This window comes from Sphingomonas panaciterrae, from assembly GCF_036890205.1.
Lineage (GTDB): Bacteria > Pseudomonadota > Alphaproteobacteria > Sphingomonadales > Sphingomonadaceae > Sphingomonas > Sphingomonas panaciterrae.
The window spans coordinates 786,599-842,939 of sequence record NZ_JAKNQR010000001.1 but is presented as its reverse complement, the minus strand read 5'-3'; the positions used below and the strand labels follow the sequence as shown (position 1 = coordinate 842,939).

The following is a 56,341-nucleotide window of genomic DNA, read 5'->3' as shown; positions in this document are numbered from 1 at the left end:
TGAAAAGTGAAATACGCGACACGACATGGAATAGTATAAAGGAGAGAGATGATGCTGAAGAGCTTCATTCTGGCTGGTTCGATGATGGTTGCTGCCCCGGTGCTTGCGCAGGACGCGGCCGGGACTCAGCCGATGGCGCCGAGCGCTTCGCCCGCCCCCTCGACAACGCCGCAAGGTGCTGCCCCGGCGCAGCCCGCCGCGCCCGCGCAACCGGGTGGCGCCGCGACGGAGAGCGCCGCGGCGACTGGCGCCGATCAGGTCGCAAGCATCGTGAACGCCGAATTCGCCAGCTACGACAAGGACCGCAACGGCACGCTCGACAAGACCGAGTTCGCCGCCTGGATGGACGCGCTGAAGGCAAAGGCGCCCAATGCCGCGGCAAAGCCCGCCGATCCGAAGTGGAACGATGCGGCCTTCGCCCAGGCGGACAAGGACAAGTCGGCCTCCCTCACCAAGGATGAGCTGAGCGGCTTCCTCGGCAGCCCGGCCACTGCTGGCAGCCAGTAAGGCACAATTCTAAATTTCAGGGGGCGCGGCTCACCCCATGCCGCGCCGGCATCGCGGGCGGTCACCGGATCATCGGTGGCCGCCCGTTTGCCATTCCGGCGTGAACATTGGCGGAATCTTTACGGCGTGATGGTACAGCCGGTGCATGACCCCGGTCTTTCTCACCATCGATACCGAGATCGCGTGGCGCCACCATGCCGCGGGGCTCGCACCCGATGCGGTGGAGGCGCGATCGATCGAGCCGGGCGGCGTCGGCCTCGCCTGGCAGCTCGCGATGCTCAAGCGGCATGCGCTGAAGGCGACCTTCTTCGTCGATCCGATGCCGGCGCGTGTCTATGGTCTCGATCCCTTCCGGCGCATCGTCGCGGCGGTGCGCGACGCGGGGCAGGAGGTTCAGCTCCATCTCCATCCCAATTGGGTCGGTGCCGGCCTTGCGGATCGCGGCGCGCACGGAAAGTTCGAGCTGATCGACCTCGCCGGCGAGGAGCAGCAGCGCCTGCTGGCAGAGGCCGCCGCCCTGCTGGTGGAGGCGGGGGCACCCGCGCCGGTCGCCTTTCGCAGCGGCAGCTATTCGGCCAATGATGCGACGCTCGCGGCGCTCGCCGCGATCGGCATCGCCTATGACAGCAGCCACAATGGTGCGCACCATCCCTGGCCCAGTGCGATCGGCCTCGCGCCGTCGCAGATCGCCCCCGTCGAGCATGCGGGCGTGGTCGAGGTGCCGGTGACCGTGATCGAGGACCGCCCCGGCGTCTGGCGCAATGTCCAGATCTGCGCGCTGTCCGCCGCTGAGATGAGCGCGGCGCTCGATCACGCCATCATCGCCGATCATGCCGCGCTGACGATCGTCGGCCACAGTTTCGAACTCGCCAATCGCGCCGGCCTCGCGGCCAACCGCGTCCATGTCCAGCGGTTCGAGGCCTTGTGCCGGATGCTCGCCGCCCGCCGCGGCAAGGCGCCGACGACGCATTTCGCCGATCGCCCGAGGCTCCGGCTCGGCCGCGACGATCGCCCGCTCCCCGCCAGCCGCTGGCGGCGCGGGCGGCGCCAGGCGGAGCAGCTCTGGTCCAATCTGGTGGCCGAGCGGCGCGCGTGACGACGGCCGCCCTGCGCCTGCAGATCGGCGCCCGCACCTTCGCCACCATCCCGCGGCGCCTGACCCGCGTCGCGCTATCGCTCGATCAGGCGCTCGATCAGGCGCTCAATCAGGCGCTCGATCGGAAACTGGGCGGGGCGCTGCCGCCGCTGCCGCCGCTCGATCCCGCGGCGCACGGCTATCTCGTCACCTCGCTGCCACAGGCGCTGGCCCCCGACTGGCCCGGCGTGCTGTTCGAACGGTGGGTGATCTTCGAACGACAGCGTTACACCCGTTATTATGTCGATCTCGCCGCGGGGGAGGCGGCCTGGCGCGACGGCCTGTCACGGCAGGCGCGTTCCACCATGAAGCGCAAGGCGAAGAAGCTTGCCGCTGAATCGGGCGGCGCGCTCGATATCCGCCGCTTCCGCAGCGCTGCCGATCTCGCCGCCTTTCACCCGGTGGCGCGGCGGCTGGCGGAAAGGACCTATCAGGAACGGCTGATGGGGGCCGGTATCCCCGACGACCCCGCCTGGGTGCGCGCAATGCTGGCGCAGGCGGGCGAGGATCGGGTGCGCGCTTGGCTCCTTTATGTCAGCGATACGCCCGCCGCCTATCTGTGGTGCGGCGCCGACGGTGGGACGCTGCGCTATGATTATGTCGGCCACGATCCCGCCTTTGCCGCATTGTCGCCGGGCAGCGTCCTGATGGAAGCGGCGCTGGGTGACCTCTTTGCCGATCGCTTCGCCCGCTTCGATTTCACGGAGGGGGAGGGGCAGCACAAGCGCGGCATGGCGACCGGCGGGGTGGCATGCCGTGATCTGCTGCTGCTGCGCCCCTCGCTCGCCAATCGCGGCGCGGTCGCGCTGGTCGGCGGCTTCGATTCGGCGATGCGCGTGGCGAAGCGCCTGTCCGGCACCCCGCTGCTGCGCGGGGTCGCGCGCCGGATTCGTCGCGCAGGCTGAGCGACGGGGCGCGCGGCCGGCGCGGCGACATGCTATGGCGGTGCGATGACATGGGAACGACGCACCTTTCTGGCCGGCACGGCTGCAGCGGCGGTGGTCGGACCCTTTGAGGCAATGGCAAAGGGGACGGGAATGTACGGGCTGATTGGAAAGATGACCGCGCAACCCGGCAAGCGCGCGGAGTTGACGGCGATCCTGCTCGACGGCGTCGCCGGCATGCCCGGCTGCCTCAGCTATGTCGTCGCCGATGATCCCGCCGAGGCCGACACCATCTGGATTACCGAGGTGTGGACCGATCAGGTATCGCATGTCGCCTCGCTGCAGATGCCCTCGGTCCGCGACGCCATCACGCGCGGTCGCCCGCTGATCGCGGGGATGGAGCGGATTGCCGAGACACGGCCGCTCGGCGGCACCGGGCTTTCGGCGCGCTGATCCTCTCCGGCGGCATGACGCGATTTTTGCGGGCGGGCGCATCGCCTTTGCGGCGCCTCGCCATTGATGCCCCGCGCGCCAGCCGCTAAGCGCTGGGACGACATGGGCATCAACCTCAATCCCTTCACCTGGTGGAATGGCGCCACCATCGGCACCTGGTTCGGCCTGCGCGGCATGACGCGCGTCGGCGAGGACTCGCTTGGCAACGTCTATTACCAGGGCGGCAAGGACACGGCCGGCAACCCGCGGCGCTGGGTGGTCTACAACGGCTCCAACGATGCCAGCCGCGTGCCGCCCGAATGGTTCAGCTGGCTGCACAAGCATGTGGACGATGCGCCCACCCAGGCGCTGCCGCCGCCCCGCCCCTGGCAGAAGCCGGCGAAGCCGAACATGACCGGCACGCCCGAGGCTTATCGTCCGTCGGGCGCGCTCGAAAAGGGTGGTCGCCGCCAAGCCGCCACCGGCGATTATGAGGCGTGGAGCCCCGACGCGTGAAGCCTGCGGTCGCGGCGGCCGCGATCGGCGGCGCCGCCCTGCTCGGCGTCGGCGTCTGGTATGTCGCCAGCGACGGCGATGACGCCGGCTCGCGCCGCGCGCCGGCCGCGAGCCAGCAGCTTCCCGAGGCGGCCGAGAATGTCCCGTCCGACGTCGTGACGGTGGAGGGGGATGCCGCCCCGGTCGATGCCGGCAGCACCCCGATGGCGCAGCGCAGCGCGGTGATCGGCCTCCTCAACAAGCGCAATGGCGTCAGCCGCGACGTGCCGATCAAGCCGGGCCAGGCGGTGCGCGTCGGCGACACGATCATCCGCCTGCGCGCCTGTGAGCGGACCGCGCCGTGGGAGCAGGAACAGCTCACCGGCGCCTTCGTGCAGCTCGATGTGCGCGGCAGCGACGACAAATGGCGCCGCGCCTTTTCGGGCTGGCTGTACAAGGAACGGCCGGCGCTGAACGTCGTCCAGCACCCGATCTACGACGTCTGGCCCAAGAGCTGCACGATGTCCTTCCCCGACAAGGGGCCGGATACCGATGTAATCGCCGCGCCGTCGACCGCGCGGAAATCCGCTGGCGCTGCGACGGACAGCGGGTCGGCTCCCGCACCCTCGACGCCCGCCGCCGCGGCGCCGTCCGCACCCGCCGCACCCAGCACGTCGGCCAGCGCCTCGCCCAGCAACGCGATGTAATCGTCCCGGTCGATCTCGATCGCGCCCAGCGATGCGAGGTGATCGGTCATGAACTGGCAGTCGAGCAGCGTGAACCCGCCATAACGCAGCCGCGCGACCAGCGCGGCGAGCGCGGCCTTGGACGCGTCGGTCGCGCGGCTCACCATGCTCTCGCCAAAGAACGCGCGGCCCAGCGCCAGGCCGTAGAGGCCGCCGACCAGCTCGTCACCTTCCCAGCATTCGATCGAATGCGCGAATCCCGCCTCGTGCAATTGCAGAAAGACCCGCTCGATCGACGGGTTGATCCACGTCTCCGGCCGGTCGCTCGCCGACTCGGCGCACAGCGCGATGATCTGCGCAAAGGCGGTGTCGCTGGTCAGGCGGAAGCGTTCGGAGCGCAGCGTGCGGCGCAGCGATCGCGACAGATGGAACTGGTCCAGCGGCAGGATCGCGCGGTGGCGCGGCTCGACCCAATAGACGCCGGGGGCGTCGCGCGCGTCCGCCATCGGGAACACGCCGACCGCATAGGCGCCAAGCACCGTCGCGGGGTCGAGGATTTCGAAGGGGCGATGGCGCGTCATGGTCGACGCGCAAGATAGAAAGCCGTCGCCGCTCCTGCAAAGGGGCGGCGACGGATCATCGATGGGTTAGCCGCGGCAGGTGAGGGCCTTCTGGCCCGGCTGCTCGATCGTCACGCTCTTGGTGTCGCCGGTCAGCTTCCAGCCGCCCTCGGCGGTCAGCGGCTCACCCGCGTTCGGGGCGGTCAGCGTGGTCGACGGGCCATCCTTGGCAGTCTTCACGACGACCTGCTTGTCGCCTTCGAAGAAGGTCACGTACACAAGGCTGTTGTCGCCGCAGCGCATCGACTTTTCCGCCTTGATCGACGGCGGAAGCTCGATCGCGCCGGCGTTGGCGAGTTCGCCCGCCATCGGATCGGGGTTCGAGTCGAGCACTTCCGGCACGGTGGGTTCGGAATTGCAGGCAGCGAGCGCGAGGAGCGCCGCGGTGGCGAAAAGGAAGGGGCTCTTCATAGCGGCCCGCGACTTCGCGCATGCAGCACAGAGCGTCAAGGCAAAGGCGGTGAGCCGCGATACTTTATTTCGATAAAAGCGGCCGGAACGGAAGGATCATCGCCTTTTCGCCGGCTTCACTCATGGAATTCGTCCAGTTCCGGGATTCGGCCAAAGGCGATCTTGCTCCCCACCCGGTCCGCCCGCCCGCCGCCCAGCGGGCCGAGCGATACCGCATGGCGGCCAAACCGCTGGTTGATCCGGTCCATCGCGCGGCTCAGCGCCAGCCCGCGAGTCTCGCGCGCCAGCGGGTCGGCGGGGTCGAGATGCGCGAACAGGCTCGCCTGCTCGCCCGCCACCGGCACGATCTCGGCCAGCGTCACGCCGATCATGCGCAGCCGGAACCCGCCCGGCCGCCCGCGCCCTGCCTCCCGCAAGCGCGGGAACAGCGCATCCAGCCGGTCGAGCACGACGAAGCTGTCCTGCGTCTCGGGCAGCCGGATCGACGTGCGCCAAGCGCTCTTGTCGTTCTCGAACCGGACATGCAGCACCAGCAGCCGCGCGCGATAGCCCTTGCGCCTGAGCCGGCTCGCCGCCTTCAGCGCCAGCCGCCGCGCGGTCAGCCGCGCCGGCTCATAGCCGCGCTTGCCCGGCGACAGGACGTGGCTGTGCCCGATCGTCCGGCTCTGCGTCGGCTTCTCGGGCAGGTCGACGCCGTGCAGCAGGTACCACAGCCGGTCGCCGTCGGTGCCGCCCCAGGCGTGGCCGGCGTCACGCGGCCGCCGCGCGCACAGTTGCGCAATGTCGTTCACCCCGTCACGCGCCAGCCGCCGCTCCATCTTCGCGCCGATCCCGGCGATGTCGCTCAGCTTCAGCCGGAACAGCGCGTGCGGCAGGTCCTTGTCCTCGAACACCACCAGCCCGTCGGGCTTCTGCAGGTCGGAGGCGAGCTTCGCGAGCAGCCGGTTGGGCGCGATCCCCACCGACGACGTCAGGCAATCGCCCACCCGCCGGCGGATCCCCGCCTTGATCCGCCGCGCCAGCGCCATCGCCGCCTCGCGATCATTCTCATTGTCGAGCAACCGGCACGCCACCTCGTCGATCGAGCACACCCGCGTCACCGGAATGTGGCGCCAGATCTCCGCCACGATCGCATCGTGAAACTCGACATAGCGCCGGTGCCGCGCCGGGGTGACGACAAGGTCCGGGCAGCGCTGCTTCGCCTCCCACACCGGCGTCCCCGTGGTGATGCCATAGCGTTTCGCCTCCACCGACGCGGCGATCGCGACCGTCGTATCGCTCCCCACCGGCGCGACGATCACCGGCCGCCCGCGCAGCGACGGCTGCAATTGCTGTTCGACGCTGGCGAAATAGGAATTGAGGTCGAGGAACAGCCAGCGCAGCGGCCGCGGCGGCAGGTCGTGCCGCGGCGCGATCGAAGGGAAGGGCGACTCGGCCGGCATCATGGCTACGGCAGGATAGCGAAGCGCGGGATTGTTCTCCAGTTGTTCTCACGATAGAACAGGCGGCGATGCTCCCGCCGCGATCCCGGAACCCCCATGGCTAAGATCCAGAAGCGCTTCGTCTGCCAGTCCTGCGGGTCGGTCTCGTCGCGCTGGCAGGGGCAATGCGTCGACTGTTCCGAATGGAACACCCTGGTCGAGGAAACGCCCGCGATCGTCACGCCTTTCCATGCCAAGCACAATCTGCAGGGCGGCGGCCGCACCGTGACGATGGTCGCGCTCGATGCCGAGATCCCGTTGCCGGCCCGCCGCGCCAGCGGCATCGCGGAGCTTGATCGCGCGCTCGGCGGCGGTTTCGTGGAGGGCAGCGCCACGCTGATCGGCGGCGATCCCGGCATCGGCAAGTCGACCCTGCTGCTGCAGGCGGCGGCGTTGATGGCGCTCGCCGGCGCCGACGTCGCTTATGTCTCGGGTGAGGAGGCGGCCGATCAGGTCCGGCTGCGCGCCCGCCGCCTGGGGCTGGGGGAGGCGCCGGTACGGCTCGCTTCCGCCACGTCGGTGCGCGACATCCTGACCACGCTCGGCAGCGGCCGTCCGCCCGAATTGCTGGTGATCGATTCGATCCAGACGATGCATTCCGACCTGATCGAAGGCGCGCCCGGCACCGTCAGCCAGGTGCGCGCCTCCGCGCAGGAGCTGATCCGCTTCGCCAAGGAACGCGGCACCGCGCTGGTGCTGGTCGGCCATGTGACGAAGGACGGCACCATCGCCGGTCCCCGCGTGCTCGAACATATGGTCGACACCGTGCTCAGCTTCGAAGGCGAGCGCAGCCATCAATACCGCATCCTGCGCGCGATCAAGAACCGCTTCGGCGGCACCGACGAAATCGGCGTCTTCGCGATGGAGGCGCAAGGGCTGACCGAGGTGTCCAACCCGTCCTCGCTGTTCCTGACCCAGCGTGACGAGGGCGTGACCGGCACTGTTGTCTTTCCGGCGCTGGAGGGGACTCGCCCCGTGCTGGTCGAAATCCAGGCGCTGGTCGTCCGCCTCGCCAGCGGCGCCACGCCGCGCCGGGCGGTGGTCGGCTGGGACAGCGGCCGGCTGGCGATGATCCTCGCCGTGCTGGAGGCGCGCTGCGGGCTCAGCTTCTCCTCGGCGGAGGTCTATCTCAACGTCGCCGGCGGCTACCGCGTGCAGGATCCCGCCGCCGACATGGCGGTCGCTGCGGCGCTCGTCTCCGCGCTGTCCGAACGGCCGGTGCCGACCGACGCGATCGCCTTTGGTGAGGTCGCGCTCTCGGGTGAGGTGCGCAGCGTCGCGCACGCCGCGCTGCGCCTGAAGGAAGGGGCAAAGCTCGGCTTCGGGCAGGCGCTCGTCCCCGCCGCTTTGGCGAGGGAACAGGCGCCGATGCGCCTCTCCGGCTTCCCCACGCTGGCGCGGCTGGTGGATCATCTTCTCGGCCGCGGCTAAGGGCCCGCCAACGCCCCGCCGCATGGCTGGGTGACGTTGCAACCGGCGGACCCTAGATAAGCGACAATGAACCTGAACGGACTCGATATTGCGGTGCTCACCGCCGTTGGCGGCAGCGCCCTCCTGGGGCTGAAGCGCGGGTTCGTGACGGAGGTGCTGGCGCTGTTCGCCTGGGTCGCGGTGGTCTTCGCGATTAAGATCTTTCACCTGCCCGTGTCGCAGGCGCTGGCCGGGCCGATCGGCACCCCCTCGGGCGGCGCGGCCTTGGCCTTCGTTCTGGTCGGCGGCATCACCTATTTTCTTGGCCGCATCGTCGCGCGCGCACTGGGCGACCGGGTGCGCAAGTCGGTGGTCGGCCCGGTCGATCGCGCGATCGGCTTCGGCTTCGGCGCGTTGAAGGGGCTGATCCTCGCCAGCCTTGCCTTCCTGCTGGCATTGCTGGTGCTCGACACGATCGGCGGCGGCCCGCGCAGCCGCCCGGCGTGGATGAAGGACGCGCGCACCTATCCGTTGCTCAACGCGACCAGCAGCGCGATTGCCGATTTCGTCGATCGCCGCCGCCGGGGTGAGCCGGTGTTCGGCCCCGACGGCCCCTTCGGCGGTGCCACGCCCACCCCCTCCAGCAGCAGGACGCCGGCATGAGCGACACGCTCTACAATGATGCGATCCTTCGCCTCGCCACTGACAATCCGATCGACGAACGCCTGCCCGATCCGATGGGCAGCAGCGAGAAACGCTCGCCGATCTGCGGCAGCCGGGTGACGGTGGACGTCAATCTCGGCCCCGACGGTCGGGTGAGCGAGGCGGGGATGCTGGTGCGCGCCTGTGCGCTGGGCCAGGCATCCTCCTCGCTCCTCGCCGCGCAGATCATCGGCCGCTCGCCGGATGAACTGGCCGCGGCGCGCGACGCCTTGACCGGCTGGCTTGCGCGGACCGGGAACATCCCGGATTGGCCCGGGCTCGACGTGCTGACACCCGCGCTCGACTATCATGCCCGCCACGCCTCGATCCGTCTCGCCTTCGAGGCCGCGGCGGAGGCGGCGGAGCAGGCGACGCACGCAGCCGCGAGGAACTGATGGAACACGGTGCCACTGGATCACTGCTTCGCGATGGGGTGATCCTGCTCGGTGCTGGGCTCGGGTTCGTTCTTCTCTTCCGCCGGCTGGGGCTGGGCGCCACGCTCGGCTATCTCGTCGCCGGGGCCGTCGTCGGCCCCCATGTGCTGGGGCTGGTCGGTGATGCCGATGCCAAATTGGGTGTCGCCGAACTCGGCATCACCTTGCTGCTGTTCGTCGTCGGGCTGGAACTCAAACCGTCACGCCTGTGGCAACTCAAACAGGATATCTTCGGCCTCGGCCTGCTTCAGGTCGTCGCCTGCGGTATTGCGATCACCGCCATCATCGCGGTGTTTGCGCATTTCTCCATTCCCGCCGCGCTTGCGCTCGGCCTGCCGCTGGCGCTGTCCTCGACCGCGCAGGTGCTGCCGCTGCTGCAATCCTCCGGTCGGCTGCGCACCCCCTTTGGCGAACGCGCCTTTTCGATCCTGCTGTTCCAGGATCTCTCGATCATCCCGCTGATCACCATCATCGCCGCGCTGAGCCGCAATCCGGCCGATGCCGGCGGCCCGCCGGGCTGGCTGCTGATCCTCTACACGATCGCCGCCGTCGTCGGGCTGATCGCCGCGGGACGCTTCATCCTGTCGCCCTTGTTCCGCCTGATCGGCAACATGGGCGAACGCGAGATGTTCGTCTTCGCCGCGCTGTTCACCGTCATCGCCAGCGCCGCCTTGATGGAATCGCTCGGCCTTTCCACCGCGCTCGGCGCCTTTGTTGCCGGGGTGATGCTGGCCGACAGCCCGTACCGGCATGAACTGGAGGCCGACGTCGATCCCTTCCGCTCGATCCTGCTCGGCCTGTTCTTCCTCACCATCGGCATGATGCTGAACCTGACGGCGATTGCCGAACGCCCGCTGTTCGTCGTGTCGATGGCGCTGGCGCTGATCGCCACCAAGACGCTGGTCATCTTCGGCCTAGGCCTCCTGTTCAAGATGAACTGGCGCTCGGCGCTCGGCCTTGGCGTATTGCTCAGCCAGGGCGGCGAATTTGGCTTCGTCCTGTTTGCGCAGGCGACCAAGGCGTATCTGATCGCGCCGGAGGCCGCCTCGCTGTTCGGCGCCATCGTCACCTTGTCGATGGCGACCACGCCGTTCCTGATGAGCGCCACCAGGCGGCTGCGCGAGGCGCCGATCATCGCCGAGGAACGCGAGGGACCAAAGGCGGAGGGCGCCAATGCGATCATTGTCGGCTATGGCCGCTTCGGCCAGACGGTCGGGCAGATGCTGCTGACGCAGGACATCCCTGTCACGCTGATCGACACCGATATCGAGATGATCGACATCGCCGGGGAGTTCGGCGCCAAGGTCTATTATGGCGACGGCACCCGGCTCGATCTGCTGCGCCAGGCCGGCGCGGCGGAGGCGGAGCTGATCCTGTTCTGCATCGACGACGAACAGGTCACCGCCGAAGTGGTCGAATCGGTGCATGAGGCATTTCCCCATGCCGCCATCTATGTGCGCGCCTATGATCGCCGCATGCTGATCAAGCTGAAGGGCAGCCCGGCCAAGCTGGTGGTCCGCGAAGTGCTCGAATCGGCGGTGAAGATGGCGCGCGGCGCGATGGCGGATCTTGGCATCGACCGCGGCGAGATTGACCGGTCGGAGGCGATGTACCGCGCCAGCGACCGCGAACGGCTGCGCATCCAGCTGGAGGCTGGCGATATCTATGCCGCCCGCGCGATCGTCGCCGCGGAGCAGCCATGGGGCAGGGGGAACGACACATGAACTGGTTGATGGTTCTGGCGGGTCTGTCGGGCGCGCTGGCGGTCGGCGCGGGTGCATTCGGCGCGCATGGCGCCAGCGGGCAGGCGGCCGAATGGCTGCGCACCGGCGGCCAGTATCAGTTGATCCACGCGGTCGCGGCTCTGGTCGCGCTTCGGCTCGACCTGCGCGGCCCCGGATGGCTGTTCGTCGTCGGCGCCGCGATCTTCGCCGGCACGCTCTATCTGATGGCGATGGGCGCGCCGCGCTGGCTCGGCGCGATCACGCCCATCGGCGGTACGTTGCTGATCGCCGGCTGGCTCTGGCTCGCCTGGGCGGGTGTTCGCGGCTGATGGCCAACGGCCGCGTGTTCGTGGCCAGATTTCTCCGCAGGCAGGCCGGATGCATCACGTCTTCTGGCGGCACGCGGCCGAACAATAGATCACCGCGTCCCAGTCGCGCGCCCACTTCTTGCGCCAGCTGAACGGCCGCTGGCACACCGGACAGGTCTTGGTCGGCAAGTCGCGCTTGGCAACGCCGTTGGGCATCAGCGCGGCTGGATCGCCAGGAAATCGCGCACATCGTCCAGCGACACCTGCTTGTCGAGGTAGGTCTGCCCGATCCCGCGCGCGAGAAGAAACGGGATATTTCCGCCACTTGCCTTCTTGTCGTGGCGCATATGCTCGACCAGCCGCTCGGCCGGCGCATCGATCCCCGCCGCCGCCAGCCCGCTCGGCAACCCCGCCGCCTGCCAATGCGCCGCCACCCGCACCGCGTCCTCGATCGGGCACAAACCGTGAGCCGCGGAATAGCCAAACGCCAGCGCACACCCCGCCGCCACCGCTTCGCCATGCAGCAGCTTGTCGGAAAACCCCGCCTCCGCCTCCAGCGCATGGCCGAACGTGTGGCCCAGGTTCAGCAGCGCCCGGCGCCCCAGCGTCTCGAACTCATCCTCACCCACGATCCGCGCCTTGGCCGCGACCGAATGGGCGATGGCATATTCCCTCGCCGCCGAGTCACCCGCGAGCAGCTTCTCGCCGTTTGCCTCACACCAGGCGAAAAAGTCTGCATCGTCGATCAGCCCGTATTTGACGACCTCGGCATAGCCGGCGCGCAACTCGCGCAGCGGCAGCGTGTCGAGTACCGACGGGTCGATCAGCACCACCTTGGGCTGGTGAAAGGCCCCGATCAGGTTCTTGCCCGCCCGCGTGTTGATCCCGGTCTTGCCGCCCACCGACGAATCGACCTGCGACAGCAAGGTTGTCGGGATCTGCACGAAACCGCACCCGCGCTTCAGGATCGCGGTGGCAAAGCCGACCAGGTCACCGATCACCCCGCCGCCCAGCGCCACCACATGGTCGCCGCGCTCGACACCCATCGCCAGCAACTGATCGGTCAGCGATTCCAGCGTCGCCCAGCTCTTGGATTTCTCCCCCGCCGGGATGATGATTGCCTCGCTCTCAATCCCCGCCGCGGTCAGCGATGATCGCAGCGTGGCGAGATGGGCGCCGACATTGGCGTCCGCGACGATCGGCACCCGGCGCTTGCCGACCAGCGGCGCGAGGCGCTCGCCCGCGCGAGTCAGCAGTCCCGCCTCGATCACCACGTCATAGCTGCGCGTCCCCAGCGCCACCTGCACAATCGTCATGCGTTCCCGTACCCAATCGCTTTCAGGATCGCGCGCACGGTCGCTTCGTGCGGCGCATTGTTGCTCGTCACATGGATGTCTGCCTGCGCGTAGAGCGGATTGCGCACCTCGGCGAGCTCGCGCAGCACCTTCGCCGGGTCCTTGCCGCGCAGCAGCGGTCGCGTGTCGCGCCGGCGCACTCGGTCGACCAGCACGTCGATGTCCGCGTCCAGCCACACGGACAGCGCATCGGACAGGATCAGCTGGCGTGTCGCATCATTGATGAACGCGCCGCCGCCGGTCGCGATCACCTTTGGTCGCCCGTCGATCAGCCGCTGGATCACCCGTCGCTCGCCATCGCGAAAATAAGGTTCGCCGAATTGCGCGAATATTTCCGCGATCGACATGCCCGCGGCTTCCTCGATCGCATTGTCGGCGTCGACGAAGGGCAGGCCAAGCCGCTGCGCCAGCCGCTTGCCCACGGTGGATTTGCCCACGCCCATCAGGCCGACCAGCACGATCGGTTCACGCTGCCAGCGGCTCTTGCGGTCGCGGTTGGATGGGGCGGGGCTTTGCAACATGGGTCTGCGGGCTATACAGCGCGTCGGCGCCCCGGGCACAAGGCTCGCGGAAGGTTAGGCTCGACGCTGGCGGGTTTTGCCGGCGTCGTACAGGGTGTGGAACATGTCGCGGTTGATCGTCTCGCTGGTGGTACTCCTGGTCGTCGTGACCGGCGGGTTGTTCTTCCTCGCGGGCAGCGCGACCGAAAAGCCCACCACGCGTGTCGAGAAGGCGGTCGAGCTTGGCAACCTCGCGGGTTAGGCTGCTGGCGGCGCTCGCCGCAGCAGGATCATTGGCAGCAGCAGCGGTCGCACAGAACGCGCAGGCGCCCGAATCACTCTTGCCGCCCGGCTTCGGCGAGCCGGTTGCGCCGCCCCCGGCCCAGGCGCCCAGCAACCAGACGGTCCAGCCGCTTCCACAGGCGCCGCTAGACCTGCCGGCGCCGGAGGCAAGCCCGTCGCCCACCCCGACGCCGACCCCGCCGAGCGCCGCGGAACTGGCCAAATATGAAATGCCGCTGTTCGCGCGGCGCTCGCTGTCGATCGTTGGCCCCATCGGTCAGCCGGAGGGAGGCGTTGCGCCGAACGCGTTCGGCGACGCCGACGGCGGCTACCTCCAGGGGCTGATGCGCCGCCTGTCCGCGCCGCTGCCGTCGCGCTGGCTGTCGATCGCGCTTCGCCGCGCGTTGATGTCGCGCATCGATACGCCCGCCGGCCTCAACGGCGCCGATTTCGCCGCAGAGCGCGCGTGGCTGTTGCTCCGGATGGGCGAATCGGTCGCGGCGCGCAGCGTGATCGAGAGCGTCGACACGATGAACGCGACGCCCAAATACGAACAGGTCGCGATGCAGGCGATGCTCGCCAATGGCGACCCGGGCGGTCTGTGCACGCTGGCAGAGGCGCCACAGGATCGGGCGCGTGGCTGGGTCCTCGCGCGGGCCATGTGCGCGTCGCTCGGCAATGAGGAAGGCGGCGGACGCGCGCTGATCGATGCCGCGCGTCGCCAGCGGGTGGCCAGCGGCATTGACCTGGCGCTTGCCCGCAAGGTCGTCGGCGCAGGGCTGGGCAGCCGCCAGGCGGTGACGATCGAATGGGATCCGGTGGTGCAATTGACCAGCTGGCGTTTCGGGCTGGCAACGGCGACCGGCGTCGCCGTGCCAGCGGAACTGTACCAGACGGTCGGGCCGCAGGTGACCGGCTGGCGCGCGCTGGCGCCGGCCATCCCCATCGCCGATCGCGCCGCCGCGGCGGAAACCGCCGCTGCAATGGGCGTGCTGTCCAGCGCGGCACTGGTGGATCTGTACGCAGCCCTTGATGCTGGCGAGGATACGCCCGCGGCGCTCGGCGCGATCGCGTCGGACCTGCGCTCGGCCTATGTCGGTGCCGACATCGCCACGCGTCTGGGTGCGCTGCGCCAATTGTGGGATGGCGTGGAAACGCCGCAGGCCCGTTATGCGCGCCTCATCCTGACCGCGCGCGCCGCCGCGCGGATCCGCCCGGTCGACGGTCGGGAGGAGGCCAATCGCATCGTCGCTTCCATGTTGTCGGCGGGGCTCGACCGTACCGCGCAACGCTGGCGCGGCCAGGTCGACGAGGGCAGCGATGCTTGGGCCATGCTGGAATTGTCCGATCCGGACGCCAGGACTCGGCTCGGTTATGGCGCGGTGGGCAAATATGCGGGCAGCGGCAGTGCGACGCTGAAGCGGCAGTTGTTCTTCGCTGGTTTGGCCGGTCTCGGCCGTCTTTCCCCGCAAGAGGTCGAAAGCGGCGCCGAGTCGCTGGACGTGCCGATCGGCGTGCAGAACAGCTGGACGCGCGCGCTGGATCGCGCCGTGCGCGACCGGCAGCCCGCCACGGTGCTGCTGCTGTCCGGGATTGGCATGCAGGCGGACTCCTGGCGGGCAATACCGCCGGCCGCGCTCTATCGGATCGTCGCTGCGCTGCGCGCGGTGGGGCTGGATGGCGAGGCACGGATGATCGCCGTCGAGGCGCTCACGCGGGCCTGACCGGATGGGCGATACGGCCCTCATCGACCGCTTTCTGGAGATGATGGCGGCGCAGGCGGGCGCCGCGCGCAACACGATCGCCGCCTATCGCAGCGATCTCTTGCTTGCGTCGGAAGCGCTGGATGGCCGCCTGGCCGAGGCCGATGCCGACATGATCGGGCGGCTTGCAAGCGGCTGGTCCGCGCTGGCCCGGTCGACCGTGTCGCGCAAGGCATCAGCGCTCCGGCGCTTCTTCACCTTCCTCGCGGAAGAAGGGTTGCGGGCGGACGATCCGGGCGCGGCGCTGCCGCAGCCGGCACGCCGTCGTCCGCTTCCCCGCACGCTCAGCCATGCCGACGTCGATCGGCTGTTCGCGGTCGTAGCGGCGCGACTCGCGCGTGATCCGCCGCTCGCCCCCGATGTGCGCAACGCGGCGCTGCTGGAACTGCTATACGGTTCGGGCCTGCGCGCGACCGAGCTCGTGTCGTTGCCGCGCAATGCCATTCATCCCGATCGGCCCTTCATCATCCTCTCGGGCAAGGGCGGCAAGGAACGGCTGGTGCCGATATCCGACCGCGCCCGCGCCGCCGTGGCGCAATGGCGCGATCATGTCCCCACGGGCGACAAATTCCTGTTTCCGTCCGGCGCCACGCACATTTCGCGCGTGCGGCTGTTTCAGATCATCCGCGCGCTTGGCGCCGAAGCCGGTATCCCGCCCGATCGCATCAGCCCGCATGTGCTTCGTCACGCCTTTGCCACCCACTTGCTTGAGGGCGGCGCAGATCTTCGTGCGCTCCAAGCAATGCTGGGGCATGCCGACATTGCGACGACGGAAATCTACACACATGTCGATCGTGCCCGGCTGGTCACGCTCGTCAATGAACGGCACCCGCTCGTTGACGTGGCGAAACCGCGCGCCTAGCTCCGCGCGATGGCGACTTTCCTCGACTTTGAAAAACCCATTGCCGAACTGCAGGCACGGATCGACGAACTACGCGATACCGGCGCCGAGGGCGGTGTCGACATCGCGGCAGAGGTCGCGAAGCTTCAGGCGAAATCCGATCGGCTCCTGAAGGAAACCTTTTCCAAGCTGACGCCGTGGCAGAAGACGCAGGTCGCCCGGCATCCCGAGCGGCCGCACTTCAAACATTATGTTGCCGGGCTGTTCGACGAGTTCATCCCGCTCGCCGGCGATCGCGCCTTTGGCGACGATCAGGCCATCATTGGCGGGTTCGCCAGTTTCCGCGGGCAGCGTGTGCTGGTGATGGGACATGAGAAGGGTGACGACACCACCTCCCGTCTCCGCCACAATTTCGGCATGGGCAAGCCGGAGGGGTATCGCAAGGCGGTGCGCCTGATCTCGCTCGCTGATCGCTTCAACCTGCCGATCGTGACCCTGGTCGACACGTCCGGCGCTTTCCCGGGCCTGCAGGCGGAGGAGCGTGGCCAGGCCGAGGCGATCGCGCGCTCGACCGAGGCGTGTCTCGCCGCCGGCGTGCCCTTCGTATCGGCGGTCGTGGGCGAGGGCGGCTCGGGCGGCGCCGTTGCGCTGGCCAGCGGCAATCGCGTGCTGATGTTCGAACACGCCGTCTATTCGGTCATCTCGCCCGAAGGCTGCGCCTCCATCCTGTGGCGTACGGCGGACAAGGCGGCCGACGCTGCCGAGGCGATGAAAGTCACGGCGCAGGATCTGAAGGCGCTTGGCGTGATCGACACGATCGTGCCGGAGCCGCTGGGTGGCGCGCATCGCGGCCCCTCGGCGGCGATCGGCGCACTGGGCGACGCGATCGAATTGGCGCTCGGTGAATTGCGCGGCATGGATGCAGCCGCGCTGCGGCGCGAACGGCGCGAGAAGTTCCTCGCCATGGGCCGCGCGCTTAGCTAACGCGAGGCAAATAAAAGGGCGGCGAGCCGACGCTCGCCGCCCCTTCTGTCTGCAGTAATTGCCAGCTTTACTTGTCGTTGTTCACGGCCATCTTCGTTGAGACCTGGCCAAAGGTCGTGTTCAGCTGGTTGCCCAGCGTGCCCATGGCGGCAATGGCGGCGACGGCGATCAGGGCAGCGATCAGACCATATTCGATCGCGGTGGCACCCTTGGAATTCTTGAGGAAGGCGCGCATCTTCTGCATGTTCGGTCTCCAATGGTTGTCTAAAGCTATAGTCACCCGACCGGATGAAGGTGCCCCCCGCTCCGGTACCCACCCCGATTAACGCGGCGAGGTTGAAAAACATTTAAGGGTCGTCGCGGTCCGGCGGGTTGACTGCGTCGCTGATGGTGCCGCTGACGTTGTTCCACATGCTGGTCGTTTCGTCCGCCACGCCAGCCAGGCTTGCGATCATCGCAACAACGATCAGCGCGACGATCAACCCATATTCGACTGCGGTCGCACCGCGTTGATCGGCGGCCAGCCGCAGGGCTGCGGCAAGCGCGCGTTTAATCGCTGAAGGGCCTCGGTGCATGCGCTGCTGATCGCATGGCTGTATTAAGGAAAGGTCGACATGCCCCATCCCGCCAGCGCGCATTCTCTACCGATGCTGGTGGTCGCCGCAGCGCTGATCGCGGCGGATGGCCGGATCCTGGTTCAGCAACGCCCGCTCAACAAGCATCATGGCGGCCTGTGGGAGTTCCCGGGTGGCAAGGTGGAGCCAGGCGAGACACCCGAGGCGGCCTTGGCTCGCGAGCTGGCGGAGGAACTCGGAATCGGGGTGGAAGCTGCGGACCTTTACCCCGTCGCCTTTTCGCGCGGCAGCGCTGGCGATCGCCCGATGGTCCTGCTGCTCTATCGTGCCGAGCGGTGGGAGGGGACTGCGCAGGCAATCGAAGCCCCGGCAATCCGCTGGGTCGCGCCTGACGAACTGGCCGCACTGGCCATGCCGCCCGCCGACCGGCCGCTCGCCGAGGCGCTGATGGCGCTGAGCTAACGCCCATCGCGCGGACGCGACGCCCGGCAAGTCACAGCATCAACAGCGTCCCCGTCCCGCCAAGGACGAATGCCAGCACCAGCCAGTAATGCGAGCGGACGAGCCAATCGGAATCGCCGTCAAAGATGCGCATGAGGTCCCTCGATTCTTCGAGAACGGGCAAGCCGCCTGCGCTCGCCAATCTGCCAGCGGCCTTATCGCACGCGCGACCCGTAGCGACCTAGAAATGGCACCGAACCGGAGCAACCAGGCTGTCGCGTTCCCCATAAGGGGTAATCTCCGCGGGGCAACAGAAGGGGCAGCCGCAACGTCCCCTGGGTCACCTTCGCGCTCATAAGCGGTCATCTCGGCGGGTTGGCATACCATAAACCGGTCAACTCGCGACCTCAGGCCGGCTCACGCCAGAATTGGGTGGAATAGTTGTTCAGGGTGCCGCTGCTGTGATGGCTGGCCGGGATCGTCGAACCGTCGGGGTTCTTCTCGAGATAGTCCCTGACTGAGTAGAGCGCGCCGCGCATGAAGTATTCCCAGCTGCGCGACAGCTCGTCCTGCTGATCCGCGTCCTGCCTGGCTGCGCTGGGCTTGCGCTTGGGAAGCCTGCCCATCTGACTGAGGTGGTGAAGCCGCTCGTAATTCGGGCTCGTGTCCACGTCATGCGTGAAGACGATTCGCCCGTAGGTCCAGCCGTCATCAACGGATAGCCGCCACTGGAAGGAGACTGTGACGGACAGCCTGGGGCTGAAGCGATACGGCGGGCGGATGTGGTCATCGACGCGGAACAGCTGGTCCCGCTTCTCATCCTTCTCCTGCCGATCCTTCATGCTGTCGACCGCGCTCACCAGGGCGCTGCCGGCACGATGGGCGTCGCTGCCGGTTCTCTCCCGCTTCGCGGCTGACTTCGCCTTGGCATGCTCGGCGAGCGCGACCTGGAAACGCCGCAGACGTTCCCCGACGAACTCGCCGCAGTCCCAGAGCCGAAGGTCATGAAGACCTGACGCCGTCTCGGACCCGATGGCGTCCTGTACGAGGCGGCGCAGTTTCGCCATGTCGACGCTCTGGATCGCGCGCACCTCATGCGCTTCGAGATTGATTTCACCCATGTCACGCACCCGAGATGTTGGTCATCGCCGCATTGTCTCAGATGGCGACGGGTGCGTGCAAATGCGATGGCTGGTCACATGAGAGATGAAGCCCCATGCCGTCGGCTCATCTCGGCGATCGCATCCCGGACACTGTAGGCGTTCTGGGGAAACTTCCTCGTTCCGTAGATGCGGACCTTCCGTTCGACGCGTATGCCTGTGTCGACGGCGGGGTCGACCGTCTTTGTTCCTGGCCACAGTTCATCGAGCAGTCTGCCCAGCTTGTGCGCCTGCATGAACGCGTCGTTCGCCTGGAGCCTGCGCACGCGATGTTGGAGCTTGGTGAACCGCGCAGATGAAGGCTTGGTGGCGCCGGCCCCGCCGATGGTCTTCCGCCTTCCGCCCGTCTCTGCCCTCTTCGGCTCGTCCACCCGCTGCCCCCAGCGGTAGCCATGCTCGCGGCGCAGCCATTCCCTGACCACCCCGTCGAGCAGGCCGATGGGCCTGCCGTCGACGCCGCGAAGAGGATCGAGGAGCAGCCGACCTATGCGCGTGGCGAAGAGACGGCGGACCTTGTGCTCCATGGTCGGCGCGGGATTTCGTCCGGCGACGTCGGCGATCAGACGCTCGAACCCGGCGGGCCAGTCGCGCAGGATCGGATAGGCGTGCTCGATCTGCCGGGCGCACTCGGCGATGGATCGATCTTGATCGATGCGCCCGGTCTTGTAGTTGAGGCGATCGTCATCGACCTCATCGTCGCCGGCGGCGGGCGTCGCCGCGATGACACCGATGCGATCCACGATGCTGGCGAGATCGTTGAGCGGCATCTCGCGGAAGACGGCGGGCAGCAGGCCCGCCTTGCTCAGGTTGACGTGGCCGGTGGCACCCGCGACGCCCAGGCGCGAATGCAGCGCCATCGTGACCCCGCTGGCCCCGGGGGACGCCGGCCGGGTTTCGACATCGACCATCTCCCTTCCGCACCCGCAGGTCCAGACGCCGGTCTTGCGACGGTATTCGAAGGGGTCGCCGCATTCGTCGCAGGTGTCGACGAGCAGCGTGCCGTGGCGGACGCAGACGGGCGCCATCAGGAGCGCCCAATGGTCACGCAGCAGGCGCTGCTCGGGTGGGCCGTCCTCCTTCAGGCAGGTCGGGCAGAAGCGCATCCGGGAGAACGACAGGTGGGTCGCGCGCAAGGGCTGGCCGAGGAAGTCGACGGTGCTCCTGTCCTTGCTGGCATCGGGGTCGCGCCAGCGCATGTGCAGAAGGGCATCCACGGGAAAGCCGGCGAGCGCGGCCAGTCGTTCCCACCGCCAAGTCTCGCTGGTGGGACCGAACTCCCTCAGCTTCATGGCATGCCGGAAGGGGTCGACCTTTCCGTAGCCGAGGCAGGCGGCGAAGCGACGGACATATCCATATGCGCTCTCGCCCACCACCGGGATGGGGACGCGGTTGAGCGGGCGGACTCCCACGGCGTCAGTCGCGGTTGAACAGACGGTTGCGGTCGAAGGGGTTGCCCTTCACGAGCGGGCTCTTGGGCAGGCGGTGGTATCCAGCGGCCAGGTCATCCCAGATCAGCCGGTCCGCCCTGTTCCTGATGGCGCGCGCGGTTGCGATGCGCAGAATAGCACGCAGCGGGCGCAGATAGCCCTGCGTGCAGTCGAACAGGTTGCGGGCCGTGTCCTTCTCGGCGAGGTCTGACCGTTCATTGAAGGGCAGCGCCTGGTCGATCTCGGCGAGCAGCGCCTTCCAGGCGTTGCGGCTCGGCGCGTCCCCCCAACTATAGGGCGCGATCACGGTGGGTTCCTCAGTGAGGCTGTGCAGCTGTTCGTCGGCCTCGATGATGTCGACGGTCTCGGGCATCCCGGCCAGGACGAACGGCACGCCGGTCACCTTGATGATGTCCTTCAGCCAATCGGCGACGTCGCTCTTGCCCTTTGCGCCCTCCTCCTGAACGTGCTGGAACTCGTCCGCGATCACGATCTCAACCCGAAGCTCCTTGAGCTTCTCCTTGATCAGCGAGGTGAGCTGCGTGCGGCGCTGGCGCGTCGACTCCTGGCCCAGCAGCTGTCGGATGAACTCCTCGGCGGCACCCTTCAGCGTCGGGCTCGACGGGAACGACACGTAGACCACAGGACGGGTGCGGGTCAGCACGTTCCCCTCGACGATCTCGACCGGGGGATGCTGGGCCGCATAGTGCTTGAGAAAGGCGCTTTTCCCCACGCCTCGCTCGCCCACCACGACGAGGCACATCGCCTCGGCCTCCTCGCTGGCGCCCTCGCGCAGCTCCTGCATGGCGTCGAGGAAATCGGTGGTGAAGCCGCGCGGCACGAAGATGCGGTTCGCGGCCGTGCGACGTTCCTCGTCCGACCTCTGGTTCCAGTCGATCTTGGGCTTGCTGCTCACGGCCTGGGTGCACCCTCGGCGTAGAAGTCGATGTCGTCGTCGTTGTCGTCCGTGGCCTCCGCCCGGGGCACGACGACGTTGCGGGTCTTCGACTGCCGCGTGGCGGAAGTCGCCGGCGTGTCCTGCGGCGCCGCCTTGGCCTTGCGGTTGCCCTTCCTCGCCGGCTTCTCCTCGGGCTCGAAGATTTCCTCCGTCAGATCCTCATCGGACGCCGCATCCGCCTCGCGTTCGGCATCCAGCTCCTGCTGGCGCACGTCTTCGAAGCTGCCTTCCGGCGTGGTGCGGACGGAATCGCCGTAGGGTGCGACGCCGCCAATCTGGCGCATGCGGGCGATCTTCATCCGGCCGCGGACCTTGAACGACTTGGGCACCTTGGCATCCATGTCGGCGGCGAGCTGCGCCTTGCTGTCCTCCAGATCCGCGATGTCGATCTCGCCGTCGATGCGCGCCTTCGCCATCGCGAGGATCGCGTTGTGCGCCCAGTGCGACAGCCCGCGCGCATACGCCGTCGACCGCTTCTCCACCGTGACGCGGATGTGCTTCCTCGTATGCGGCAGGTAGACCTGGATGGCCTCCATATTGGAGGGGTCGTAGCGGAAGCGGACCTCGACGCGGCCGTGCTCGTTCGTCGCCTTCTTCAGAAATGCCGCGTTCTTCAGCAGCGCCATTAGTTCAGGCGTCTGATAGAAGAGGTTGCGGAAGCGGATGCCGTCCCGGCGCAGGGTGCGCGTCTCGATGCGTCCGAAGAGCGGGATGAGCTGCTCCGCGTTCTCGACCTGTGCAGGGCGATAGCGCTGGATCTTCTCGCCCCAGAGGCGGACCGGCACATCCTTGATGCCGCCATGCTTGCGGCGCATGTACACGTCGATGACCCAGCGGTGGACGAGCTCGAGCAGCTCCTCGAACGTGATGACCGCGTTCTTCTTCGGGTCGTAGTCGTCGCGCTCGACGATGTTACTGAAGGTCGTGCCCCGCTGCTCCTGCAACAGGGTGCGGTTGAGCGTGCCGAGGTAGCGTTCGATGCCGCCCTTCAGCCGGGGCATCCGCCCGGCCTTGGCGTCGATCACCTTGATCGGCAGGTCCGGCGCCAGCGCTTTCAGGTCGTGGCCGAGGTTCTCGGCCGCGCGGTCGACGGACAGGCGGCGGGGCCGGCCGAACACGGGCCAGCTATGCTTGATGTCCCAGACGCCGGCGTCGACGTAATGCTTGACGTAGTTCTTCGGGAACATGCCGTTGCGCAGGCACTGCAGCACCGTGTGGGCACTGGGCGGATCGAAGCCGATATGGAGGCCGTGCGGCATGCCGGTGCAGCGGTCGACGCTGAACGCGATCGTCGGGCGGCCGAGCGGCGCCATGGTCATGCCGTCGAGGCAGAAAAGGTCGCAGGGCGTGTGATCGAGCTCGACGTCGTCGAGCGGCGCCTCGGGCCGTTCGCGTCGTTCGACGGGGCCGATCGCCTGATAGACGGCGATGGAGCCGTATCGGCGCTCGATCACCACGTCTCGGTCCAGGCTCTTGATCGCGTTGCGCACCGCCTTGTCGCCAGGCACGTCATACTGGTCGACGGAATCACGGCTCTCGTTCTCACGCCGGACCCGCGTGCGAATCACGCTGACGAGGGTGTCAAACGACTTGCGCTCGCGGGTGAGATAGACCCGCTCGATCTCCTGATGGATGATCTTGTTGACTTCGAACTTGATGCGCGGCTCGCGATTGCCCTTGAAGCCATGCTGAGCGACGAGGTCGGCAGCCGTGATGGCGTCCTCGGTGCGGCCCGCCGCGCCGGCGCGCGTGATCGCACGTTTGACCCAGCGCTTCACCAGATAGGGTTGCGGCGGCGTCGGATCGGCGAGACGTGCCGCAACTTCCGCAATGACCTTCTCCAGCTCGAGCGTCTTGGGTCGATAGGCAAGCCGGGCACGGATCACGGCGCGGACGTATTCGGTGCCGCGATCGGCATCCTCCACATCGGGTGCTCGTAGCAGTTCCAGGTCGGCAGCTGCGGAAGCATAGGCCTCGTCCTTGGTGTCGCACTCGCCGCGCAGGATCGCGGCCTGACCCGAGCAGATCAGGCCTGCCAATTCCTCGTCGCCGACGCTGAGCAGTTCGCGGGTCCGCGGGTCCACGAAGTCGAGCTGTCCGCCTCGACGCCGGTCGAGCAGCCAGATCTGCCCCTGATGACGCAGCCGGTCGTCGACGGTGATGTCGAACCGGGGGATCAGGTTGAGTTCCTGATCGGCGACGATGGGCGTGATGGCGTTCACGGCGCGTCCCGCAGGGTAACGCCGAGGAACGGGCGCTTGGCGGACGGCGTCGGCGCCTCGCTCTCCCGCAGCGGCCGACGGAAGGGCAGGATGCGTCCGCGCGGAGGTCCAGAGAAGCGGGTCCAGACCAGGGAATCGAGGGTGAGCGGCTGCGCGACATCGTAGTCGATGACACCGTCGCAGATCATGGAGAGCATCGCCTCCCACGATACGTCGCGATGCGACAGACTCTCGTCGGTCCGGATCGTGCGGATGACCTTTCGGATCGGCAGCGGAGCCTCGTCGAGCAGTTCGCGCGTCAGCATCTCGAACCTGTGCTCGTATTCGTCACCTAGGCAGCGCCAGAGCTGTAGGACGTTGTTGAGCAGCGGCTGGGCGCGCAGGTCGGTGTCCAGCGTGACGCTGTAGCGCCAGCGGCCGCGGCGCTCGATTTCGTTGCGGACGTGCAGCAGCTCCGCCCTCACGTCGGGCCGGGCGAATTCGGCCGCCTCCTTGATCTCGTGAATCTCGGCCTGTCCGCCCACGAAGACTGCGGCGTCTGGCGTCTGGCGCGAGATGCGGCCATCCATGGGCACGCGCAGCGTGCAGGGCTGGGCGCGCACCATGGTCACGGTCGTGTCGAGTTCCGCAATCGCGTGGAAGAGTTCCTCGTGGCTCGATTCGGAGACGAGCATGTCGAGGGGCTTGCGCGACAGCACCAGCTGCGTCGAGCGACGACGGGCCCGCGTATGGACGCGCCGAACGGGGGTGTCGGCAATAGCGATGCCGGCAGGCCATGACGACATCGCGCCGTTCCTATTCGTAAAGGTTGCGTTCAGGAACGGCGCAAGATGTGATGCGATTCACAGAAATCAATGTCGAGCAAGTCCGAATCATGGCTCGGACTATTCACGGTGTCCCGTATTGATTCAGTTAACTGAAGGTCCATCAGATCTTCGCAGGACCATCCCTGTGGTCGCGTGATGGTTAATGAATGATGCGGGGACTGGTCTTCCGTGGTCATTCGCCTCTTGCAAAAGGCGCACAGAGGGTGTCCGCCAACTGGTCGGAAGTGCCCGGCACTATCTGCTTTAGACGCTCAGCCGTCAGCTGGCGCAGGTTCGGAAACTCCGCCCGCACCTTCGCGACGGCGCCGCGATCAATGGCCTGCAACTGCTGCACGGCCGCCATTGCATGGCGGTAGGACGCGACGTTGATGGAGAAGCCGAGCTTCGAGAGGGTGGACATCTCCTCCTGGAACGCCGCCGCGATACCTTCCTCGAACACGTTGGCGGCATGGTGCTCCTCGCATGGGCCCAGCAGGTGGACGATTTCATGCGCCAGCTGGAAATGGGCCTGCCGCGCGTCCATCGCCGCATTCCTGGTCAGACGGATGCCGACGTGGAAGGGCCGGTTCGCCGGATAGTAGGTCATCGGCATGGCGACGTCGGCGTACTCGATGCCGGTGAAGAACCAGCGACTGTCCCGCGACCCGAAGCGCTTTTCGGCCTCGGCAAGGAGATAGCTGGTCAGATCCGACCAAGACACGCTCCAATCGCCATTGGATTGTTCGGTGTGGAAGCCGACGGCGGTGACCGAACTGGATGGCGTGTCTGAAAAAATCATGCTGCGAGTATAGCGCCCCGCCAGCCGTCAGGGCGAGGCCTTCTGACGGTGATCCGTGCTGGGTAATCCGCGGCGCCTCCTGGGGGAGGTGCGGACCAAGCCATCCCATAAGGGATCGTTACCGGTCAGACTGGTCGCATAAGCAGTTATTTCGGGGCTTTGTAGCCGCATATGGTGTAATTTCGCATTATAATACCCTCATAAGCAGTCATTTCGCTCTTCGGACGGCGCACAGAGGGCGCGTTGATGCCGCGACGACATCGCAACTGGCTCAGTCATCGTGGTGACTGCGCAAGCAGCGATGCCGCTTCTGCAGGGTAGCCTGGGTGATCGTCGCCTAGGCGGAGGGCAGATCAATATCAGGTGAATGGCTACGGGCCGTCGAATGCTTAATAGCATTCCGCTGCATCTATTGCACGGCATCGAAAACCTGTGCAGCAGGCGCCCAGCGGTGCGGGAAGTCGATGTTGACTACTTATGGTGCCACTAGTTCACCTCTTATGGGGAACGCGACACAGGCTTGCGGATAAGGAGGGGATACCACGCTGGAGGCCCGACCGGGAATCGAACCCGGGTGCAAGGATTTGCAGTCCTCTGCGTCACCACTCCGCCATCGGGCCTCGATCGCGTGGAGGCGGGCTGATGGGGCGGCGCGCCAGCCATGTCAAGTTCGAGATTGGCGCATTTGCCGCGACAGGATAAAGCGCCACTTCGATGGTAAGTGTATTGCCATGCTAAAACAGCCGTGCGACAGGTGACAGAATGACGATGACCATGGAACGCCAACCCGATTTCGCCGCCCTGCGCACCGCGATGGTGGCCAGTCAGCTGCGCACCAATGCGGTGTCGGATGCACGCGTGGTCGCCGCCATGGCCAATGTGCCGCGCGAGCGCTTCGTGCCCGCCGATCAGGCGCCGTTCGCCTATCGCGACGGGCTGGTGGAGCTGGGCAGTGGTCGTTCGCTCAACCTGCCGATCGCCACCGGCCGCTTGCTCACCGAGGCGCGCCTCACGTCGCACGACCGCGTGCTGCTGATCGGCGCAGCGTCGGGATATACGGCCGCGGTTCTGGCGGAACTGGTGGCTGCGGTCGTCGCAGTCGAATCGGATCCCGCGCTGGTCGCCATGGCGCGTGCGGCGCTTGGCGGCGAGGATCGCGTGACGATCGTCGAGAGCCCGCTGGAACATGGCCATCCTGCCGATGCACCGTACGACGTGCTCATCATCGACGGTGCGGTCGAGCAGGTGCCGGAGACGTTGGTGACTCAGGTTCATCCCGCCGGCCGGGTGCTTGGGGGCCTCGTTGATCGAGGCGTGACCCGGCTTGCGGCTGGTCGCCGCAGCGAAGGCGGCTTCGCGATGCTCGATTTCGCCGACGTCGAATGCTGCCGTTTGCCCGGCTTCGCCAAACCGGCACGTTTCACCTTCTGAGCAAAGGCTGCAATGACCCGCGTTCGTTCCCTTGCCATGCCGCTGACGATCGCGGCCGTGATTGCGGTCTCTCCGGCGCGGGCGGACACGCTGCGCGAGGCGCTGGCGCGGGCCTATCAGGATAATCCGACGATCACCGGCAGCCGCGCGCGGCAGCGGGCGATTGACGAGACGGTGCCGATCGCGCGCGCTGCGGGCCGTCCCACGCTGGGCAGCAACGCGGGGGTGACGGAAAATTATCTGCGCAGCGGCAATTCCTTCACCACGCCGGAGAAGGTGGCGCAGGCGCAACTGGCACTGAACGTACCCTTCTATTCCGGCGGCGCGGTGCGCAATTCGGTGCGCGCGGCCGAAACCCGGGTGGAGGCAGGGCAGCTTGGCCTGCGCGGGACGGAGGCGGGGCTCTTCACCGAAGTGGTCGGCGCCTATAACGACGTACTGCGTGACGAGGCGATCGTCGGCCTCAATGCCCAGAATGTGCGCGTGCTGGAAACCAACCTTCAGGCCAGCCGCGATCGCTTCCAGGTCGGCGACCTGACCCGCACCGATGTCGCCCAGTCGGAGGCGCGGCTCAGCCTCGCCCGCGCGCAGCTCGACCGCGTGCGCGCCAATCTCATTGCCAGCCGTGAGAATTATGTCCGTCTGGTCGGCGGCGCCCCCGGCGCGCTCGAGCCGCCGCCGCCGCTGCCCAATCTGCCGTCCAATGCGGATGCGGCCGTCGATGTTGCGCTGCGCGACAATCCGACTTTGCTGTCCGCCCTGAAGGAGCGTGACGCCACCGCCTTCGACGTGCGCGTCGCCCGCGCCAGCCGTCTGCCCACGCTCGGCATCGGCGCCACCGGAAATTATGTGAACTATCTCGGCTCGCTGGGCTCAGGCACCGGGCTCGGCGTCGGCCAGAGCGGCACCTCCGCCGGCATCGGGCTCAATGTCAGCCTGCCGTTCTTCCAGGGCGGGCGCCCCGCCGCGCTGGTGCGCCAGGCGCAGGCGCAGCGATCGCAGGCAATCGAAAATGCAACCGCGGCCGAACGTCAGGTGATCGCCTCGACCCGGTCGGCCTATGCCGTGTGGCAATCCTCGCTTCAGGTGATCGCCTCGTCGGAACAGGCGGTGGCCGCCAACCAGCTCAGCCTGGAGGGCGTTCGCGCGGAAAACAGTGTCGGCACCCGCACCATCCTCGACATCCTCAATGCCGAGCAGGAATTGCTGAACAGTCAGGTGACCTTGGTGACGGCCCGCCGCGACGCATATGTCGCCGGCTTCGCCTTGCTCGCCGCGATGGGGCAGGCGGAGGCGCAGGACCTCGGGCTGGAAGCAGGGCCGCTCTACAATTCGGCCGACAATTACCGTTCGGTGCGCGGCCGCTTCTCCGACTTCTCGGACGGGCCGGCGCCACAGGCCATCGCACCGTCGACCAGCACCGTCCCGCCGCAGAACGCCACCGTCACCCGTCCGCTCGATCCCGCGCTCGACAGCAGCAAGGTTGACAGGAGCCCGGCGTTGACCACAGGTGAGAACGCACCGAACCGCTGATAGTCAGCCGTTTTTGGGACGAGGTGGACTGCGCGCATGGGGGATGTCAGCGCCGAGCCGTCGATGGAAGACATTCTGTCCTCCATCAAGCGCATCATTGCGGAGGAGGGCGATGACCGCCCCATCCGGCCGCGCCGCAGTGGTGCGGTGCGTGCCATGCCGGCCGCCCCGATCGCTGATGACGACGAGCCGGAAGAAGTGCTTGAGCTGAGCGATCCGATGCCGCCGTCGCGCGCGCCGGCCAGCGGCGCGGCGGCCGCAGATGCGCCCGTTGCTTCTCCCGCACCAAACACCGCTTCGGCCAGCATGTCCTCGGCGCAGGCCGCCGCCGCTTTGCTGTCCGAACAGACGACTCAGGCGACTCGCGGCGCGCTCGATGCGCTCTCGCGGCTCATGGTGAAGCCGGAACCGGGCAGCGACGGTACGCTGGAGGGGCTGGTGCGCGACATGCTGCGCCCGATGCTGCGCGAATGGCTCGACGCGAACCTGCCGGCACTGGTCGAAACGCTGGTCGCGCGCGAGATAGCGAAGATCACGCGCGGTTCCTGATCGCCTGTCCCGGCACCTGGCCGGGAATATGACAAGATCATTGTCGCGCCTGATACGATCTGCTTTACCGCAGGGCCATGAGGATGCTCCTGTCCGCGAGCTTCGTTGCGCTCGCCGTCGCCGCCGCTCCGGCCTTTGCCCGCCCGCTGACGATCGAGGATCTGACGATGCTCAGTCGCATCGGCACCCCGACCGTCTCCAAGGACGGCCGCTGGATGGTCTGGGCGCAGCGGGAGACCGATCTCGACGCCGATCGCGGCCGCTTCGATCTGTGGCGGCTAGATCTGACGAAGCCCGGCGCCGCGCCGGAGAGGTTGCTCGCCGATCCGCAGAAGGACGAGAATGATCCGCAGATCGTCGGCAACACCGTCTATTTCGCGATGGACGATGCGGTCTGGGCCGTCCCCGTCACCGGCGGCACGCCGCGCCGGCTGACCGACTTCAAGGGCGGCTTCAACGGCTTCAAGGTTGCGCCGACAGGTGACAAGATCGTGGTCTGGGCGGATCGCCTGCCGGGCGCGCCCAGCCTCGAGGAACCGATGATCCGCAAGCTGGCGGATGCCGGCTCGGGCCGCACCTACGACCAGCTGTTCGTCCGCCACTGGGATACGTGGGGCGACGGCAAAAGGTCGCAGCTGTTCGTCCTGCCGCTGACCGCCGCCGGCGCACGCGGCAACGGCAAGGCAGTGGTCGGCAGCCTCGTCGGCGACACTCCCTCCAAGCCGTTCGGCGGCGCCGAGGAAGTGGCGTGGAGCCCCGACGGCAAGACGCTCTACTTCGCCCTGCGAGAGGCGGGGCGGATCGAGCCGACCTCGACCAATCTCGACATCTTCGAGGTGCCAGCGGACGGCAGCCGTGCGCCGGTGAACCTCACCGCGGACAACAAGGCGACCGACAATCAGCCGGTCGTCTCGCCCGATGGCCGAACGCTCGCCTGGTTCGCGATGCGCCGTCCCGGCTACGAGGCGGACCGCCAGGTGCTGATGCTGCGCGATCTCGCCACCGGTCGCATGACGTCGCTCACCGCAAAGTGGGATCGCTCGGTCGGCTCGATCGCCTGGGCACCCGACTCGCGATCGCTCTACGTGACGGCCGATGACACGCAGGAAACGCCGCTGTTCCGCGTCGATGCGCGTACGGGCCAGGTCACCCGGCTGACACAGCAGGGCCATGTCGGCGCGGTCGCCGTGACGCCGAGCGGGCCGGTCATCGCGCTCGATTCGCTCACCGCCCCGGCCGATTTCTACCGCGTCGCCGCCACCGGCACGCCGCAACGGCTGACCAACGTCAACGCCGCCAAGCTCGCCGGCATCGACATGCCGACGGTCGAACGGTTCAGCTTCACCGGCGCCAACAACGACACCGTCTGGGGCTATGCGGTGAAGCCCGCCAATAGCACCGGCAAGGTGCCGATCGCGTACATGGTCCATGGCGGGCCGCAGGGGTCGAGCAACAACAGCTGGTCCTACCGCTGGAACCCGGCGGTGTTCGCTGGTGCGGGCTACGGCCTCGTCGCGGTCGATTTCCACGGCTCCACCGGCTACGGCCAGGCCTTCACCGACAGCATCCGCAACAATTGGGGTGGCTGGCCGCTGGAGGACCTGAAGAAGGGCCTCTCCGCCGCGACCACCAGGTTCACCTGGCTCGACGCGGACAATGCCTGCGCGCTCGGTGCCTCCTATGGCGGCTATATGATGAACTGGATCGAGGGGCAGTGGCCCGATCGCTTCAAGTGCATCGTCCAGCACGATGGCGTCTTCGACGCGCGCGCCATGGCGTATGAAACCGAGGAGCTCTGGTTCGACGAGTGGGAGCATGGCGGGAAGACCTATTACGAGGACCCGCAGGCGTTCGAGAAGTGGAACCCGGTCCACCACGTCGCGAAATGGAAGACGCCGCAACTCGTCATCACCGGCGAAAAGGATTTCCGCATCCCCTACACCCAGGGGCTCGCCGCCTTCACCGCGCTCCAGCGCCGCGGCATCCCCTCGCGCCTGCTCGTCTTCCCGAACGAGAACCACTGGGTGCTGAAACCGAAGAACTCGCGCCAATGGTATCGCGAAGTGATCGGCTGGATGGACAAGTGGACCGGCAAGGCGCCCGCTAACCAATAACACCTCGTCATCCCGGCCTGGAGCCGGGGTGATGGTGTGAGGAGGGGGGGACTTGGGTTCCCCCCACCGCCTCGCTATGGCCGCTCCATGAGCGAGCTGCCGAAAACCTTTGACCCCGCCGCGATCGAATCCCGCTGGTACAGCCATTGGGAAGAAAACGGCCTGTTCCGCCCCGAGCGTCCCGGCGCGGAGCCGTGGACGATCGTCAACCCGCCGCCCAACGTCACCGGCTCGCTCCACATCGGCCATGCGCTCGACAACACGCTGCAGGATATCCTGACCCGCCACGCGCGGCTGAAGGGCAAGGACGCTTTGTGGGTGGTCGGCACCGATCACGCCGGCATCGCGACGCAGATGGTGGTCGAGCGGCAGATGGCGCTTAGCCAACAGAAGCGCACCGATTTCACGCGCGACGAATTCGTCGCCAAGGTGTGGGAATGGAAGGCGGAAAGCGGCGGCCAGATCACCGGCCAGCTGCGCCGCCTCGGCTGCTCGATGGACTGGGCCAACGAGCGGTTCACGATGGACGAGGGCTTCTCGAAAGCCGTGCTCAAGGTCTTCGTCGAGCTACACCGCCAGGGCCTGCTCTATCGCGACAAGCGGCTCGTGAACTGGGATCCGGGCCTCGGCACCGCGATCAGCGATCTCGAGGTCGAGACGCGCGAGGTGAAGGGCAGCTTCTGGCAGATCCGTTACCCGCTGGCCGACGGGTCGAGCACGATCACCGTCGCCACCACGCGCCCCGAGACGATGCTCGCAGACATGGCGGTCGCGGTTCATCCGGAGGACGCGCGCTACAAGGACATGATCGGCAAGCAGATCCGCCTGCCGATCACCGGCCGCCTGATCCCGGTGATCGCCGACGAACATGCCGATCCGTCGCTCGGCACCGGCGCGGTGAAGATCACGCCGGGGCATGACTTCAACGATTTCGAGGTGGGCAAGCGCGCCGGCATGAAGGCGGGCGAGATGCTCAACATGCTCGACGCAAAGGCCAACGTCACGCAGACCGCGGACGGCCTGATCCCGGCCGAGTTGCTGGGGCTTTCGACGGCGGACGCGCGCAAGGCGGTCGTCGCCCGGCTGAAGGCCGATGGCGTCCTTGTGCTTTATGTCGACAAGGAAGGCGTGGAGCATGATGCCGAGCCGCGCACGATCCAGACGCCGTTCGGCGATCGCTCAGGCGTCGTCATCGAGCCGTGGCTGACCGACCAATGGTATGTCGACGCCAAGACGCTGGCGCAGCCGGCGATCGAAGCGGTGAAGTCCGGCGCGATCCGGCTGGTGCCCAAGACGTGGGAGAAGACCTACTTCAACTGGATGGAGAACATCCAGCCTTGGTGCGTCAGCCGCCAGCTGTGGTGGGGGCACCAAATCCCGGCGTGGTTCGATGCGGAGGGCAAGGCCTATGTCGCCGAAACCGAGGCTGAGGCACAGGCGCAGGCGGGCGAGGGCGTTGCCCTGACGCGCGACCCCGACGTGCTCGACACCTGGTTCTCCTCCGCGCTTTGGCCATTCGCCACCATGGGCTGGCCGGAGAATGGCGATCCGACGCTGGGCGGGCGCTATCCCAACGACGTGCTGATCTCGGGCTTCGACATCCTGTTCTTCTGGGATGCCCGCATGATGATGCAGGGCATGCACTTCATGAAGGACGTGCCCTTCCGCACGCTCTACCTGCACGGCCTGGTCCGCGCGGCGGACGGCGCGAAGATGTCCAAGTCCAAGGGCAATACCGTCGATCCGCTCGGCCTGATCGACAAGTACGGCGCTGACGCGCTGCGCTTCTTCATGGCGGCGATGGAAAGCCAGGGCCGCGACATCAAGATGGATGAGAAGCGGGTCGAGGGTTACCGCAACTTCGCGACGAAGCTGTGGAACGCCAGCCGCTTCTGCCAGTCGAACGGCATCGGCGGATCGACCACGCTGGAACCGCCGGCGGCGACCCATCCGGTCAACAAGTGGATCATCGGTGAGGCGATCAAGGCGATCCAGTCGGTCGATCTCGCCCTCGGCGAATATCGCTTCGATGCCGCGGCGAACGCCATCTACCAGTTCGTCTGGAGCCAGTTCTGCGACTGGTATCTCGAACTCATCAAGGGTTCGATTGATGACGAGACGAAGGCGGTCGCCGGCTGGGTGCTCGATCAGATCCTGGTCGTCCTCCACCCGTTCATGCCGTTCATCACCGAGGAGCTGTGGCACGCGCTCGCGCCGCGCGATCATGACCTGATCGTCGCGCACTGGCCGATGGCGGACGCGCGCGCGATCGATCCGGCGGCGGCGCAGGAGATCGACTGGCTGATCCGCCTCGTCAGCGAGGTACGCTCCAGCCGTACCGAGCTGAACGTGCCCCCCGGCGCGCGGCTGCCCTATGCCGTGGCGGATGCGAACGAGGAAACGCAGGCGCGTCTCCAGCGCAATGCAGCCACGATCGCTCGCCTCGCGCGGATCGATCCGGGCGAGGTCTCGGGCGGCACCGCGCAGGTGGTGGTGGACGAGGCGACGTTCCGGATCGCGCTTGGCGACGTGATCGACCTCGCCGCGGAGCGCACGCGACTCGCCAAGGCAATCGCCGCGGCCGAAAAGGAGCGCGACGGGCTTGCCGGGCGCCTCAACAACCCGAGCTTTGTTGAACGCGCGAAGCCCGAGGCGGTCGAGAAGGCCCGCGCCGACCATGCGGAGAAATCCGCGGAGGCGCAGCGGCTTGCGGCCGCCCTGGCGCGGCTTGGCTGATCCCGTCCGTCGGTGGCGTTTCTCCAAATGGGACAGGTGCCACCGACAAATGCTGGCGAAAGCCGCGGCGAGATTATAGCGCGAACGCTAGTTAGCCCGGAGTTGAAATGTCCCGCCTGAAGGTTTCGGTGATCGCCATGGTCGCCTCGCTCGCCATGGCCACGCCGGCGAATGCCCAGTCGATCGTTGGCCTCGATGTCCTGCGAACCTGGAACCTGGTGGTGCTCGGCGATCTCACCTCCTCGTCCGAGGTCGAGGGCCGCACCTTTGTTGGCGGCAACCTCAACGGCAGTTCGTCCAACTATCAGATCCGCACGCCGGAGCCGTCGCCCTATAATGTGACAGGCCTGACGGTGGTCGGCGACGTCAACGGATCGCACAAGAACCTGAACGGCGGCTCGGGCGCGGTCGTTGGCGGCAACGTCAACAGCGGCTTCAACCTGAACGGCGCGCCGCAGACGGTGAAGGTCGGCGGCACGATCGCCAACACCAACGTCAACCAGAACACGGTGACGTCGGGCCTCGCCGCGAGCGATCCGTCCTTCCTCGTCAACCTGAAGCAGCAGGGCAGCCTCATCGCCAGCAGCATGGGCGAGCTGTCGCGCACCTTCGGCGGCATGTCCTCGAACAGCAATCTGACGATCAGCGGCAACCGCGGCACGTTCGATGCAAAGCCCGATGCGCAGGGCGTGGCGGTGTTCAACATCACCAGCGCCGATCTCGATCGCATTGGCGAGATCAAGTTCAACCTCAACGGCGCCGATACCGCGATCGTCAATGTCACTGGCGCGAACATCACGCTCAACGACAATTTCCTCGGCGGCACGACCGGGCTGGGCAAGCACGTGATCTGGAACCTGGTCGACGCGCAGAAGGTCGATGCCACCACCGCGTGGGGCGGATCGGTGCTGGCGCCGGGCGCCGCGGCGACGACGGGCAATTACATCGAAGGCTCGGCGGTGTTCGGCAGCCTGGTGCAGAACGGCGAGTTCCACCTCGGCACCTTTGTGGGCGGCTATAACCCGCCGTCGGGCCCGCCGGTCAACGGTGGCGGCTCGCCCACGCCGATCCCGGGCGAGGCAGCAGGCCTGTTCGCGCTCGGCGCCATCGGTCTGTGGATGATGCGCCGCCGCCGCCACGCGGCCGCCTGACGACCCTCCACCGACGACGGACAAGAAAAAAGGGCGAGGCGTCCAGAACGCCTCGCCCTTTTTCATGCCTCTCTCCCTTCCCTAGGGGAAGGAAGCGAAACCCTGCCCTCCCGCGCGGGGAGGGCAGGGGCCGCGATTACGCGGCCAGGTTGCGCAGCACGTACTGCAGGATGCCGCCGTTCAGGAAGTACTCCAGCTCGTTGACGGTATCGATGCGGCACAGCGTCTCGAACGTCTCGGTCGAGCCGTCCTTGCGGGTCATCGTCACGGTGACCGTCTGGCGCGGGCGCAGGCCGGCGACGTTCTGGATCGTGAACGTCTCGTCCCCGGTCAGCTTCAGCGTCTCGCGCGTCACGCCCTCGGCGAACTGCAGCGGCAGGACGCCCATACCGACCAGGTTCGACCGGTGGATACGCTCGAAGCTCTCCGCGATCACCGCGCGCACGCCGAGCAGGTTGGTGCCCTTCGCGGCCCAGTCACGCGACGAACCGGTGCCATATTCCTTGCCGGCGACGACGACCATCGGCGTGCCATCCGCCTTGTGGCGCATCGCGACGTCGTAGATCGGCATCACTTCCTCGCCATAACGGCTCATGCCGCCTTCGATCCCCGGCACCATCTCGTTCTTGATGCGGATGTTGGCGAAGGTGCCACGCACCATGACCTGGTCGTTGCCGCGGCGCGAGCCATAGCTGTTGAAGTCCGCCTTGGAGACCTGACGCTCCATCAGCCACGCGCCCGCCGGGCTGTCGGCCTTGATCGAACCGGCCGGGGAGATGTGGTCGGTGGTGATCGAATCGCCCAGGATCGCCAGCGGCTTCGCCTCGATGATGTCGGTCACCGGCGCCGGGGTCATCTCCATGCCCTCGAAATACGGCGGGTTGGCGATGTAGGTCGATGCGGCCGGCCAGCTGTAGGTGTCCGAACCGGTCACGTCGATCGCGCGCCACTTGGCATCGCCCTCATACACGTTGCCGTAGCGGGTACGGAACATGTCGTCGTCAATGTTGGCGGTCATCAGCTCCGACACTTCCTGGTTCGAAGGCCAGATGTCCTTGAGGTACACCGGGCCGTTCGTCCCCTCGCCGATCGGCGTGTCGTTCATGTCGGTGGTGACGGTGCCCTTCAGCGCATAAGCGACGACGAGCGGCGGCGAGGCGAGGAAGTTCGCGCGCGCATCCGGCGACACGCGGCCTTCGAAGTTGCGGTTCCCCGACAGGACCGATGCGACGACGAGGTCATTCTCGTTGATCGCGCTGCTGATCGGCGCGGCGAGCGGACCTGAATTGCCGATGCAGGTCATGCAGCCATAGCCGGTGAGGTTGAACCCCATGGCATCGAAATCGTCCTGTAGGCCCGACTTCACGAGATAGTCGGTGACGACCTGCGAACCCGGCGACAGCGACGTCTTGACCCAGGGCTTGGGCTTCAGGCCCAGCGCGCGTGCCTTGCGGGCGACGAGGCCGGCAGCGACCAGAACCGACGGGTTCGACGTGTTGGTGCAGCTGGTGATCGCGGCGATCACGACGTCGCCGTCGCCGATGTCATGGCCACGCTCGGCCACCTCGACGCGCTTCGGCTCGGCCTTGCTGTACACCTTCGTCAGGTCGGCGTTGAACACGTCGTCGACCTTATCGAGCGCCACCTTGTCCTGCGGGCGCTTCGGGCCGGCGAGCGACGGCACGACCGAACCCATGTCGAGTTCCAGCGTGTCGGTGAACACCGGGTCCGGCGTGTTGGCGTCGCGCCAGAAACCGTTCGCCTTGGCATAGGCTTCGACCAGCGCGATCGTTTCGGCAGGGCGGGCGGTCAGCTTCATGTAGTCGATCGTCTTGTTGTCGATCGGGAAGAAGCCGCAGGTCGCGCCATATTCCGGCGCCATGTTGGCGATCGTCGCGCGGTCGGCCAGCGTCATCTGGTCGAGGCCCGGGCCGTAGAACTCCACGAAGCGGCCGACGACGCCCTTGGCGCGCAGCATCTGGGTGACGGTCAGCACCAGGTCGGTGGCGGTGATGCCCTCGCGCAGCGCGCCGGTCAGCTTGAAACCGACCACTTCCGGGATCAGCATCGACACCGGCTGGCCCAGCATCGCGGCCTCGGCCTCGATGCCGCCGACGCCCCAGCCCAGCACGCCCAGGCCGTTCACCATCGTGGTGTGGCTGTCGGTGCCGACGCAGGTGTCGGGATAGGCGATCGCTGCGCCCGCGGTGGCGTTCTCGCCAGTCTCATTGGAGGTCCACACCGCCTGCGCGACATATTCCAGGTTCACCTGGTGGCAGATGCCGGTGCCCGGCGGGACAACCTTGAAGTTGTCGAGCGCCTTGGAACCCCACTTCAGGAACTCATAGCGCTCCGAATTGCGCTGATATTCGAGATCGACGTTATCCTCGAACGCCTTGGGCGTGCCGAATTCGTCGACCATGACCGAATGGTCGATGACGAGGTGGACGGGGACCTGCGGATTGATCTTCGCTGCATCGCCGCCCAGCTTGGTGATCGCGTCGCGCATCGCGGCGAGGTCGACGACGCACGGCACGCCGGTGAAATCCTGCATCAGCACGCGCGCGGGGCGATACTGGATCTCGCGGTCGGAACGGCGCTCCTTCTGCCAGTCGACGACGGCCTGCACGTCCTCCGCGGTCACGGTCTTGCCGTCCTCGAAGCGCAGCATGTTCTCGAGCAGCACCTTCATCGAGAAGGGCAGGCGGGAAATGTCGCCGAACTTCTCGGCGGCGACTTCCAGCGAGAAATAATCATAAGACTTGCCGCCGGCTTGCAGCGTGCGGCGAGCCTTGAGCGTATCGTGGCCGATGGCGGTCATGTGGGTCCTTTCCCCATAAGTGCGGCCAGCTCGGGCGCGGCGGGGAAGCAAGAAGCGCGATGGTCGCGCCTCTCGCGCGAGCGCGCCTGGGCGGGCGTGAGCGAGACGTCGCAGCGGCCGATAGCAGCGCTCAGGGGTGGGGGGAAGGTGTCAAGTCAGGCCGGCGGTGACTTCGTGCGCTTGCCGGCGCATCGGCCGCCACGCAGTCTCCCCGCGGCGTCGCGACAGATAGGTGTCGAGCCCGATCTGCGCCCCGATCAGCATGAACAGGAATGACTGGAAGGCGATACCGACGAACGCCCCGCCCAGCAGGTAGATCAGCTGCGCATTCTGCAACGCGCCCGCCAGGCTCCCGGCCCAGGCGAACGCGCCCTCGCGATAGCGCCGCCGCAGCACCTCCATCCGCACCAGCCCGATGACATTGATCAGCAGCCAGATCGCCAGCCCGGGATAACCCTGCTCGCCCAGCATCTCGAAATAGCTCGAATGATAGGCGCGGCTCTTGTCCACCGTCAGGTTGCGCTGGACGGTGCGATGCGGGCCTTCGCCCTCGACCGATACCGTGTCGTAGCGGATCCGGTTCTGGCGATAGGCCTCGAACCCGCCGCCGAACGGATGGTCCTTCACATAGTCCATCGTCCACTTCCACACGGCGATGCGGGTGGAGGCGGATTCGTCCGCCTGATAGGTCTTGATCGTCCCCATCCGCTCGCTGAACGCGCTCGGCAGGAACGGGATGGCGGCAACGCCGATCAGCCCCAGCGCCGCGAGGTACAGCACCTTGCGTTTCACTTCGCGCAGCATCAGCACCGCGAGCAGGCCGATGCACAACAGGCCGGTCCGCGCCGAAGTGCCGACCGGGATCAGCAGGCAGGCAAAGGTGAGCGCCGCACAGAACAGCCAGACGCGCCGGTCCGGCCGGAACACGGTGCCATATTTGCCCAGCCACAGGATGATCGGGATGAGCGAGATCGACACTGCCGAGATGATCGATCCTTCGTACAGGCCCGAATTGTTGCTCACCATCAGGTTCAGTTCGCCATAGCCGCCGCCGGAGGCGAGCGTCTTGATGCCGCCGACGATGATGATCGACGCGGCGGACAGCACCACGAACAGCAGCAGCGATTCGATCCGCAGCCGGGTGCGCAGCGTCAGCGGCAGGAACGCGGCAAAGGCCAGGTTCTTCCACACCCACTCCCACTTGCCCTCGGCCTCGATCGGGAAATCGGCGGTGCGGGTGGTGATCCAGCAATAGAGCAAGAGCAGCACGATCAGCGCCTGGCGCGGCGCGACGCGCGAATCCTTCTTGTCGTCCACCAGCAGCCAGCCGAGCACCGCCAGCCCCGCGGCGATCATCGACACCGGCACGCTGTTGAGCAGGTAATAGGTAATCCGCTGCGGCGAGACGATATCGATATAGATATAGGTCAATACGAAGATGAACGGCCGCTTGAACCCGCATGCGAACAACGCGAGCAGGAAACCGATAAAGGCAAAGTCACGCACGCGGGCGACGTCCCGGGCGAATCTTGTCGGCAGGCGGCGCTTCCGAATCGAGATCGTCGCGCCGCAGCAGCAACCAGGCTGTCAGCAGCAGCAGGCCATGGCTGATCGCAAGGGCGAAATTGTCGATCATGGCGCGGTGCTGGTCGATCCCGAGGGGCGCCGCCGTGCAGGGCGAGGCCGAAAAACGTTGCTCCCGCCTAGCGCCTTGGCAGTTGACGTGCCGTTAAGCGCCGGCGTGGCAGGCCAGCCGTGATGCGTATTCTTCACGTCCTCGATCACGGCCTGCCGTTGCAGAGCGGCTATACATTCCGCACCCGCGCGATCGTCAAGGCACAGCTCGCCCGCGGGTGGCAGGTGGCGGCCGTCACCGGCCCGCGCCATCATCACGGATCGCCAGCCACCGAGGTGGTCGACGGCATCACGTTCCACCGCACCGGCCCGTCGATGAAACTGCGCGCGCCCTTGTCGGAAATGGCCGAGGTCGCTGCCTTCGGTCGGCGGATCATGGCGGTGGCGCGCGATTTCCGCCCCGATATCATCCATGCCCATTCGCCCGTGCTCGACGCGCTGGCCGCGATGCGAGCGACCCGCGCGCTCCGCCTGCCGCTCGTTTACGAGATTCGCGCCTTCTGGGAGGATGCGGCGGTCGGCAATGGCACCGGGACCGAAGGCTCGCTGCGCTACCGCGCCACCCGCGCGCTGGAAAGCTGGGCGGTCCGCCGCGCCGATGCGGTGGCGGTGATCTGCGAGGGGTTGAAGACCGATCTGCTCGCCCGCGGCGTCGCTGCCGACAAGATCATGGTCTCCCCCAATGGCGTCGACATGGCGCTGTTCGGCGACCCGCCCCCGCGCGACGAGGCGCTGGCGCAGCAGCTCGGCCTTGACGGGGAGGTGATCGGCTTCATCGGCAGCTTCTACGATTATGAGGGGCTGGACGATCTCGTCGCCGCCATGCCCGCGCTCGTCGCGCAGCGCCCGCGCGCACAGCTGCTGCTGGTCGGCGGCGGCCCGATGGAGGCGGCGCTCCGCGCGCAGGTCGCGGCCTCGCCCGTCGCCGACCGGATCCACTTCGCCGGCCGCGTGCCGCATCAGGAGGTGGAGCGTTACTACAGCCTCGTCGATATCCTCGCCTATCCGCGCAAGAAGATGCGCCTCACCGATCTCGTCACCCCGCTGAAGCCGCTGGAAGCGATGGCACAGGGCCGGCTGGTCGCGGCATCGGACGTCGGCGGCCACCGCGAGCTGATCCGCGACGGGGAAACGGGCACGCTGTTCGCCGCCGATGATCCCGCCGCGATCACCGCCGCGCTCGCCGCGTTGCTCGCAGACCGCACGATCTGGGATAACCGCCGCGCCACCGCGCGCGCCTTTGTCGAGCGGGAGCGTAACTGGTCTTCAAATATTTCACGTTACGAACCGGTCTATCGGCGGCTGATGGATGCCGCGGGCAAGGGTGACACATGGTCGTAAGGCGCACCGGCACGGACGTGACACGCTATCTGATCCCCGCAGCCTTGCTGGCTGCCGGCGTCATCATTGCCGCGTCGATCGCCGCGATGCCGCGCGTGAACTTCGACCTGCTGCTGTGGCGACTCGGTCTGCCCGATGTCATCCCGGCGGCCGCCCCGCCTGTCGGCGCGACCGGGCGCACCCTGCTGGCACTGGCGGCGCTGTTCCCCTTCCTCCTTGTGTCGGCGATCGCCTGGCGGCTGGGAAATGGCGGCCCGCTGTTCGCCCTGCGCCGCCGAGACCGCGACGCTGGCCTCCCCGCCTTGCGCCGCGCGGACGCGCACCCCGATCACCCGCCGCGCTGGCCGATTCGCGCGGACGAGGATCTGGGCCCGCCCTTACCCGCGGTCGGCAGCCCGGCCGCGCGGGTGCTGCCCGGCGACGATCTGCCGCTCCCGGCCGATCTCGATCAGCCGCTTGCCGCCTTCGACCCGATCGCCATTCCCGACGTCCCGCGTGAACCGGCCCGCCCGGTCGCGCCGCTGGTCACGATCGTCGTCCCGCCGCGCAGCCACGATGCGGCGCCAGAAACGTCCGAGTCGCTGCCCGACATGCCGGCGGAGATCGCGGATGACCTCAGCCAGCCGCCGATCTCCGATGATGACGCCGCACCTGAAGAGCCAGTTCCGGAGCTTGTCCCGACCGCCGAGGTATCTCCCGCCGAATGGGAAGCACCAACGCCGGCCGCCGAAGAGCTAGATGCGGCCGCACCGGAACCGCTTCCCCTCAGCGAGCTGGCCGCCGAACCCGCGGCTGACCAGAGTGACGCCGACCAGCGGGACGAACCGGCCAGCCCCGAACCCCATCTCGAACCCGCGCCTGAACCCGCCAATACGGATCAGGACTCGATCAGCGCCTTGCTCGACCGGCTCGAACGCGGAGCGCAGCGGCGCAAGGGGGCGCCGCCGCCCGCGCCGCCGCTGCCCGAACCCGATCCGCCGGCCCCGTCGCCCCCGCCGGGCAGCCTCGACGATACGCTGGTGATGCTCCGCCGCATGGCGCGCGGCTGATCGGTCGCGCGGGCTACGCGCGATCCACCGTCACCGCCTCGATCCGCGCCTGCCATTGCCCGTCCTGCTCACGCGCCCCCGTCACCGACAGCCCGGCAAGCAGGCAGCCCGGCAGCGCCACGTCCACATCCTCCACCCGCGACAGCCACTCGCGCGCCGCGTCTCCCGCAGGGGTCGTCAGCGTCATCGCATGCCGCTCTCCGGCAAAGGTGGCGCTATACCAGGGCGCCGACCCCATCGGTTCGATCGTCACCGACAGGCGCCGCTGCGCCGCCGATGCGTGCAGCGCGCGCTCGATCAGCGCCGCCGGCGCAGGGCCGCGCATCAATTCGCCTCCGCTTCGTGGCCGTTGGCGGCAATCGGCACGTCCGCCGCAGCCTCGCGCAGCGCCGCCTCGACGCGCGCGCGCATCTTCGGTCCCGGCGTGCGCCCGCGCCGCAAGTCGTGGACCAGCCGGGGGTCATTCACCACGCGCCGGCCAAAGGTGGTCGGCGGAATTCCCGTCCGCCGCAGGTAGCAATCGATCTGGGTGAGGAGGGACATGGCAAGCTCCTGAGTCGCTTATGTTCCACTTTCGTTCTCTCAACTTTTCCAACTTGTCTAGGAAAAATCCTAGATTACAAGGATGGCATGGCGGAAACGGTGGCCCAGACGGTTGAGCGGCTCGCGGCAGCGCGCGGGATCAGCCTGTCGGAACTGTCCCGGCTGCTCGGGCGCAACCTTGCCTATCTTCAGCAATTCGTCCGCCGGGGGACGCCGCGTCGTCTGGCGGAGGCCGACCGCCGCGTGCTGGCGCAATTCTCCGGCGTCGATGAAACACTGCTCGGCGGCACCGCCGCGCCCGAGGCGCCGCTGGTATCCGTCCCTTATCTCACCGTCGCCGCCTCGGCCGGCGCGGGGCAGGCGACGGGGGAGGAGCGGGCGATCCGCCACGAGGCGTTCGGCGCGCGGCTGTTGCGCGACGCCGGCATCACCCCCGCTGCCGCCTCGCTCATCGATGCGGTGGGCGATTCGATGGCACCCACCATCCTGGCTGGTGACCGCCTGCTGGTCGACCGCAGCGATGTCGCACTCACCAGCGACGCCATCTTCGTGGTGCGCCGCGGCGATGAACTGTTGGTGAAACGGGTGCGGCGGGACGGCGCCGGCCTGACGCTGCTCAGCGACAATCCCGATTATGCGCCGCTATCGTGCGCAAGGGGGGAGGCTGACGTGATCGGCCGCGTCCGCCTGCTACTGCGTGAACCCTGATCGCCGGTGGCTGCCGCGCATCACGCGTTTCAGCCGCGATCCTTCAGCCACATGGCAACCGCGATCGCACTGCCGATCGCCAGCCCGGCGAGAAAGCCGATCGATGGCTGCCCGACGAGCAACCCGATGACAGTGCCGGCCAGCAAGCCAACGGCAATCAGGAATCCGCCGGCATTGCCCGGGCGCTTGAGGGGATCGGCCATGACGCGAGCCTTGCCACGCCGCACCGCACGCTGCCAAGCGGCAAACCGTTAACCCTCGCCGTTCACGCCCGGGGAGGACGTTGCGCGGTAGCGCGGCCGCGTCATTCGCAACGGGGCGCCACCTTGTCATCCTTGTACCTCGCCGACCGCCAACTGGTGTCTGACGCCGCCGCGCTGATCCATCGTTTCGGCACTTATGCTGCGGACGAGGCGGCACGTCGCGCCGATCGCAGCCGCACCGTCGGCAACGTGATCCACTTCTGCCGCTGGCGTCAAGTCGAACGGTTGGTGCGGGTGCTTGCGACCGATCAACGCCTGGGCACGCTGCACTGAGCGTCACGCCGCATTGCCGCCCGGCGGCGGACGGCTTACGGCAGGGTCAATGGACGGGCGTAGGGCGCTGATCGCTGGGGCAGGTCTGATCGCGTCGATCGTCTCGGCGCCGGCTGGCGCGCAGCAAGCGGCCGGGACCGCTCGCGCGCCTGCGCTTCCTGCGGAACAGCCGATCGATCCCGCCGCGCCGCTCGCCGACATGCCCGATATTGGCGTGGCCTGGCCGGAACTGCCGCCGCAGACCCCCGCCGCCCAACAGGCGACCGCCGCGCAAACCGGCGAGACACGCTATGCGTGGCGCATCGACGGGCTCGACGACATGGCCTCGCCGCTCCTGCGCGAACGCTTCGCCGCTTTGTCGGTGCTCGACCAGAACGATGGTGAGGCCGCCAACGCCGCGCAACTCGATCGCCGCGCGCGCGAGGATTCGACGCTGCTCGTCACGCTGCTGCGCGCGCAGGGCTATTATGATGCGGAGGTCGAACCCCGCATCGACACCGTCGATGGCCGTCCGCTGGTCATCCTCACCGCGACACCGGGGCCGATCTACCGGCTGAAGGAGGTGACGATCGATGGCGTCGCGGCGGCGGGGGACAAGGCGACCGCGCTGCGCGATGCCTTTGGCGTCAAGCCTGACGACCCCGTCGACGCCGATCGCATCACCACCGGAGAGGCGAAGCTGCGCGTCGAGGCGGGGGAACAAGGCTTTCCCTTCGCCAAGGTGGGCGAACCCGAGGTGACGATCGACCGCGAGGCGCGCACCGCCACGCTCGACATCAGCGTCGATCCCGGCACCGCGCGCGTCTTCGGGCAGATCCGCGCCAATCCGAACAATCGCGTGTTCGATGCCGAACATGTGCAGGAAATCGCCCGCTTCGAACCCGGGAAGCCTTATTACGCCCCCGCGCTGGACGATCTGCGCCGCGCATTGGTGCAGACCGGGCTGGTGTCGGTGGCGGAGGTCACCCCGGTACCCGGCACCACGCCCGACACGGTCGACATCGATGTCCGCCTCGAACCTGCCCCGCCGCGCACCATTGCGGGCGAAATCGGCTATGGCACCGGCGAAGGCGCGCGCGTCGAGGCGAGCTGGACTCACCGCAACCTGTTCCCGCCCGAAGGCGCGCTGACGCTCCGTTCGGTGCTCGGCACGCGCGAGCAGCTCGGCGCGGTCACCTTCCGCCGCAACAATTTCAAGGGCCGCGACCGGGTGCTGACGGCGCAGATCAGCGCAGCGCACACCAATCGCGAAGCCTATGAGGCGAACACCTTCTCGCTCTCCGGCAGCCTCGAACGCCAGACCAACATCTTCTTCCAGAAGACGTGGACCTGGTCGCTCGGCGCCGAGCTGGTGGCGTCCGACGAACGCGACGTGATCGTCTCGACCGGGGAGCCGCGCCGCCGCACCTTCTTCATCGCCGCCGCGCCGACCAGCCTCGTCTATGACGGCTCCGACGACCTCCTGAACCCGACGCGGGGCTTCCGCCTCGGCGGCCGCTTCAGCCCGGAGGTATCGCTCCAAGGTTCGGCCTTCGGCTATGCGCGGACCCAGGTCGATGCCAGCGCCTATAAATCGGTCAGCGATGGCGTGGTGCTGGCGGGGCGCATCCGGCTCGGCACGATCGTCGGTGCGCCGCGTGATGCGATCGCGCCGTCCCGCCGCTTCTACGCCGGCGGCGGCGCCTCGGTGCGCGGCTATGGCTATCAGCTGATCGGCCCGCGCGATCCCAACAATGATCCGATCGGCGGGCGCAGCCTCGCCGAATTCGCCATCGAAGGCCGGATCAAGGCATTCGGCGACTTCGGCATCGTGCCCTTCTTCGACGGGGGCAACATCTACACCTCCGCGCTGCCCGACTTCTCCGGCCTGCGCTACGGTGCCGGCGTGGGCGTGCGCTATTACAGCAACTTCGGCCCGATCCGCGTCGACGTCGGCACCCCGCTCAATCCGCAGCCGGGCGATTCGCGCGTCGCGGTCTATGTCTCGCTCGGGCAGGCGTTCTGATGCGGCTGTGGCGCTGGGCCCTCGGCGGGATCGTCGCACTCGCCACGATCATCCTCGCCAGCCTGTGGATCGTCGACACCGATGTCGGCCACCGCTGGGTCGCGCAGCGGATCAACGCCGCACGGCCGGCGAACGGGCTGCGCATCACCGTCGGCCGGATCGACGGCTCGCTCTTTGGCGCTGCCGTGCTGCGCGACGTGAAGGTCCACGATCCCGAGGGGCTGGTATTCGCTGCGCCGCGCGCCAACCTCGACTGGCGGCCCTTCGCCTGGCTCTCCAACCGGCTGGAGATCCGCTCGCTCGATATTCCGGTCGCCATGCTGGCGAAACTGCCCCGGCCGCGCCCGACTGGCCGGCACGGGCCGATCCTGCCCGATTTCGACATCGTGATCGGCCGTTTGTCGCTCGATCGGCTCGTGGTCGCGCCCAAGGTGACCGGGGCATTGCGCTACGGCCGCATTGCGGGCCGCGCCGATATCCGCAACGGCAATGCCCTCGTCGCGCTTGATGCACTGGTCGAGGGGAGCGATCAGCTCCGCCTGCGCATTGACGCTGCGCCGGATCGCAATCGCTTCGATATCGACGTGCGCGCCCGCGGCACCGCCAACGGCGTGCTGGCGCGGCTTTCCGGCATCCGCCGGCCGCTGTCGCTCGACATCGCCGGCGACGGCCGCTGGGCCAATTGGCAGGGCCGCGCTGTGGCCCGCGCCGGCGACGCACAGATCGTCGATCTCGCGCTTGGCAACCGCGCCGGCGCCTACACCCTCGGCGGGACGCTGGCCCCCAGCAGCATTACCCGCGGCAAGCTTCAGCGCCTCTCCGCGCCGCGCGTACGCGTCGAGGGCGCCGGCACCTTCGTCAATCGCCGGCTCGACGGCCGACTGTCCGCCCGCTCGTCGGCGCTCGCGATCGAGGCCACCGGCATTGCCGATCTGGGCGAAAGCGCGTGGCGCAACCTGCGCATCCGCGCGCGTCTGCTGCGGCCCGCGGCGCTGTTCCCCAACATGAGCGGCCGTGACGTGGAGCTTCGCGCCGTGCTCGACGGGCGCTTCGCCACCGCCAGCTTCGACTATCGCGTCACCGCGCCGCGCCTCGCCTTCGACAATACCGGGTTCGAACAGGCGCGGCTGGCGGGGAAGGGGCGGCTGTCCGCCTCACCGATCGCGCTGCCGGTCCGCTTCACCGCGGCGCGCGTGACCGGCGTCGGCGATGTTGCCGGGGGAATCCTGCGCAATTTGTCGGTCGACGGCATCCTGCGCGTGACATCCACGACGCTCACCGGCGACGACCTTCGCCTGCGCTCCGACAAGCTGACCGGCCGGATCAGCCTGCTCGTCGATCTGCGCACCGGCATCTATCAGGTCGGCCTGAACGGCGCGCTGGGCCGCTATCTTATCCCGGGCCTCGGCGTCGTCGACGTTACCTCGCGGCTGCGCGTGGTGCCGGGCCCGGGTGGGCGCGGCACGCGGGTGATCGGCGATGGCAGCGCGCAGATGGTCCGCCTCGACAATGGCTTCTTCCGCAGTCTGGCCGGGGGACTGCCGCGTATCGTCACTGGGCTGGAACGCACGCCCGACGGTATCCTCCATTTCCGCAATCTGGTGCTCACTGGCCCGTCGATCCGACTGGTCGGCAATGGCTACCGCCGCCGTGACGGTACCTTCGTCTTCGCCGGCGCCGGCCAGCAGGCACAATATGGCCCCGTCGCGCTGAAGCTCGACGGCCGCATCGAACGCCCGACGCTCGACCTTCAGTTCCGCCGGCCCAATGACGCCTTGGGGCTGCAGGATGTGCGGCTTCATCTCGATCCCACCGCGCAAGGTTTCACCTTCACCGCCGCCGGTCAGTCACGCCTCGGGCCATTCGATGGCGCCGGTGACATCCTGTTGCCCCGCGGCGCCGACGCGCAGATCGCGGTCCAGCGCCTCGATGTTAGCGGCACGCGCGCGAGCGGCATGGTCACCATCGTCGATGACGGCTTCGACGGTCGGCTCGCGGTCAGCGGCGGCGGGATCGATGGAGAGGTCGTGCTCCGCCCGGTCAACGCGGTGCAGCGGATCGAGACCCGGCTGGCGCTGCGCAACGCCCAACTCGTCGGCGGCGCGACGCTGCGCCAGGGGCGGATCGATCTGGCGATCATGCTCGACCCTGCCGGCACCACGCTGGAGGGGACGTTCAACGGCACCGGCTTGCGTCGTGGCCCGCTCAGCCTCGCGCGCTTCGCCGCCAATGCGCAGCTGCGCGACGGCTTGGGGCAGGTGCGGCTCGCCATCGCCGGCTCGCGCGGGCGATCGTTCGACCTGCAGAGCGTCGTGGACGTGACCCCCGACAGCTATCGCATCGTGGCGCAGGGCACGGTCGATCGCCGCCCGCTGCGCCTCGATGCGCCCGCGGTGGTGACCCGCGATGGCGATGGCTGGCGGCTGGCGCCGGCGACGATCGCCTTCGCCGGCGGCACCGCCACCGTCGGCGGCCGCTTCACCACCGACAGCAACATGATCGACGCCAGCCTGTCGCAGATGCCGCTCGCGGTGCTCGACATCGTGTCGCCCGGGCTTGGCCTTGGCGGCACCGCCTCGGGCAAGATCAGCTATGCCAGCACCACCGGCAGCGCGCCGACCGGCCGGATCGACATGGCGGTCAGCGGCCTGACGCGCTCCGGCCTGCTGGTGTCCTCCAACCCGATCGACATGGCGGTGGCCGGCGTCCTCACCGCCGATCGCGCCGGTATCCGCGCGGTGGTCGGCAGCGGCGGGCGGACGATCGGCCGCGGCCAAGCGCTGCTGCGCCTTGCACCGGGCGACATCACCACCCGCTTCGCGAATGCCGGCGTGTTCGGCCAGCTCCGCTACGAAGGTCCGGCCGACACCCTGTGGCGGCTGACCCGGCTCGAGCTGTTCGACCTCTCCGGCCCCGTCGCCATCGCCGCCGACGTGACTGGAACGCTCGCCGATCCCGCCATTCGCGGCTCCGTGCAGGCAAAGGGCGCGCGGATCGAAAGCGCCACCACCGGCACGGTGTTGACCGATGTGCAGGCGGGCGGCCGCTTCTCCGGCTCCTTGCTGTCGATCGACCAGTTCACCGCCAATGCCGGGCGCGAGGGCAAGGTGACGGGCACCGGCAGGTTCGACTTTGCGGCGCGCGGCGGCATCGGCCTTGACCTGACGCTCAACGCCAATCGCGCGGTGATGATCAACCGCGACGACATTGGCGCCACCGTCACCGGGCCGTTGCGCTTCCAGTCGACCGGCCGCGGCGGTACCATCTCGGGCGCGGTGAAGCTCGATCGCAGCCGCTACCGGCTGGGCCAGGCGACCGCCGCCAGCGCGGTGCCGCGCCTCAAGATAAGGGAGATCAACGAACCGGGCGGCGGCAGCGACGTCACCACCCCGCCCGCCCCGTGGCAGCTCGATATCCGCGCGCGCGCCAGCGATCAGTTGCTCGTCACGGGTCTAGGCCTCACCAGCGAATGGTCCGCCGACCTCGCGATCGGCGGCGCGCCGGACAATCCGGCAATCACCGGCCGGGCCGATCTCGTCCGCGGCGACTACGAATTCGCCGGGCGTGAATTTGAGCTGTCGCGCGGCGTCATCCGCTTCGCTGGCGAAGTGCCCGCCAATCCCGCCCTCGATATCGAGGCGGATGCCAACACGACCGGGCTCAACGCGTCGATCCGCGTGACCGGCGTCGCGCTGAAGCCCGAAATCACCTTCAGCAGCACGCCCGCGCTGCCGCAGGACGAACTGCTTTCGCGGCTGTTGTTCGGCACGTCGATCACCAATCTGTCCGCGCCCGAGGCGCTTCAGCTCGCCGCCGCGGTCGCAGCGCTGCGGGATGGCGACGGCGGGCTCAATCCGATCAACGCGGTGCGCCGCGCGGCGGGGCTGGACCGGTTGCGCATCCTTCCCGCCGATCCGCAAACCGGGCAGAGCACGTCGATCGCCGCCGGCAAATATGTGACGCGCCGGCTCTATGCGGAGATCGTCACCGACGGTCAGGGCTATTCCGCCACCCGCGTCGAATATCAGGTCACCCGCTGGCTATCGCTGTTGTCCAGCATTTCCACGCTCGGCCGGCAAAGCGCGAACGTTCGCATCTCGCGCGACTATTGATCCGCCAACCCCTGTTTATCCGGCAGTCCCAGGCTGCGGCGCGTCGTTGCGTCGACCCTTTTCCTGTGCAAGCGTCGCCGAAACAATGATTTACGCGAACGGGGGCGCGATGATCGGCCGGGCAGCACTTCTTTTCGGCATCCTCTCGCTATGCGGCGCCTGTGCCGAACAGGGGGAGGGGCCGGTGCTCTCCTCCGGCGACCGCTACGTCGCAGCCGAGGCGCTGACGGCGGACTATCGACTCGGCACCGGGGACAAGGTGAAGGTCAGCGTTTACAATGAACCCGGGCTCAGCGGCGAATATTGGATCAATCCCGACGGCACATTGTCGCTGCCGCTGATCGGCAGCGTCCCGGCGCGGGACAAACCGGTGGCCGAAGTCGCGGCGGAGGCACGGGCGCGGCTCGCCGACGGTTATCTGCGCGAACCGATCGTCGCGATGGAGGTGGTCGCCTTTCGCCCCTTCTACATCATGGGGGAGGTCGCGGCACCCGGCCAATATCCTTATGCCAGCGGCATGACCGCGATGAACGCCGTCGCGCTCGCCCGCGGGTTCACGCCGCGCGCCAACCGCGCCGTGGTCCGCATCCGGGGGGAGGGGACTGCAGCAGAAGTGAATTATCGCCTGACCCCCGAATTGATCGTGCGGCCTGGCGACACGCTGCGCATCGGTGAACGCTTCTTCTGAAGACCCGCGAAAGGGTGTTGCATTGCGCACGCGTTAACCACACTATCTGCTTGGTTTCGGGGGGGATCATGCATTGTGGATGGGGCGGCTGGGGGGCGCGTTGCTCGCGCTTGCCACGGCATTCGCGGCGCAGGGCGCGCGGGCGCAGGACGGGCTCATCGTGTCCGCGGCGATCCCGCAAGGGGTCGATCGCGGCCGCAACCTCAGCGTCGCCCAGCGCCTTCGTCCCGCCTACACCCCCAGCGGCGCGCGGATCGGCGGGCTGATGATCTTTCCCCGCCTGCGCACGGCGGCAGGGGGCACGTCCAACAGCTATCTCGCGCCCAGCAATGGCCGCCCATCCGCCTTCGTATCGTTGGCGCCCGCCGTTGAGGTCGCCTCGCTCTGGTCGCGCCACGCGCTGCGGCTGCAGGCCGAGGCGCTCGACCGCCGCTACCTCAATGAATCGCGCCGCAACGAACGCACATGGACGCTGGCGGGGGAGGGGGAACTGGAGCTTGGCGCAACGCTGCGCGCCACCCCGCGTCTCGCAGCGTCGCAACAGGTCGAAGGACCGCTCTCGGGGGAAGTCGATGCGGCGCAGGCGGCCGTGTCGCGCTTCCGCCGCGATCTTGCGTCCGTCCGGGTGCAACATGTCAGCGGCCGCATACGCACCTTCGTCATCGCCGACGCCGCCACCTTCCGCTTCGCGCCCGTTCGCCGGGCCGACGGCACCCGCCTCGATCAAAGCGGCCGTGATCGCGAGGTGATCCGCGTCACCGGCCAGTTCGAATATGCCCGCTCGCCCGCCCTGTCGCTGTTCGTCCAGGCGGGGCACACCACCACCCGCTTCACCGCCCCCGGCCGCGCCCCGCTCGGGTCAGACATGATCCGCCTCGCCGCCGGCCTCAATGTCGATCTCGCGCAGCGCGCGCGCGGCACCATCGCCATCGGCCATGTCGACCGCCACTACATCAGCGGGGAGCATCGCGGCGGGCTGGTCGCGGAAGGCGCGCTGGAGCTGTTCCCGACGCAGCGTCTGACGCTCAGCGCCAAGGCGCGCCGCAGCCTGGAGGACGCGACCTACGGCAATCGCCGGCCCCGGCCGTTCTGGGACGATCGCCTGGCCGCCGGCGTCGACTACGAGCTGCTCGCCAACCTCATCCTGACCGCCACCGCCGACGCGGCCCGCCAGATGGAGATTGCCGCCCCCAACCGGCGCACCATCCGCCGCGTCGGCGCAGGCGCCCGCTACCTCGTCTCGCGCCGGATCACCCTGGACGCCGCGATCGGCCATGTCGTGCGCGACGGCACCGCCACCGCCGCGCGCGAAACACGGGGCCAAACCGGCCTCACCTTTCACCTTTGAGACGTCGGACATACGCATGACGGCTGGCCCCAGGACAGAAGACGACGATCCACCGCTGGCCGACACCCTGGGCTATGCGCGTGATCTGCTCAGCCGGCGCTGGCCGATGCTGGCGGCGGTGACGATCCTCGTCGCAATCATCGGCGCCTTGCTGATCAGCAGCGTCCCGCCCAGCTACACCGCCACCGCGCGCATCCGCCTCGATCCCTCGCGCAATCCGCTGGCCGGCAACGCGCAGGCGCAGCGCAGCGAACTCACTCCCGAAGCGATCGAGACCGAGGTCAGTGCGATACGCTCGCTGGAGTTGGCGACCGGCATCGCGCGATCGTTCGGCCTCTTCGCCGATCCCGACTTCACCGCCACGCTCGATCCCGCCGCCGTCCGTTCGCTGGCGGTGCCGGCGGCGGTGCTGTCGCATCTGTCGGTCGATCGCGCCGCGCTCGCCTTCGTGCTCGACGTGCGCTTCACCGCCGCCGATCCGGTCAAGGCAGCGACGCTCGCGAACGCCTTTGCCGATGGCTATATCGAGCGGCGGACCCAGGGAAAGCTCGGCCATGCGGCGCGCCAGAGCGCCTGGTTCCAGCAGCGGCTGGAGGAACTGGGGCGCGAGGCGAGCGCAGCCGAGACCCGCGCCGCCGAATTCCGCGCGGCGACCGGCATCATCGAAGGCGGATCGGGCGCTGGCCTCGGCACGATCACCGATCAACAGGTCGCGCCGCTCGCCAGCAACCTGGCCAGCGCGGAATCCGACGCGGCCGCCGCCCGCTCGAACCTCGCCGCCGCGCGCATCCCGGTGGCGCATGGCGGGCTCGATGCGGTGTCCGAAGTGCTGGGCTCGGCCGTCATTGCCGACCTGCGTCGCCAGCGCGCCGAGACGCTGCGCAGTCGCGGAGAGGTCGACGCCCGCTATGGCGAGCGGCATCCAGAAAGCATCCGCGTGCGCGACCAGCTCGCCGCGCTCGACAGCCAGCTGGAGGCCGAATCACGCCGCGTCATCGGCGCCTTGCAGGCGAGCGCCGCGGCGACCGATGCCCGCGCCGCCAGCCTGCGCGGGGCACTCGATCGTCTCGAGCAGGAGCGGGCGCGCAGCACGCGAGACTCCGTCACCGCCGCCGCGCTGGAGCGGGAGGCCGCGGCCAAGCGTGCGCTCTACGATCGCATGTCGCAGCTCTCGCTCGACAGCATGCAGAACGCACGATTGGCGATGGCGCAGGCGGAGGTCATCGAACGCGCCGAGCCGCCGCTGCAGCCGGCCGCGCCCGACCGACCGATCCTCTATGCGCTGGCGCTGTTCGGCGGCGTCATCGCCGGGTCGGTGACGATCCTCGCGCTCGACATGGTTGGTGGCGGCTTCGCCTCGGTCGAGCAGATACAGCGGCGGCTGGGGCTGCCGGTGCTCGCGACCGTCCCGGTCGTGGCGCGCGGGCTCAACCCGCTCGATCTGATGCTGGAACGCCCGACGGTGATGTTCGCCGAAAGCTTCCGCGTGGCGCTGGCCGCGCTTGGCCGCGGGGGAGGGGGCAATCGCCGCGACGCCACGCCGCAGGTCATCGCCATCGCCTCGTCGCTGCCGGCGGAGGGCAAGTCGACCTCGGCGATCGCGCTTGCCCGCACCCTCGCGCTGACCGGCACGCGCACCCTGCTGGTCGACTGCGACACGCGGCGCGCCAGTGTGCGCCAGATGGTGCGCGCCCGCGCGCCCGGCGCCGGGCTGCTCGAGGTGCTGCGCGACAAGGCCGCGCTCGACGACGCGATCCAGCCTGGCGATGTCGCGGGGCTCGATCACCTCCTCGTCGCGCGCCCCTCGGCGGCCGGCGGTGAGCTGCTGCGCAACGGCCGGATGGAGGAGCTGCTCGCCACCTTGCGAGCCCGCTACGACCATGTCGTGCTCGATCTTCCCCCAATGGTCGGGCTGGCCGACGGCCGCCTCCTCGCGGCGATGGCCGACGCGACGGTGCTGGTCATCAAGTGGAACAGCACGCCCGTCCCGGCGGCGGTATCGGCGGTCGAATGGCTGCGGCACGACGGCGGCCACCCGGTCGGCGTCCTCTTCACCCAGGTCGACCCCGCCACCCGCGCCGCCGGCGGCATGCACCGCTACGCCAAACGCTACGCCAGCTATTACCCCGCCGATTAGGCCTGCTCGCCGCAGCAGGCGGCGTGCCAGGCGGATCGCCACCGCACCTCATCGGGAAGACAATCGGCTTCTTAAAGCTCGGCCTTGTGAGAATGGCATGTTGGTCCGCACCGGGAGGGCAGGCAAAATCATCGCTTGACGTAAAGTCTACCTAGGTAGACTTCTTGCGTATGTCCCGAAGACGCGCGCTCTCGCCCCACGCCCGAATGGTCCTCGCCGTCCTGCTCGATGCCGACGGCCAATGGTCACACGGCTATGAGCTGGCGCGGCGCGCCGATGTAAAATCCGGCACGCTCTATCCGCTCCTGATCCGTCTGGAGGCGCAAGGCTATCTGGAAGCGGAGTGGCAGCATCCGGCGGAAGGAGGGCGACCGCCGCGGCACGCCTACCGTCTGACGGCGAGCGGCGTGCAACTCGCCCGCGCCAATCCCCCCGCCAATCCGGCGACCTCCACCACACGACCTCAAGAGGCGACCATATGAGCGCCGGCCTCCGCCGCGGTCTGGCCGATCTCGCCTGCCGTGCCTTGCAAGCGACGCTGCCTCCCTCGCTACATTCGTGGGGGTGGGCAATCCGGTGCGAGACGGCCGGCATCCCGAACGACACAGAGGCGCTTCTTTTCGCGCTTCACAGCGTGTGCGGGCTCCTGCCCCGCGCGGTCGCATCGCACCTGCTTAAACCGTTCGCGGCGCTGAGCGGTGAAGGCACGTCGTTCTCCGAACGATCGACCGCCATGACGATCATGGACGCCATGATGCTTCGCCCTCGCGCCCTCGGTATCGCCTGCGCGGTCGGGGCGGTCATTCTCGGCCTTGCCTATATGGTGATCGCCGGTGCGCCGACGCGCTATCTTGGGGTCAACGTCGGCGCGTTGGCGATCGGCCTGGCGGTGCTGGCGCTGCTCGGCCGCACTCTCCCGCTGGACCGCCAATGGATGGGCGGCGCGACGATCGCGATGGCGGGCGCGCTGCTGGCGACGGCTTTCATGGGCAATGAGGTCGAAGGCATATCGCGCTGGGTGCGGCTTGGCGGCTTCGCACTCCAACCGAGCCTGATCCTCCTGCCGGTGATGATTGTCGCCTTCTCACGAAGCCGAAGCGATGTGACGACGGCGGGCGTCATCGCCGCCATTGCCGCGATCGCGCTGCAACCGGACCGGGCGATGGCCGGGATGCTTGTCCTTGGCCTCGCGACACTCGCGATGATCCGCCGTGACCGACATTCCACCGCGGTACTGATCGCAAGCATCGCCGGCTTCGCGGTGACGCTCGCTCGTGCCGATCCCTTGCCGGCGGTGCCGCATGTCGAACAAGTTCTCTACTCGTCCTTCAGCGTTCATGTCGCTGCCGGCCTGGCCGTGCTGGGAGGCTTGGTGATCCTCCTTGTCCCGGCGATCGTCGGTTGGCGGCGCGATTACGGCAACCGTGCGACCTACGCCGCTTTCGGCGCGGTCTGGTTTGCCGCGATCCTGGCGGCAGCCGTCGGCAACTATCCGACGCCGATTGTCGGCTATGGCGGCAGCGCAATCATCGGCTACGCATTGAGCCTGCTGGCATTGCCGAAGCGGGCAGGGGTTGGTGCCAGCGTGGTTTCCCGCGTTCGGGATGAGGCGGACGGCACGCTGTCCGACCGCCACCTGTTCGTCGGGCTGGCCTGATCGCATGTCGGCTTCCACCGATACCAGCAAGCTCCGCCGTGCGGCCCGGCTGATGATGACGCGCCGCTATCTATACTGGCTCATTACCGCGATCATCGCCGCCCTGATCTACTACGCAAGGGGACAGGTCACGCGAACGCGGGGCGCTCAAAAGGTATCGTTCCGCCCGGCGGAGGAAGCGTGCGACACATCGGGGTCGCTTCGGTACTGCGTCTATCGCGATCGGCGTGGGACCAACGGCGATGTCGTCTACCATATGCACGGTCGAAACCTCGACGAACGCATCTGGAACGACGACACCTACATGACGGCTCTGGTCCAGTCGGAATGGCAGCGCCGCCCCGAGCTGCCGCCGACCGTCGTGACCGTCTCCTATGGCTCGACCTGGCTGCTGACCCCCAAGGGAAAGAAGCCCGACAGCGGCCTGCTCGATGATCTGATGACCCGTCTGCCCGCGATCGAGGCGAAGATCGGGCGTCCGCGTCGTCGCCTCCTGGTGGGAGAGTCGATGGGCGGCCTCAACGTGCTGATTGCCGGCCTGTCCTATCCGTCGCGGTTCGCCAAGGTCGCGGCCCTGTGCCCCGGCGTCTATTCGATCTTGCCGTTCGCATCGCTGTCCACGATACGCGCGACGATGCAGCGCACGGGGGCAAACCCCAAGATCGTCTTCGGCGTGTGGATGATGGCGCGCAGATATGCGGCAAACGATGCCGAGTGGCAGCGCATATCGCCGCTCGCCCTGATCAAGCGGGCGGGACCAGCCTATCCGGCGCTCTATCTCTCCAACGGCCTGTATGACGCTTACGGCAACTTCGAGGGCTCCCAGCAGCTTGTCGAAATGGCGCGCCGCCGCGGCGTCACGACACAGTGGCACCCGCTCTATGGCGGGCATTGCGCCACGGACG

The 56,341-nt window shown here is 67.9% G+C and carries 53 protein-coding genes, 1 tRNA gene and 1 pseudogene (1 of these 55 only partly in view); 34 read left to right on the top strand and 21 right to left on the bottom strand.

Annotation, left to right across the window (positions count from 1 at the left end):
• Nucleotides 1-51: 51 nt before the first annotated feature.
• The 6 genes and pseudogenes from L8F96_RS04125 to L8F96_RS04100 form a co-directional block, all read left to right on the top strand.
• Complete coding sequence (locus L8F96_RS04125; protein WP_145118291.1) at nt 52-507, top strand: EF-hand domain-containing protein; 456 nt, start codon at nt 52-54, stop codon at nt 505-507.
• Nucleotides 508-652: 145 nt separating this feature from the next.
• Nucleotides 653-1,603, top strand: a complete 951-nt coding sequence (locus L8F96_RS04120) for a polysaccharide deacetylase family protein (protein WP_125944267.1) — start codon at nt 653-655, stop codon at nt 1,601-1,603.
• Complete coding sequence (locus L8F96_RS04115; RefSeq protein WP_231621928.1) at nt 1,600-2,547, top strand: GNAT family N-acetyltransferase; 948 nt, start codon at nt 1,600-1,602, stop codon at nt 2,545-2,547. Before L8F96_RS04120 ends, L8F96_RS04115 begins: the two co-directional genes overlap by 4 nt.
• Nucleotides 2,548-2,679: 132 nt before the next feature.
• Nucleotides 2,680-2,979, top strand: a complete 300-nt coding sequence (locus tag L8F96_RS04110) for a putative quinol monooxygenase (protein WP_046409200.1) — start codon at nt 2,680-2,682, stop codon at nt 2,977-2,979.
• Nucleotides 2,980-3,081: 102 nt separating this feature from the next.
• Nucleotides 3,082-3,474 (top strand): NADH:ubiquinone oxidoreductase subunit NDUFA12, encoded by a 393-nt coding sequence (locus tag L8F96_RS04105; RefSeq protein ID WP_334655633.1) that lies wholly within the window; start codon nt 3,082-3,084, stop codon nt 3,472-3,474.
• Nucleotides 3,475-3,677: 203 nt separating this feature from the next.
• A pseudogene (locus L8F96_RS04100) lies at nt 3,678-3,911 on the top strand (DUF2155 domain-containing protein); the annotation flags it as partial.
• Nucleotides 3,912-3,946: 35 nt separating this feature from the next.
• On the opposite strand, the gene aat reads toward L8F96_RS04100, so the two are convergent.
• From aat to L8F96_RS04085, 3 genes are all read right to left on the bottom strand, one after another.
• Nucleotides 3,947-4,720: a leucyl/phenylalanyl-tRNA--protein transferase gene (gene aat / locus L8F96_RS04095; RefSeq protein ID WP_334655181.1), complete on the bottom strand. Its 774-nt coding sequence runs from the start codon at nt 4,718-4,720 to the stop codon at nt 3,947-3,949.
• Nucleotides 4,721-4,786: 66 nt separating this feature from the next.
• Entirely contained in the window at nt 4,787-5,170 is a 384-nt protein-coding gene (locus L8F96_RS04090; protein WP_046409204.1) for a hypothetical protein, read from the bottom strand.
• A gap of 116 nt (nt 5,171-5,286) precedes the next feature.
• Nucleotides 5,287-6,615 carry a Y-family DNA polymerase gene (locus L8F96_RS04085; RefSeq protein ID WP_334655179.1) on the bottom strand — a complete coding sequence of 443 codons (1,329 nt, stop codon included), beginning with the start codon at nt 6,613-6,615 and terminating at the stop codon, nt 5,287-5,289.
• 93 nt (nt 6,616-6,708) lie between these two features.
• Between L8F96_RS04085 and radA the strand changes: the two genes are divergently transcribed.
• From radA to L8F96_RS04060, 5 genes are all read left to right on the top strand, one after another.
• Nucleotides 6,709-8,082: a DNA repair protein RadA gene (gene radA, locus L8F96_RS04080; RefSeq protein ID WP_136450684.1), complete on the top strand. Its 1,374-nt coding sequence runs from the start codon at nt 6,709-6,711 to the stop codon at nt 8,080-8,082.
• A gap of 66 nt (nt 8,083-8,148) precedes the next feature.
• A complete protein-coding gene (locus L8F96_RS04075; RefSeq protein WP_046409206.1) occupies nt 8,149-8,724 on the top strand; it encodes a CvpA family protein in 576 nt (191 codons plus the stop codon).
• Nucleotides 8,721-9,158, top strand: coding sequence for an iron-sulfur cluster assembly scaffold protein (locus L8F96_RS04070; protein WP_046409207.1), 438 nt, complete (start codon nt 8,721-8,723; stop codon nt 9,156-9,158). Before L8F96_RS04075 ends, L8F96_RS04070 begins: the two co-directional genes overlap by 4 nt.
• Nucleotides 9,158-10,921, top strand: coding sequence for a cation:proton antiporter domain-containing protein (locus L8F96_RS04065; RefSeq protein ID WP_046409208.1), 1,764 nt, complete (start codon nt 9,158-9,160; stop codon nt 10,919-10,921). The genes L8F96_RS04070 and L8F96_RS04065 overlap by 1 nt, the downstream gene beginning before the upstream one ends.
• A complete protein-coding gene (locus tag L8F96_RS04060; RefSeq protein ID WP_046409209.1) occupies nt 10,918-11,250 on the top strand; it encodes a DUF423 domain-containing protein in 333 nt (110 codons plus the stop codon). Before L8F96_RS04065 ends, L8F96_RS04060 begins: the two co-directional genes overlap by 4 nt.
• 54 nt (nt 11,251-11,304) lie before the next feature.
• Here L8F96_RS04060 and L8F96_RS04055 read toward each other — a convergent pair whose 3' ends face one another.
• From L8F96_RS04055 to L8F96_RS04045, 3 genes are read right to left on the bottom strand one after another with little or no spacing between them, the layout of a single operon-like run.
• Nucleotides 11,305-11,445: a DUF2256 domain-containing protein gene (locus L8F96_RS04055; protein WP_145118301.1), complete on the bottom strand. Its 141-nt coding sequence runs from the start codon at nt 11,443-11,445 to the stop codon at nt 11,305-11,307.
• Nucleotides 11,445-12,545, bottom strand: coding sequence for a 3-dehydroquinate synthase (gene aroB, locus L8F96_RS04050; RefSeq protein ID WP_334655177.1), 1,101 nt, complete (start codon nt 12,543-12,545; stop codon nt 11,445-11,447). Before aroB ends, L8F96_RS04055 begins: the two co-directional genes overlap by 1 nt.
• A complete protein-coding gene (locus L8F96_RS04045; RefSeq protein WP_046409211.1) occupies nt 12,542-13,105 on the bottom strand; it encodes a shikimate kinase in 564 nt (187 codons plus the stop codon). Before L8F96_RS04045 ends, aroB begins: the two co-directional genes overlap by 4 nt.
• 103 nt (nt 13,106-13,208) lie before the next feature.
• On the opposite strand from L8F96_RS04045, the gene L8F96_RS04040 reads away from it, so the two are divergent.
• Genes L8F96_RS04040 through L8F96_RS04025 form a run of 4 tightly spaced genes read left to right on the top strand, consistent with a single transcriptional unit; the run spans nt 13,209 to nt 16,954 of the window.
• A complete protein-coding gene (locus tag L8F96_RS04040; RefSeq protein ID WP_334655175.1) occupies nt 13,209-13,346 on the top strand; it encodes a hypothetical protein in 138 nt (45 codons plus the stop codon).
• Complete coding sequence (locus tag L8F96_RS04035; protein WP_334655174.1) at nt 13,327-15,090, top strand: hypothetical protein; 1,764 nt, start codon at nt 13,327-13,329, stop codon at nt 15,088-15,090. The genes L8F96_RS04040 and L8F96_RS04035 overlap by 20 nt, the downstream gene beginning before the upstream one ends.
• A 4-nt stretch (nt 15,091-15,094) precedes the next feature.
• Complete coding sequence (locus tag L8F96_RS04030) at nt 15,095-15,991, top strand: tyrosine-type recombinase/integrase (RefSeq protein ID WP_334655172.1); 897 nt, start codon at nt 15,095-15,097, stop codon at nt 15,989-15,991.
• A gap of 9 nt (nt 15,992-16,000) precedes the next feature.
• Nucleotides 16,001-16,954 carry an acetyl-CoA carboxylase carboxyltransferase subunit alpha gene (locus L8F96_RS04025; RefSeq protein ID WP_125944276.1) on the top strand — a complete coding sequence of 318 codons (954 nt, stop codon included), beginning with the start codon at nt 16,001-16,003 and terminating at the stop codon, nt 16,952-16,954.
• Between the two features lie 67 nt (nt 16,955-17,021).
• Here L8F96_RS04025 and L8F96_RS04020 read toward each other — a convergent pair whose 3' ends face one another.
• Together L8F96_RS04020 and L8F96_RS04015 are read right to left on the bottom strand one after the other, a co-directional pair.
• Nucleotides 17,022-17,198 (bottom strand): Flp family type IVb pilin, encoded by a 177-nt coding sequence (locus L8F96_RS04020; RefSeq protein ID WP_334655170.1) that lies wholly within the window; start codon nt 17,196-17,198, stop codon nt 17,022-17,024.
• Nucleotides 17,199-17,301: 103 nt separating this feature from the next.
• Nucleotides 17,302-17,529 (bottom strand): Flp family type IVb pilin, encoded by a 228-nt coding sequence (locus tag L8F96_RS04015; protein WP_334655632.1) that lies wholly within the window; start codon nt 17,527-17,529, stop codon nt 17,302-17,304.
• Between the two features lie 39 nt (nt 17,530-17,568).
• Between L8F96_RS04015 and L8F96_RS04010 the strand changes: the two genes are divergently transcribed.
• Nucleotides 17,569-17,991: a (deoxy)nucleoside triphosphate pyrophosphohydrolase gene (locus L8F96_RS04010; RefSeq protein ID WP_334655169.1), complete on the top strand. Its 423-nt coding sequence runs from the start codon at nt 17,569-17,571 to the stop codon at nt 17,989-17,991.
• 386 nt (nt 17,992-18,377) lie between these two features.
• Here the strand turns inward: L8F96_RS04010 and L8F96_RS04005 are convergent, their stop codons facing one another.
• The 7 genes from L8F96_RS04005 to L8F96_RS03975 form a co-directional block, all read right to left on the bottom strand.
• Nucleotides 18,378-19,091 carry a hypothetical protein gene (locus L8F96_RS04005; protein WP_334655168.1) on the bottom strand — a complete coding sequence of 238 codons (714 nt, stop codon included), beginning with the start codon at nt 19,089-19,091 and terminating at the stop codon, nt 18,378-18,380.
• Nucleotides 19,092-19,165: 74 nt separating this feature from the next.
• Complete coding sequence (locus tag L8F96_RS04000) at nt 19,166-20,500, bottom strand: TniQ family protein (protein ID WP_334655631.1); 1,335 nt, start codon at nt 20,498-20,500, stop codon at nt 19,166-19,168.
• Between the two features lie 43 nt (nt 20,501-20,543).
• The gene (locus L8F96_RS03995) at nt 20,544-21,473 is read right to left on the bottom strand and encodes an ATP-binding protein (protein WP_334655166.1); all 930 of its coding nucleotides are present in this window, start codon (nt 21,471-21,473) and stop codon (nt 20,544-20,546) included.
• Nucleotides 21,470-23,737, bottom strand: a complete 2,268-nt coding sequence (locus tag L8F96_RS03990) for a Mu transposase C-terminal domain-containing protein (RefSeq protein ID WP_334655165.1) — start codon at nt 23,735-23,737, stop codon at nt 21,470-21,472. The genes L8F96_RS03995 and L8F96_RS03990 overlap by 4 nt, the downstream gene beginning before the upstream one ends.
• Nucleotides 23,734-24,522 carry a hypothetical protein gene (locus L8F96_RS03985; RefSeq protein ID WP_334655163.1) on the bottom strand — a complete coding sequence of 263 codons (789 nt, stop codon included), beginning with the start codon at nt 24,520-24,522 and terminating at the stop codon, nt 23,734-23,736. Before L8F96_RS03985 ends, L8F96_RS03990 begins: the two co-directional genes overlap by 4 nt.
• A 214-nt stretch (nt 24,523-24,736) precedes the next feature.
• A complete protein-coding gene (locus L8F96_RS03980; RefSeq protein WP_334655161.1) occupies nt 24,737-25,342 on the bottom strand; it encodes a hypothetical protein in 606 nt (201 codons plus the stop codon).
• Between the two features lie 546 nt (nt 25,343-25,888).
• A tRNA-Cys gene (locus L8F96_RS03975) sits at nt 25,889-25,962 on the bottom strand.
• Between the two features lie 142 nt (nt 25,963-26,104).
• Here L8F96_RS03975 and L8F96_RS03970 point away from each other — a divergent pair.
• The 6 genes from L8F96_RS03970 (at nt 26,105) to L8F96_RS03945 (ending at nt 34,856) form a co-directional block, all read left to right on the top strand.
• Complete coding sequence (locus tag L8F96_RS03970) at nt 26,105-26,773, top strand: protein-L-isoaspartate O-methyltransferase family protein (protein WP_145118319.1); 669 nt, start codon at nt 26,105-26,107, stop codon at nt 26,771-26,773.
• Between the two features lie 12 nt (nt 26,774-26,785).
• A complete protein-coding gene (locus L8F96_RS03965) occupies nt 26,786-28,306 on the top strand; it encodes a TolC family outer membrane protein (protein WP_082102959.1) in 1,521 nt (506 codons plus the stop codon).
• A gap of 36 nt (nt 28,307-28,342) precedes the next feature.
• Nucleotides 28,343-28,855, top strand: coding sequence for a DUF2497 domain-containing protein (locus tag L8F96_RS03960; RefSeq protein WP_136450678.1), 513 nt, complete (start codon nt 28,343-28,345; stop codon nt 28,853-28,855).
• A 77-nt stretch (nt 28,856-28,932) separates the two neighbouring features.
• A complete protein-coding gene (locus tag L8F96_RS03955) occupies nt 28,933-30,969 on the top strand; it encodes a S9 family peptidase (protein ID WP_334655155.1) in 2,037 nt (678 codons plus the stop codon).
• Nucleotides 30,970-31,056: 87 nt separating this feature from the next.
• Nucleotides 31,057-33,705, top strand: a complete 2,649-nt coding sequence (locus L8F96_RS03950) for a valine--tRNA ligase (protein WP_334655154.1) — start codon at nt 31,057-31,059, stop codon at nt 33,703-33,705.
• A gap of 107 nt (nt 33,706-33,812) precedes the next feature.
• The gene (locus L8F96_RS03945) at nt 33,813-34,856 is read left to right on the top strand and encodes a choice-of-anchor A family protein (protein WP_334655153.1); all 1,044 of its coding nucleotides are present in this window, start codon (nt 33,813-33,815) and stop codon (nt 34,854-34,856) included.
• Nucleotides 34,857-34,992: 136 nt separating this feature from the next.
• Here the strand turns inward: L8F96_RS03945 and acnA are convergent, their stop codons facing one another.
• The 3 genes from acnA to L8F96_RS03930 form a co-directional block, all read right to left on the bottom strand.
• On the bottom strand, nt 34,993-37,677 hold the full coding sequence (gene acnA / locus L8F96_RS03940; RefSeq protein ID WP_046409223.1) for an aconitate hydratase AcnA: 2,685 nt from the start codon (nt 37,675-37,677) through the stop codon (nt 34,993-34,995).
• Between the two features lie 150 nt (nt 37,678-37,827).
• Nucleotides 37,828-39,183, bottom strand: coding sequence for a putative O-glycosylation ligase, exosortase A system-associated (locus L8F96_RS03935; RefSeq protein WP_145118326.1), 1,356 nt, complete (start codon nt 39,181-39,183; stop codon nt 37,828-37,830).
• Nucleotides 39,176-39,313 carry a hypothetical protein gene (locus tag L8F96_RS03930; protein ID WP_334655152.1) on the bottom strand — a complete coding sequence of 46 codons (138 nt, stop codon included), beginning with the start codon at nt 39,311-39,313 and terminating at the stop codon, nt 39,176-39,178. Before L8F96_RS03930 ends, L8F96_RS03935 begins: the two co-directional genes overlap by 8 nt.
• Before the next feature lie 122 nt (nt 39,314-39,435).
• On the opposite strand from L8F96_RS03930, the gene L8F96_RS03925 reads away from it, so the two are divergent.
• On the top strand, nt 39,436-40,653 hold the full coding sequence (locus L8F96_RS03925; RefSeq protein WP_046409225.1) for a TIGR04063 family PEP-CTERM/XrtA system glycosyltransferase: 1,218 nt from the start codon (nt 39,436-39,438) through the stop codon (nt 40,651-40,653).
• Nucleotides 40,644-41,702, top strand: coding sequence for a hypothetical protein (locus L8F96_RS03920; RefSeq protein WP_145118328.1), 1,059 nt, complete (start codon nt 40,644-40,646; stop codon nt 41,700-41,702). Before L8F96_RS03925 ends, L8F96_RS03920 begins: the two co-directional genes overlap by 10 nt.
• 13 nt (nt 41,703-41,715) lie before the next feature.
• Here L8F96_RS03920 and L8F96_RS03915 read toward each other — a convergent pair whose 3' ends face one another.
• Both L8F96_RS03915 and L8F96_RS03910 read right to left on the bottom strand, forming a co-directional pair.
• On the bottom strand, nt 41,716-42,027 hold the full coding sequence (locus L8F96_RS03915; protein WP_125944286.1) for a hypothetical protein: 312 nt from the start codon (nt 42,025-42,027) through the stop codon (nt 41,716-41,718).
• Nucleotides 42,027-42,245, bottom strand: coding sequence for a hypothetical protein (locus tag L8F96_RS03910; RefSeq protein WP_046409226.1), 219 nt, complete (start codon nt 42,243-42,245; stop codon nt 42,027-42,029). The genes L8F96_RS03915 and L8F96_RS03910 overlap by 1 nt, the downstream gene beginning before the upstream one ends.
• Before the next feature lie 87 nt (nt 42,246-42,332).
• Between L8F96_RS03910 and L8F96_RS03905 the strand changes: the two genes are divergently transcribed.
• Nucleotides 42,333-42,953, top strand: coding sequence for a S24 family peptidase (locus L8F96_RS03905; RefSeq protein WP_334655151.1), 621 nt, complete (start codon nt 42,333-42,335; stop codon nt 42,951-42,953).
• A gap of 29 nt (nt 42,954-42,982) precedes the next feature.
• Here L8F96_RS03905 and L8F96_RS03900 read toward each other — a convergent pair whose 3' ends face one another.
• Nucleotides 42,983-43,156 (bottom strand): hypothetical protein, encoded by a 174-nt coding sequence (locus tag L8F96_RS03900; RefSeq protein ID WP_164518823.1) that lies wholly within the window; start codon nt 43,154-43,156, stop codon nt 42,983-42,985.
• Nucleotides 43,157-43,279: 123 nt separating this feature from the next.
• On the opposite strand from L8F96_RS03900, the gene L8F96_RS03895 reads away from it, so the two are divergent.
• From L8F96_RS03895 to L8F96_RS03855, 9 genes are all read left to right on the top strand, one after another.
• On the top strand, nt 43,280-43,489 hold the full coding sequence (locus tag L8F96_RS03895) for a hypothetical protein (protein WP_046409229.1): 210 nt from the start codon (nt 43,280-43,282) through the stop codon (nt 43,487-43,489).
• 49 nt (nt 43,490-43,538) lie between these two features.
• Complete coding sequence (locus L8F96_RS03890; protein WP_334655150.1) at nt 43,539-45,494, top strand: autotransporter assembly complex protein TamA; 1,956 nt, start codon at nt 43,539-43,541, stop codon at nt 45,492-45,494.
• The gene (locus L8F96_RS03885; RefSeq protein ID WP_334655149.1) at nt 45,494-49,606 is read left to right on the top strand and encodes a translocation/assembly module TamB domain-containing protein; all 4,113 of its coding nucleotides are present in this window, start codon (nt 45,494-45,496) and stop codon (nt 49,604-49,606) included. The genes L8F96_RS03890 and L8F96_RS03885 overlap by 1 nt, the downstream gene beginning before the upstream one ends.
• 85 nt (nt 49,607-49,691) lie before the next feature.
• Nucleotides 49,692-50,294, top strand: a complete 603-nt coding sequence (locus tag L8F96_RS03880; RefSeq protein ID WP_231621929.1) for a polysaccharide biosynthesis/export family protein — start codon at nt 49,692-49,694, stop codon at nt 50,292-50,294.
• A gap of 79 nt (nt 50,295-50,373) precedes the next feature.
• The gene (locus L8F96_RS03875) at nt 50,374-51,642 is read left to right on the top strand and encodes an outer membrane beta-barrel protein (RefSeq protein WP_334655148.1); all 1,269 of its coding nucleotides are present in this window, start codon (nt 50,374-50,376) and stop codon (nt 51,640-51,642) included.
• Nucleotides 51,643-51,658: 16 nt separating this feature from the next.
• Entirely contained in the window at nt 51,659-53,779 is a 2,121-nt protein-coding gene (locus tag L8F96_RS03870) for a GumC family protein (protein ID WP_334655146.1), read from the top strand.
• Between the two features lie 206 nt (nt 53,780-53,985).
• Complete coding sequence (locus L8F96_RS03865) at nt 53,986-54,261, top strand: PadR family transcriptional regulator (protein WP_197075509.1); 276 nt, start codon at nt 53,986-53,988, stop codon at nt 54,259-54,261.
• Nucleotides 54,262-54,512: 251 nt separating this feature from the next.
• On the top strand, nt 54,513-55,436 hold the full coding sequence (locus tag L8F96_RS03860) for a hypothetical protein (RefSeq protein ID WP_334655144.1): 924 nt from the start codon (nt 54,513-54,515) through the stop codon (nt 55,434-55,436).
• 4 nt (nt 55,437-55,440) lie between these two features.
• Nucleotides 55,441-56,341, top strand: the 5' portion of a protein-coding gene (locus L8F96_RS03855) for an alpha/beta hydrolase-fold protein (protein ID WP_334655142.1). Its footprint extends 32 nt past the window's final position; only the first 901 of its 933 coding nucleotides appear in the window; it begins with the start codon at nt 55,441-55,443; its stop codon lies beyond the right edge, outside the window.

Coding starts and splice junctions, on each gene's coding strand:
- acnA (WP_046409223.1), bottom strand. CDS start 37,677: ATGACCGCCATCGGCCACGATACGCTCAAGGCTCGCCGCACGCTGCAA.
- L8F96_RS04085 (WP_334655179.1), bottom strand. CDS start 6,615: ATGATGCCGGCCGAGTCGCCCTTCCCTTCGATCGCGCCGCGGCACGAC.
- L8F96_RS03865 (WP_197075509.1), top strand. CDS start 53,986: ATGGTCCTCGCCGTCCTGCTCGATGCCGACGGCCAATGGTCACACGGC.
- L8F96_RS04015 (WP_334655632.1), bottom strand. CDS start 17,529: ATGCACCGAGGCCCTTCAGCGATTAAACGCGCGCTTGCCGCAGCCCTG.
- L8F96_RS03980 (WP_334655161.1), bottom strand. CDS start 25,342: ATGATTTTTTCAGACACGCCATCCAGTTCGGTCACCGCCGTCGGCTTC.
- L8F96_RS03985 (WP_334655163.1), bottom strand. CDS start 24,522: ATGTCGTCATGGCCTGCCGGCATCGCTATTGCCGACACCCCCGTTCGG.
- L8F96_RS03970 (WP_145118319.1), top strand. CDS start 26,105: ATGACGATGACCATGGAACGCCAACCCGATTTCGCCGCCCTGCGCACC.
- radA (WP_136450684.1), top strand. CDS start 6,709: ATGGCTAAGATCCAGAAGCGCTTCGTCTGCCAGTCCTGCGGGTCGGTC.
- L8F96_RS04110 (WP_046409200.1), top strand. CDS start 2,680: ATGTACGGGCTGATTGGAAAGATGACCGCGCAACCCGGCAAGCGCGCG.
- L8F96_RS03880 (WP_231621929.1), top strand. CDS start 49,692: ATGATTTACGCGAACGGGGGCGCGATGATCGGCCGGGCAGCACTTCTT.
- L8F96_RS04020 (WP_334655170.1), bottom strand. CDS start 17,198: ATGCAGAAGATGCGCGCCTTCCTCAAGAATTCCAAGGGTGCCACCGCG.
- L8F96_RS04105 (WP_334655633.1), top strand. CDS start 3,082: ATGGGCATCAACCTCAATCCCTTCACCTGGTGGAATGGCGCCACCATC.
- L8F96_RS03960 (WP_136450678.1), top strand. CDS start 28,343: ATGGGGGATGTCAGCGCCGAGCCGTCGATGGAAGACATTCTGTCCTCC.
- L8F96_RS04125 (WP_145118291.1), top strand. CDS start 52: ATGCTGAAGAGCTTCATTCTGGCTGGTTCGATGATGGTTGCTGCCCCG.
- L8F96_RS04025 (WP_125944276.1), top strand. CDS start 16,001: ATGGCGACTTTCCTCGACTTTGAAAAACCCATTGCCGAACTGCAGGCA.
- L8F96_RS03875 (WP_334655148.1), top strand. CDS start 50,374: ATGGGGCGGCTGGGGGGCGCGTTGCTCGCGCTTGCCACGGCATTCGCG.
- L8F96_RS03870 (WP_334655146.1), top strand. CDS start 51,659: ATGACGGCTGGCCCCAGGACAGAAGACGACGATCCACCGCTGGCCGAC.
- L8F96_RS04075 (WP_046409206.1), top strand. CDS start 8,149: ATGAACCTGAACGGACTCGATATTGCGGTGCTCACCGCCGTTGGCGGC.
- L8F96_RS04060 (WP_046409209.1), top strand. CDS start 10,918: ATGAACTGGTTGATGGTTCTGGCGGGTCTGTCGGGCGCGCTGGCGGTC.
- L8F96_RS03950 (WP_334655154.1), top strand. CDS start 31,057: ATGAGCGAGCTGCCGAAAACCTTTGACCCCGCCGCGATCGAATCCCGC.
- L8F96_RS03915 (WP_125944286.1), bottom strand. CDS start 42,027: ATGCGCGGCCCTGCGCCGGCGGCGCTGATCGAGCGCGCGCTGCACGCA.
- L8F96_RS03860 (WP_334655144.1), top strand. CDS start 54,513: ATGACGATCATGGACGCCATGATGCTTCGCCCTCGCGCCCTCGGTATC.
- L8F96_RS03885 (WP_334655149.1), top strand. CDS start 45,494: ATGCGGCTGTGGCGCTGGGCCCTCGGCGGGATCGTCGCACTCGCCACG.
- L8F96_RS04065 (WP_046409208.1), top strand. CDS start 9,158: ATGGAACACGGTGCCACTGGATCACTGCTTCGCGATGGGGTGATCCTG.
- L8F96_RS04030 (WP_334655172.1), top strand. CDS start 15,095: ATGGGCGATACGGCCCTCATCGACCGCTTTCTGGAGATGATGGCGGCG.
- L8F96_RS04090 (WP_046409204.1), bottom strand. CDS start 5,170: ATGAAGAGCCCCTTCCTTTTCGCCACCGCGGCGCTCCTCGCGCTCGCT.
- L8F96_RS03965 (WP_082102959.1), top strand. CDS start 26,786: ATGACCCGCGTTCGTTCCCTTGCCATGCCGCTGACGATCGCGGCCGTG.
- L8F96_RS03925 (WP_046409225.1), top strand. CDS start 39,436: ATGCGTATTCTTCACGTCCTCGATCACGGCCTGCCGTTGCAGAGCGGC.
- L8F96_RS03900 (WP_164518823.1), bottom strand. CDS start 43,156: ATGGCCGATCCCCTCAAGCGCCCGGGCAATGCCGGCGGATTCCTGATT.
- L8F96_RS04040 (WP_334655175.1), top strand. CDS start 13,209: ATGTCGCGGTTGATCGTCTCGCTGGTGGTACTCCTGGTCGTCGTGACC.
- L8F96_RS04070 (WP_046409207.1), top strand. CDS start 8,721: ATGAGCGACACGCTCTACAATGATGCGATCCTTCGCCTCGCCACTGAC.
- L8F96_RS04055 (WP_145118301.1), bottom strand. CDS start 11,445: ATGCCCAACGGCGTTGCCAAGCGCGACTTGCCGACCAAGACCTGTCCG.
- aroB (WP_334655177.1), bottom strand. CDS start 12,545: ATGACGATTGTGCAGGTGGCGCTGGGGACGCGCAGCTATGACGTGGTG.
- L8F96_RS03930 (WP_334655152.1), bottom strand. CDS start 39,313: ATGATCGACAATTTCGCCCTTGCGATCAGCCATGGCCTGCTGCTGCTG.
- L8F96_RS03920 (WP_145118328.1), top strand. CDS start 40,644: ATGGTCGTAAGGCGCACCGGCACGGACGTGACACGCTATCTGATCCCC.
- L8F96_RS04010 (WP_334655169.1), top strand. CDS start 17,569: ATGCCCCATCCCGCCAGCGCGCATTCTCTACCGATGCTGGTGGTCGCC.
- L8F96_RS04005 (WP_334655168.1), bottom strand. CDS start 19,091: ATGGGTGAAATCAATCTCGAAGCGCATGAGGTGCGCGCGATCCAGAGC.
- L8F96_RS03905 (WP_334655151.1), top strand. CDS start 42,333: ATGGCGGAAACGGTGGCCCAGACGGTTGAGCGGCTCGCGGCAGCGCGC.
- L8F96_RS03910 (WP_046409226.1), bottom strand. CDS start 42,245: ATGTCCCTCCTCACCCAGATCGATTGCTACCTGCGGCGGACGGGAATT.
- L8F96_RS03955 (WP_334655155.1), top strand. CDS start 28,933: ATGAGGATGCTCCTGTCCGCGAGCTTCGTTGCGCTCGCCGTCGCCGCC.
- aat (WP_334655181.1), bottom strand. CDS start 4,720: ATGACGCGCCATCGCCCCTTCGAAATCCTCGACCCCGCGACGGTGCTT.
- L8F96_RS04045 (WP_046409211.1), bottom strand. CDS start 13,105: ATGTTGCAAAGCCCCGCCCCATCCAACCGCGACCGCAAGAGCCGCTGG.
- L8F96_RS03890 (WP_334655150.1), top strand. CDS start 43,539: ATGGACGGGCGTAGGGCGCTGATCGCTGGGGCAGGTCTGATCGCGTCG.
- L8F96_RS04120 (WP_125944267.1), top strand. CDS start 653: ATGACCCCGGTCTTTCTCACCATCGATACCGAGATCGCGTGGCGCCAC.
- L8F96_RS03945 (WP_334655153.1), top strand. CDS start 33,813: ATGTCCCGCCTGAAGGTTTCGGTGATCGCCATGGTCGCCTCGCTCGCC.